This is a genomic window from Corynebacterium sp. HMSC072A04, from assembly GCF_001809235.1.
GTDB classification, from domain to species: Bacteria; Actinomycetota; Actinomycetes; order Mycobacteriales; family Mycobacteriaceae; genus Corynebacterium; species Corynebacterium hiratae.
Genome location: NZ_KV796779.1, coordinates 1 through 56545, shown reverse-complemented (window position 1 = coordinate 56545; position 56545 = coordinate 1). Strand labels below are relative to the sequence as shown.

Below are 56545 nucleotides of genomic sequence, written 5' to 3'. Positions count from 1 at the left end.
CGTTGATGGCGAGCGCGCCTTCCTGGTCACTACCCCCAAGCTGCCGTTCAAGCGCAACGGCTCGGGCGATGTCACGGCCTCGCTTTTCACCGGCCACTACGTGGAGACGCATGATGCGAAGGAAGCGCTCAAGCGCACCGCGTCTTCCGTCTTCGACTTGCTGCAGAACACCTACGAGGCGGATTCCCAGGAGCTGCTACTCATCGAGTCGCAGGATGCCTTCGCTCACCCGCAGCTGCAGTTCCAGGTCGAGGAGCTCTAGCTTTCACGCCTCTTTCGCTGCCCGCGCGCCTTTGCAGCCTTGGGCTCTGTCTGGTTTTCTTGGTCTCGCGCACCAGCCTGATCCTTGGTTTTGCTTGGTCTCGCGCGCCAGTCTGATCCTTAGCCCCGCAAAAGGCGTCCGGCAAATGGCATCCCGCAGAAGGCATCTGTCAGAAGGCGTTTTCACTCCTGAAAACGCCTTTTGCGGCGTCCAGATGGCGTTTTTCCTACCAAAGACGCCTTTCGGAAGATGCCGTTTGCAAGATGCCATGTGGCGCAAGCTTTTTCGCAGTCAACATGCGGCGGATAACCTCGCGCCACCAACCTTCACCCGCACCTCGTTGCTGCTTTCGCGGCCCACCTTCAACGATGTCGTTTCCAGCTATAAGGTTCTACTCAAACGGTTCGGGTCAGAAGGTTCTCTTGGGGGCAAACAAACCTTCTGGAGGCCGCTAGATGGTTCGTTTGGGGGCAAGGAAACCTTATGACTAGAACCGCCTGACTCGAACCATCTGCAGGGCGGATGACCCCCGGAGGAGCACAGAAGGTCCCTTTAGTCTGGTCCCTTCGCACACTAAAGGGACCATTTAGCACGCGAAAACCGGCACCAGATGGTCCCTTTGCACAGAGAAGGGACCAGAGTAGAAGGACCATCTGCCGGCGCATCGGCAGGAAGCTCTCGGGGCCGCACGTCGAGAGTCAGAGCAGGGCCATACAGGAAGAACGGGACTCGACAGCTCGTGCGTTATGATATGAGGCAATATGAGCACTGATTTCGATGCCGCCTTCGCCGACCTACCAGCCGAGGGCGAAGCCAACCCCGCCGACTATTCGCAGTACACCGACACGCCCGAGGGCTTCCACTCCGGCTTCGTGTCCTTCGTCGGCCGCCCCAATACCGGCAAGTCCACCCTGACCAACGCGCTGGTGGGGCAGAAGATCGCCATTACCGCTGACCAGCCTGAAACCACCCGCCACCCCATCCGCGGCTTGGTCCACCGCGAAGATGCACAGATTGTTCTCGTCGACACGCCCGGCCTGCACCGCCCGCGCACCTTGCTCGGTGAGCGGCTCAACGAGGTCGTCAAAGACACTTACGCCGACGTCGACGTCATCGGCCTGACCATCCCCGCCGACGAAAAGATTGGCCCCGGAGACCGGTGGATCCTGGAGAACGTCCGCAAGGTCGCACCGAAGACCCCCATCATCGGCATCGTCACCAAGCTGGATAAAGCGTCCAAGGACCAGGTTGGCGCCCAGCTGCTTGCCCTGCACGAGCTGCTCGCCGAAGAGAACCCCGATGCCGTGGTCATCCCGGTCTCCGCCACCGAGCGCGTGCAGCTGGATGAGCTGACCCAGGTCATCGTGGACCACCTCCCCGAAGGCCCCAAGTTTTACCCGGACGACCATGTCACCGACGAAGACCAGTCCAAGCGCATCGCCGAGCTGATCCGCGAGTCTGCGCTGTCCGGCCTGAAATACGAGCTGCCGCACTCCGTCGCCGTCGAAGTCGATGAGATTCTGCCCAGCCAGGAGCGCCCCGACGTCCTCAACGTCCACGCCATCCTCTACCTAGAGCGCCCCGGCCAGAAGCGCATCATTGAGGGCAAGGATGGCCGCCGCTTCCGCCGTATCGTGGGCACCGCCCGCAAGGAAATCATTCAGCTGCTCGGCCAGAACGTCTACCTTGACCTGCGTATTAAGGTGCTCAAGAATTGGCAGTCGGACCCGAAGGCGCTGGGCCGCCTGGGTTTCTAAATGCGCGAAAACTTCCGCGACCGCGCCCTCGTCATCCGCTCCTATGATTTCGGTGAGGCGGATCGCATCATCGTGCTCTTGACCCGTCACCACGGCCTCGTGCGCGGGGTGGCCAAGGGTGTGCGCCGCGCCAAGTCGCGCTTCGGCTCCCGCCTGCAGCTCTTCGTCAACCTCGACGTGCAGCTCTACCCCGGCCGCAACCTCTACACCATCACGCAGGCAGACACGGTGGACTATTTCGGAGCGCGCATCATCGAGGATTACGAGCGCTATACCGCCGCCTGCGCTGCCCTCGAATCCGCCGAGCGCCTCGCCGCCGCTGATGCCCCCGGCGATCCCTACCTTTACGAGGCCTGCGTCGATGTCCTCGACAAGCTTCAGCACGGCGATCCGCTCATGCTTCTCGATGCCTTCCTTCTCAAAGCCATGTCCCACGCCGGCTGGGCGCCCAGCCTTTTTGATTGCGCCCAGTGCCAAAGGCCGGGCCCCCACCACGCCTTCCACCCTGCTGTGGGTGGGGCCGCCTGCCACCAATGCCGCCCGCCAGGCGCCGCCGAGGTAGACCCGGAAACCCTGCACCACATGTGGCTTATCGCCCATGACCACCCCAGCCAACCGACGAACGCCCAAGCCCAAGAGGCCCATCGCCTCACCCGCGCGCACCTGCAATGGCATCTTGAGCGAAGCGTTGGCGCGCTGGGCATCATGGAACAGTAGACTGTAATCCGTGATTACGCCTGACCCGAACCGAGTCCTTCATCCGCCCGCTATCCCGCAGGAGTTCCTGCCGCGCCACATCGCGCTGGTCATGGACGGTAACGGCCGCTGGGCAGAGGAGCGCGGCATGAAGCGCACCGAAGGTCACCGCCGCGGGGAAGCAGTGCTTCTCGACGTCGTCGATGCCTGCCTCGCCCTCGGCGTTCCCTACCTTTCCGCTTATGCCTTCTCCACGGAAAACTGGCGCCGCAGCGCGGAGGAGGTCCGCTTCCTCATGGGCTTTAACCGCGACGTGCTGCGTCGCCAGCGCCATTGGCTCAACGAGAGGGGAGTGCGCGTGGTGTGGGCCGGCCGCCGCCCGCGCCTGTGGCGCTCCGTTATCAAGGAGCTCGAGGCAGCCGAGGAGCTCACCAAGGACAACACCAAGATGACCCTGGTGATGTGCGTGAATTACGGTGGGCGCGCCGAGCTTGTCGACGGCATCCGGGAACTCGCCGAGCAAGTCTCCCGCGGCGAGATTGACCCGCGCTCCATCAACGAGAAGACGGTGAGCTCGGTGATGTATGACCCCGATATGCCAGACGTGGATCTGTTCTTGCGCCCCTCCGGCGAAAAGCGCACCTCTAACTTCCTGCTCTGGCAGTCGGCTTATGCAGAGATGATTTACCAGGACAAGCTCTTCCCGGACTTCACGCCGGAAGACTTGTTTGCCGCGGTGGAGGAGTACGCGCGGCGTGACCGCCGCTTCGGCGGCGTCAAGTAGCGCCGTTGGGGAGCGAAGGAGCGCGCGGGGGTTTGCCGCGCGCTTTTAGTCATCTGGGATGAAAATGTCCTCGATGCGGCAGGAAAAGTGGCGCGCGATCTGAAAAGCGAGGGGAAGCGATGGATCGTAGCGCCCTTTTTCAATGCTGATGATGGTTTGGCGCGAGACTCCTAATTCGGTGGCAAGACCTTGCTGTGAGAGCCCGCGTTCTTCTCGTATTTCCTTGAGCCGATTATCCACGGCTTAACTCGCAGCCTTCTTGTGTGCGGCGTAGCTGATACCAAAGGTGCCAGTAACAAAAACGCCCAGGATGATAGTGAGCAGAGTGCCGGAAACGTGGAACTCCCAGAAGGAGGAGATGACGCCTAGTCCACCGATGGCAAAAAGCATGGCGTGCAGTGTGTTTTCGGAAGCCTGCGAATACCAGTGGGACTCGATGGAGTTCTCTGGGTCTGGCGTGGCCCCGTCGATAGTGGAGCGATCCACCATGAATGCCCAGCTAGCCACCGTGGTTACTGGGAGAAGGCACAAAGCGTAGACCGCAAAAGCGAGCCACGGCGCTTCTTGATGCACGAATGCAGCAATGGCAGCTCCGGCTGTCGTGGCGAGAGCTAGGCCCGCGGCTAGGGAAAGGACGATGAGTTTGGCTTGGGTGCCGCCAAATTTGGGGCGGCCAAAACGAGTGGTGCGCATGGTTCTCCTGTCAGCGATGTCTGTAAAGCGTGCTTTACTGACACTATATGTCAAGCGTCCTTTACTGTAAAGGGTGCTTTACCTGGCTTGCCTGACGGGAAAGGGGTTGTCGCTGGTAGTGGGCAAAAGAAAAATCCTCAGCCGCCGCTAGTTTAGGGCTGGCTGAGGGGACAGGTTTTCTGCGAAAGAAAGACTCCCTACACGGGAAAGGCTAGGCGCGGTAAAAAGCTTCTATGACGCAGCGGAGCAGTTGGCGCAGATGCCGAAGATTTCGGCATCGTGGCCGGTCAGCTCGAAGTCGTGCTTCTTGGCTACCGAGGAGGCCCACTCTTCAATAGGGCCGCCGTCGATTTCTTCGGTGCGGCCGCACTTGGTGCACACCAGGTGGTGGTGGTGCGCATCGCTTTCGCAGTGGCGGTAGAGGGTTTCACCGGAGGGCATGTGGAGCGCGTCGACAGCGTCGATCTCCGAGAGTGATTGGAGCGTGCGATAGACGGTGGTGAGGCCGACTTTTTGGTTACCGTCGATAAGCGCTTGGTGAATGTCCTTGGCAGAGACGAACTTGTCGAGACTACGCAGGACCTCAACGACGGCGGTGCGCTGGCGGGTATTGCGAGCACCGAGTTTGGGAATACTGTCGTGGATGGACATGGCCCCTAGTTTATCAACACACTTCCATTAAGCGGTGGCCAGTGAGGCGTCGCGAAGCAAGGGCAGCACCTTAGGCGCCACCAGAGAATAGCGAACCTCGCGGCCGGTGCGCTCACTGTCGACGATCTGCGCGCGCTTGAGAACCCGCAGGTGCTGGCTGATAAGCGGCTGCGATTTGCCGGTCGCGGACACCAGCTCGTGGACGTAGTGGTCGCGCTCGGAGAGGCGCTGAATGATATCGATGCGCAGTGGTGAATCCAAAGCGCTAATCACGGTGGCAGCCGCGGCACGATCGAAAGGGAGAGCTTCGCTCTGGGTGTTGGTCACGCCATTCACCTTCAGTCATATCTATTGATGGAGAGTTAAAAAGAGAGCTATCGGTACTATAGCCGAAGAATGCGGAAATGTGTATAAAATGCACCACACTTTTGGGGTGACGGCACGCGGCGGTGAGGGGCACGCTAGACTAGGCCGCACTGTATAAAGACTGTCCCCTACCAGAGGAGTCCCATTAGCTATGGCATCCGTCATTGATACCGTCGTCAGCCTGTGTAAGCGCCGCGGCTTGGTCTACCAGGCAGGTGAAATTTATGGCGGTTCCCGCTCTGCGTGGGACTACGGCCCGCTTGGCGTCGAGCTCAAGGAAAACATCAAGCGCCAGTGGTGGCGCCACATGGTGCAGTCCCGCGATGACGTCGTGGGTGTCGATACATCCGTGATCCAGCCGCGCCAGGTGTGGGTGTCCTCCGGCCACGTTGAGGTTTTCACCGACCCGCTGGTGGAGTCCAAGCACACCGGTAAGCGCTACCGCGCGGACCACCTGATCGAGGCCTACGAGGAAAAGCACGGCCACGAGCCGGCCAACGGCCTGGCTGACATCAACGATCCGGAGACTGGCCAGCCGGGTGACTGGACCGAGCCGAAGGCCTTCTCCGGTCTGCTCAAGACTTTCCTGGGTCCGGTCGACGATGAGCAGGGCCTGCACTACCTGCGCCCGGAGACCGCGCAGGGTATCTTCGTGAACTTCAAGAACGTGATGACCTCGGCGCGTATGAAGCCGCCGTTCGGTATCGCGAACATCGGTAAGTCCTTCCGCAATGAGATCACCCCGGGCAACTTCATCTTCCGCACCCGCGAGTTCGAGCAGATGGAGATGGAGTTCTTCGTCAAGCCGGGCGAGGATGAAGAGTGGCACCAGTACTGGATCGATGACCGCTTCAACTGGTACATCGACCTGGGGATTAAGGAAGAGAACCTGCGCCTCTATGAGCACCCGCAGGAGAAGCTGTCCCACTACTCCAAGCGCACCGTGGACGTGGAGTACGCCTACAACTTCAAGGGCTCCAAGTGGGGCGAGCTGGAAGGCGTGGCCAACCGTACGGACTACGACCTCTCCGTGCATGCGAAGGGCTCCGGCGAGGACCTGTCCTACTTTGACCAGGAAGCCGGCGAGCGCTGGACCCCGTACGTCATCGAGCCGGCAGCCGGCCTGGGCCGCGCCATGATGGCCTTCCTCATCGATGCTTACGACGAGGAAGAGGTGCCGAACGCCAAGGGCGGTACCGATAAGCGCGTCGTGCTGCGCCTGGACCGCCGTCTGGCTCCGGTCAAGGTGGCCGTGCTGCCGCTGTCCAAGAAGGAAGAGCTGTCCACCCCGGCCCGCGAGCTGGCCAACAAGCTGCGCGCCAACTGGAACGTGGAGTTCGATGTCTCTGGCGCCATCGGCCGCCGCTACCGCCGCCAGGACGAGATTGGTACGCCGTTCTGCGTGACCTATGACTTCGACACCCTCGAGGACAACGCGGTCACCGTGCGTGAGCGCGACTCGATGGAGCAGGAGCGCGTCAAGCTTGACGAGCTTGAGGCTTACCTGGCTGCCCGCCTGGCTGGCTGCTAATGCACTACACCAGCTGGGACCGCAGCGACCGCCAGAACCCGGTCCTCCTCGTGGGGGAGGGGCCGGAGTCGTTGGGCATGTTCCAGGAACGCTCGGCAGATGTGGAAGGCGAGCACTGGCGCTTGGGCCTCGATGACCTGGGCGCGTCGGTGACCCTGGAAGACGACCGCGTCTACCGCCTGGCGGGCAACCCCAAGCGCGATAAGCGTTTGGAGGCTTCCCTGGATGGGCGCACGTTTGCCTTCATCAACGAGGCCGGCGGCGACTGGATTGTTGAGGACCACGACGGGCTGAAAATCGCGCAGTTCTCCTCGAAGAACTCGGGTGTGCGTAAGGCCATCCTGGAGTTTGAGGGCGAGAAAAGCGATGATTCCGATGACCTCAATCATTCGGAAATTGCGGCGCTGAGCTGGTTTACGCGTGTGATTCTGGAGGCGCGGACGCAGAGCACCGCTATCCCGATCATCGCGACGTTGGTGCTGCTGACCATCGTCGCGGTCATTGTGGTGCTGCTCTGATGCAGCGCTGGGTGTGGCACGACGGGGCGTTGGCGGATGGCGCGGGTGAGGTCATCGCCCGCGTGACCCCGGCAGGCCTGCTGCTGCCCGGAACGGGCGCCACCATCGCCTTCGAGCACATCCCGGGCGCTCGCAGCTTTACTGTACGCGGGCCCGACTTTTCGGCGGAGCAGACCAGCTTCACGGTGAAAAAGCTGCGTGCGGTCTGTCAGGGCCGCGAGTACTTGCTCGAGCGCACGAACCCCTTCCGCCGCGAGCGCCGCATCCTCGCTTTGTCTGGCCCCGCCGCCGAGGTCGCGCGCACCACTCCGCGCGGCCGCGACCTCGAGGTTGCGGTGGGCGAGCTCCCCCTCGCAGACGCCGCCTTCACCAGCTACTGTTGCCTGCTTCTCGACGGCTCCACCCGCCCCCTGCGCACCTAAAACCCACCTTCCGCAGCGCCGCCCATGTGTGCACCGAACCCCTACTTCGCGCTGCTGCCCGCCTAAGCCCACTTCGCTTTCCTGCTGCCTGCCTGCTCGGCGCACGTCCCCTTCTTGCTTCCTGCCTGCTAGGCCGTGCTTTCCGCTCTCTCACAGATGGTCCTTCTGGTTTGGTCCCTCCACTCTGGTCCCTTATGAGTGCAAAGGGACCATGTGGCGCAGCTTTTCGCCTGATAGATGGTCCCTTTACTAGGCAAAGGGACCAGAATAAAGGCACCAAACTAAAGGGACCTTTCGCGATATAACCTGCACCGACATGCGAGTAGTGGAGTTTGTCTTCGAAGAGGAGCTCTCCGAGTGTGTTTGCTCGGCTTGGTATGCCGGTAGAGGGTTCGAGTCAGATGGTTGCAGTCATAAGGTTTGCTTGCCCCCAAACGAACCATCTAGCGCATTGCAGAAGGTTTACTTGCCCCCAGGTGAACCGTTTGACCAGAACCATCTGAGGTGAACCGTTTGACCAGAACCATCTGAGGCGAACCGTTTGACTAGAACCATGTGCATGACCGGTTGACCCAACCATGTACGTGCACCAATCCCGTATCCGTGGCTCTACTTGCCCGACAATCGAGTCGGTATCCAACCGCCCGATGCGTGCAAGGACATTCGGCAGAAGGCATCCCGCAAACGGCATCCGACAGTCCGGCAGAAGGCATCTGGCAGATGGCATCTGTCAAAAGGCGCCTTTGGGGCTGAAAACGCCATGTAGAGGGTGCAAAAGGCGTTTTTAGCTGTGAAAACGCCTTCTAGAAGATGCCTTTTGCCAGATGCCTTATGCAAGGCGCCTTGTGCGAGATGCCATGTGGGACCGCCCTGGTTATGAGATGCCGGGTGTGGGCCGCGGGTCTCGAGGGCTCGCGCGGGGAAGTGGGTGAAGCCGGCTGGGAGGAACTGGCGCGGGGAAGGGGAGAGGACGGGGAAGTGGGTGAAGACGGCTGGGAGGGGCTAGCGCGGGGAAGGGGGAGAGGACTGCTAGAAGGAGCCGCCGCGGAAGCCGCCTCCACCGCCGCCGCCCGAGAAACCGCCGCCACCAAAGCCGCCTCCTCCGGAGAAACCACCGCCGAAGCCGCCACTGTGGCCGCGGGAGCTGCCGCCACCGAGGATTTGGCCCAGCACCATGCCGGTGAGGATGTTGCCCGCGGCATCGGTGGCCTGGCGGCGCTGCTCTTGGCGGCGATAAGCCTCCAAGTCTTCCTTCGCGCGGTTGAGCGAGGTCTGCGCGGCAGACGCGGCATCGCGGGAGAAGTTGAGGGCCGCGCGCAAGTCCTTCGAGGCGGAGTTCTGGGCTTGGGCGAAGAGGCGGGTGGCATCGGCAAGAGCCACACGCGCATCGGGGCCTACCACGCGGCCACGCGAGGAGAGCAAGTCCTCAGCTGCCTGGATGGCGGATTCGGCCGCGGCAATCTGCTGGCGGTACAGCGCAATCTGGCGCTCGCGGGTGGCGTTGGTTTCGCGGACGGTGTCCAGCTGCTGGTCAAGCTCGCCATCGATAGCCGTCAGCGCCGTGTACTGACCTAGCGGATCGCCCTGACCGTGCTGGCGGGCCGCGCGCAGAGCCTCCCGGGCGCGGGCCATCAACTCCTCCAAGGCGACCCAATCTGCAGTCGAGCCCTGGGCCTTGCCGCGCTGCTCGAGGTGCTGCGCTTCGGCGATTTCCTCCTCGACCTCATCGATGAGCGCAGGCAGGTTATCGCGAGCCGCGGTGATTGAGTTCTCGGCATTCTCCACGCCATTCAGCAGCCGGTCGGAGACCTCCAGGGCGTGCTCGGCATCGCGGATATAGCCCACCAAAGGACCCTGCTGGCCAGCCGGCTGGGACTGCAGTGAACGGCCACGCTCCAGCAGCTTCTCTGCCTCATTGAGCGAGACCTCCGCCATCTCCGGGTTATCCGCAATGGAGGACAACACCTCCTCGGAATAGGAGCCGCTGAGAGTAGACAAGGTAGCGCGTGCCTGAGGCAGGCGCCCGCGCAGGTCAACCACCCGGCGAGTCAGCTCATCCAGCTTGGAGCTGGCGTTAATGAGCAAGTCACGCATCTTGGCAAAGTCCGCGGCCTGCTCATCCAAGGCATCGTCGGCCTGCCCACAAGAGGAGATGATCTCCACCAACATCTGGCGGCGCTCCGCCGTGGTTTCCGGCAGGTTGTCCTTAAGCTTCTGCTGGAGCTGGAAGGCCTTCTGCAGGGTCAGCGTGGAGTGGTTCATCGCGCGCGTGAACGGGCGGGTGCGCTCGGGGCCGAACTCGGCCACCGCAATATCGAGCTCCTCCTTGCCGCGGCGAATCGATTCATCGGTGGAGACCAGCTCCTCCTGGGCCAGCTTTTCCAAGGTCGCCATGTCCAGGCGGTCGAGCTGCGCGGTATTGCTCGGCTCAATCTGGCGCGCGGACTCCAGAGTGGCCGCCGAGTCCTTCTTGGTTTTGCGTCGGCTCGCCACCGCGATGCCACCGCCAGCCAAAGCTAGGGCGCCCGCGCCGCCAGCTAGCCACAAGCCACCAGAACCATCGGAATCAGCAGAGCTGGATGAACCAGCTGAGCCAGAAGAGGAAGAAGAACCGGAAGCGGCAGCGTCGACAAGCGCGAGTGCGGAAGCACCGAACTGGCGGCCGTCGGCAAGCTTGGCGTAGGCCGCCTCATACATCACATCCAGGCGCCCGCGCGGCCACTCATTACCCGTCTGTACGCCCACGGTGGAATCATCCACACCCACCACATAGGCCGCGGAATTCGGCCCCTTGGACTGCACAATCTCACCGGCATAAGCCTCCGCGCCCTCCGGTAGCGAGGAGGCAAAGACCACGAAAATCACCACGTGGTGCTCCTGCTGCAGCGCGGCAATCTTGTCCTCCAACTCGGCCTTCTCCGAGTCCGAGAGCACCCCCGCCTCATCCGTCACCTTATCCGTGAGCGAGGCCGCCTCCGGCGCGGCAACAACGAAGTCCGCAGCCTCGGCCGGGCTAGCAGTGGCCAACCCCAGCACGAGGGCGGCAAGGGCGGCGCGTCCAATACGAGCAGCAGTAGTCATGCGCACCACGATACCTGCCACCCAACGCTAAAGTGGACAGGCAGTGAAGTACGTTATTGTCCTGGGCGCTGCGCAGTACGACGGGCGCCCCTCCCGCATCCTTCGCGGCCGCGTGCGCTTCGCCGCCGAGTACGCCACCGCGCACGACCTGCCCATCATTACCGTGGGCGGGAACTTGCCCGGCGATAGGTTCACCGAGGCCGGCGTAGCCAAGCGCATGCTTGACGACGAACCCCTCACCATCACCGCCCTCGAAGAAGGCCTCGACACACGCAGCGAACTGGCCGCCGCGCGCGAAAAACTTGGTGTGAGCGAGGCCGTCATCGTCACCGACCCGCTGCACCGCCTGCGCACCTTCCTCATCGCCCGCCAAGAAGGAATCACCGCGACCGTTATGGGCACGCCCTACTATCCTTCCCGGCGTTTCTCCATCCCGTGGTGGCGTTACCTGGCCCACGAGACCGGCGGTTTGGCCTACCTGGGGCTGCGCACCCTGCTGGGGGAGAAGCGCACCGAAGGCGTGCGCGCGGCCTTCTACCGCGTCGAGCGCCTCATCCGTCCCAACCAAGCCCTGCGCCACCGCGTCATTGGCGCGAGGCAGACCCAGGATGGCCAGGACTCCGCCTAAGCTTAAAACCCGTGAGCTATTCCTACCGCGCAGAAGACGTCGCCCGCCTCGCCTCCGAGTCACCCAAAGGTTCGGCCCTGCTCAAATCCGAGGAGCACCGCGGCGCCTTCTCCCGGGACCGCGCCCGCGTCCTACATTCCGCGGCCCTGCGCCGCCTGGCGGACAAGACCCAGGTCGTCGGCCCGCGCGACGGCGATACCCCGCGCACGCGCCTCACGCACTCCCTGGAAGTCAGCCAGATTGCCCGCAGCATCGGCGCCGGGCTAGGCCTCGACCCGGACCTGTGCGACATGGCGGGGCTGACGCATGACATCGGCCACCCGCCCTACGGCCACAACGGCGAGAATGCCCTCAACGAGGTCGCCCTCGGCGGCTTCGAGGGCAACGCCCAGACCCTGCGCATCCTGACCAAGCTGGAGCCCAAGGTGGTTCTGGATACCCCGGCGGGCCCGCGCAGCTATGGCCTCAACCTCACCCGCGCCTCATTGGATGCGGCCTGCAAATACCCCTGGACCAAGACCAACCCGGATGGCACGACCAACCGCAAATACGGCGCCTACGACGAAGACGCCGACGTCCTGGAATGGCTCCGAAAGGGCCACTCCGACCAACGCAAGTCCATGGAGGCCCAGGTCATGGACTGGTCGGATGACATCGCCTACTCCGTCCATGACGTCGAAGACGGCATCATCTCCCGCCGCATCTCGCTCGGCGTGCTCTGGGACCTGGTGGAGCTGGCCAACCTCGCGGACAAGGGCGCCAAAGCCTTCGGCGGTACTGCCGACGAGCTCCTGGAAGCCGCCGACCGCCTGCGCCAGCTGGACGTCATCAATGCCATCGGTAACTTTGATTACTCCCTGCGCTCTTATGCCAATTTGAAGAAGATGACCTCCGAGCTCGTTGGCCGCTACGTCGGCGCCACCGTCTCCGCCACGCTGGCGGCCAACGACGGCCCGCTTGGCCGCATGTACGGCGACCTCGCCGTCCCACAGGGCGCGGTGGCGGAGGTGACCCTGCTCAAGACCATCGCCGTCCTCTACGTCATGGATGAGCCCGCCCACCTGGCTCGTCAGGACCGCCAGCGCGAGCGTATCTACCGCGTCTACGACTACCTGGTGGCCGGCGCGCCGGGCTCGCTGGACGCCACCTTCGCCCTGTGGTGGAACCTAGCCGACACCGATTTGGAGCGTGACCGCGCCATCATCGACCAGATCGCTTCCATGACCGAATCACGCCTGGAGCGCCTGGCGCAGCGCAGCGCCGATCTCTTCGGTTTCTTGAGCTAGCGCACGAGTGCTACACCCTGGTCCTTCAGCACCATGCTGATCGGGGCCAGGTCTTCTTCGACCATGTCGAAATCCGCAGCGATAATCGCCACGATGTGCTGCTCACGCAAGAAATCGGCCAAAGCATCGAGGTTGCGCGGCGCACCGGACTGGCAGCCGCGCAGGCGCCCAAGCGCGCCATAGAAGTCCTCGCGCGTGCGGATAGGTTCAGTAATCAGGATGCGCTGCATGTCTTAGTCCTCCGCGTCCGGGATGCTGCAGAAGCTGTCGTAGTGGTCATCGGTGTAGTACCAGACATCCGGGTCGGTCTCGCTCCCGCCACCGGTGACAATCCGCTTGGCCCCGCGGTGCCCAATCCCCGGCGTTTCCACCGTGTATTCGCGGTAGTAATTCCTGTCCTGCTGCGGCAGCACGCCCTCATAGTTGCCAAAGCGCACGTTGTCATTATCCGGGTAGTCATAGGGGCCGCCCGCCAGGATATCGCTGGCCGTGTCATGCGCCTCCTGGGGCAAGGAATCCATGGCACAAGTGGGCAGGTTGGAGCCGCCCTGCTTGGCGACGTCCCCCTCATCCCCACCAGACGCATCAGCGGCAGAGGATGCGCCCGATGCAGCGGACGCATCAGGCGTATCCGATGAGGACGCTGCCTTCTGGTCCGCGCCATCGCTGGAGTCACCGAGGTCGATGCCGAAGTAACCCGCGACGAGGACGAGAACTGCGCCACCGATGAGAGCCGGCAGCGACTTTTTGGAGGGGGAGGATTGGGCCATGGCCCCCATCATTGCAGGTGCGGGGGCCGAAAAAGAAATCAAGAACGCGCACTTTTCCGATTCCCACACATGGGTTCTTCCAGGATGTGGGACTCGCGGCTCTTGCCCACCCAGCCGTGGGTACCTGTACCTTGCGTGGGCGGGGTAGTCTGTACGCATGGCACGAGGCAGAATTCCGGACAGCGATATCCAAGCTATCCGTGAACGCGCGCCTATTGATGAGATCGTGGGCGAATACGTCCAGCTCAAGCCCGCTGGTTATGACTCTTTGAAGGGACTAAGCCCTTTCAAGGATGAGAAGACCCCGTCTTTCCACGTGCGCCCGCAGCGCGGCTACTATCACTGCTTCTCCACCGGCAAGGGCGGGGATGTTTTCAGCTTCCTCATGGAAATGGAGCAAGTCTCCTTCCCGGAGGCAGTCGAGGCCGTCGCGCAGAAGGTTGGCTACCACATCAACTACCAAGGCGGTTCCACCGGAGCGCGCGACGAGAAGCCTGGCACGCGCCGTCGGCTTATCGCCGCGAACAAGGCCGCGCATGAGTTCTACCGCCAGCAGCTGGAAACCCCGCAGGCTGCCGCTGCACGTGAGTTCCTCCTGGACCGCGGCTTCTCCAAGGAAATTATCTACGAGTTTGAATGCGGCTACGCCCCGGAGGGCTGGGATACCGCCACCAAGCACCTGTTGCGCATGGGCTTTTCCTTCGAGGAGCTCGAAGCCGCCGGCATTTCCAAGATGGGCAAGCGCGGTCCCATCGACCGCTTCCACCGCCGCCTGCTGTGGCCTATCAAGGACTTGTCCGGCAACGTCATCGGCTTCGGCGCACGCAAGCTTTTCGACGATGACAAGCTGGGCAAGTACATGAACACGCCCGAGACCATGCTCTATCACAAGTCCAAGGTGCTCTTCGGCCTGGATTTGGCCAAGCGCAACATCGCGGAGCAGCACCAGGCCGTGGTGGTGGAGGGCTATACGGATGTCATGGCCATGTACGCCGCGGGTGTGAAGACCGCCGTGGCCTCCTGTGGCACCGCCTTCGGCGCAGACCACCTGCAAGTGTTGCGCCGCCTCATGCTGGATGATTCCTACTTCCACGGCGAGCTCATCTACACCTTCGACGGTGACGAGGCCGGCCAGAAGGCCGCCATGCGCGCCTTCGAGGGCGAGCAGAAATTCACCGGCCAGTCCTTCGTTTCCGTGGCCCCCGACGGCATGGATCCCTGCGATCTGCGCCTTGCGCGCGGCGATGCCGCCGTGCGCGACTTGGTGGCGGACCGCATCCCCATGTTTGAGTTCGTCATCCGCTCCGTCATCTCGGAGTTCAGCATCGACTCTGCCGAAGGCCGCCTCCAGGCCCTGCGCCGCGCCGTGCCCGTCGTGGCCCAAATCCGGGATCAACCCCTGCAGCGCGAATACGCCCGCCGCTTGGCTGGCTGGGTGGGCTGGCCCGACCCGGAGGAAGTACTCCACCAAGTGCGCCAGGAAGCCCGCAGGCCGAAGAAGGAGCAGCGTCCGCGCTTTGCCTCCCTGGAGCAGACCTCCTCCGTTCCTGCGCAGTCCAATGCTCCCGTCATGCACATCCCCGGCCCCCGGGAGCCGCACCTGTGGCCGCAGCGCGAGGCCCTCAAGCTGGCACTGCAATACCCGCAGATCGCCGGCAGCTACTTCGACGGCATTACGGAGGATGCCTACTCCAACGAGGCCTACCGCACTATACGCCGCGCCATCTCCACCCTCGGTGGTGTCACCGCCGGTGCTGAACAACCTGGCGTGGAATGGCTAGCCGCCGTGGCCGGCGAGATGCCGGATCTCATGGCCCGCAACTTCGTTTCTGAGCTGGCCGTGGAACCCATCAAGCTGGGGGAGACCGGCAACCCCGATACCGACCTTGAGGCCTACGCCGATTCCGTGCTCTCCCGCCTCCAGGAAGCCCGCGTGGGCGACCAAGTAGCTCAACTCAAGGCCCAACTCGGCCGCATGCGCCCCTCCGACGACGAAGAGTCCTATAACTCACTCTTCGCCGACCTCGTGGCACTTGAGCAAGCCCGCCGCGAGCTCAACGACCGCGCCTTCCGCGGCGTGCGCTAATCAGCGCGTTAATCCTCGTCCGGCTCGTAGATCCGATCCGGCTGCACTCCATCCGCGGCGCCGCGCTTGCCGCGGCGCCCCTTGTTGTAGTCCTTGAGCTCGCGCATGCGTGGCTCCGGATCCAAGCGATTGGCCACGGCCTTGCGCGCTGAGCGCACCGCGGCCTTGGTGGCGGGGGAGGTCACCGCCTTTTCATAAGCGCCCTTAATTTGGTGGTAGCGCTTGCGCCCAGCCTTGGTTCCAAAGACATATCCGGCGGCAGCACCCACAACAAATTGGATCATTGGAAACTAGTCATCCCCTTACTTCAAGCCGGCGCACTGGCCAGCGTTTGCGTACAACGTACGGGCAACGTGCAATTCTTACGATCAGCCTACCTGCCCAAGCCCACCGGTGTGGGTGGCAGTGAGGCCGTAGGGCGAATAGATATGGTGCGAACTCTTCCCAAAGACCATTCGCTTCGGTTAACTTAAGTTCTGTGGAGAGTTCGAAGCGTACGCACGCGGTCTCGGCAGCCGTGGCGATGTCAGCGCTATTAACAGCCAGCGTGACGGCAGCTGAGCCGCGCGTGGCTGCTTTTGAAGAGCCACGGGAAGTCACCGTGAGCGAGGACTAGCGGAAACTAGCAGCGCGAAGCTATCTACTATCTCTCGGGGGTTCGAGATTACTACGTGCACAAAAGGGTGTCGGGCAAGATGATAATGTGCATGTAGTTTTGAACTAGGTCGTGGAAGAAAATTCCCCTTCCGTCCCTACGCCTCAGAGAATGGGATTCAGTCAGTTCCCTTCATGTGGAAGAATTGACGTGTCTTTACTTCTCTTATTCCAAGGAGAGCAATGCCCCTACCCAAAATCATGACTGTCTACGGAACCCGTCCGGAGGCAATCAAGGTTGCTCCCATCATCACAGCCTTGGAGAAGGACGAGCGCTTCGAATCCATTGCCGTTTCTACCGGCCAGCACCGCGAAATGCTGGAGCAGGTCAACACTATGTTTGGCATCAAACCGAAACTGGACCTGCACCTGATGAAGCCGGGGCAAGGCCTCAATGAGATTGTCTCCCGCGCGCTCATGGGGCTGGATGAGATTATCGACGCCGAACAGCCCGATGTCATTATTTCCCAGGGGGATACTTCAACGGCTATGGCCGCAGCACTGGCGGGGTTCCATCGTGGGGTGAAAATCGTCCACCTAGAAGCAGGCCTGCGCACCGGCGACATCCACTCGCCGTTCCCGGAAGAGGCCAACCGTAAGCTCATCGGCCAGGTCACGGAACTGCACCTAGCGCCGACGGCGGGCTCGATGGAGAACCTGCGCCGCGAGAACGTGCGCTCCAAAGACATCGCGGTCACCGGCAACACCGTCATCGACGCCTTGCTGGAGGCTGCAAGCTGGGATACCGAGTTCGAAGACCCCGCCGTCCAGGAAGCCGCGCAGTCAGCCAAACGCCTTGTTGTGGTCACCACCCACCGCCGCGAAAACCTTGAAGCCATGAAGGAAATCGGCGGAGCGGTGAAAGATTTGGCAGAGGCCTACCCAGACATCAACTTTGTTCTACCCCTGCACCTCAACCCGAAGGTTCGTGGCGCCGTGCTGCCGGAGGTTGAGTCCCTGCCTAACGTCATCATCACGGATCCGCTGCCTTATGACCAGTTCACCAAGCTTCTGGACTGCGCGACGATCATCCTCACCGACTCCGGTGGAGTTCAGGAAGAAGCCCCGGCTCTGGGCAAGCCGGTCTTGGTCATGCGCCAGAACACTGAACGCCCCGAAGCCGTTGTGGCCGGCACTGTGAAGCTTGTGGGCACCAACCGTAGCCTCATTGTGGCCGAAGCCAAGCTGCTTCTCGATGACGCCGCCGCCTACGAGGCAATGGCTAACGCCGTCAATCCCTATGGTGACGGCAAGGCCGCTGAGCGCGCTGTGGCAGCTATTGCTGAGCTCCTTGGAGTAGGGGAGCGCCTGCCCGATTTCGCGCCCGAGATCGAGTCCTAAAAACCCAGGAACCAACGAATAAGCGCGGCGAAGTGCTCAGCACTTTTCGCCGCGCTTAAATACGTGCTTCCACGTAAAATCAAGACATGGAATCACGAGACATCAAATGCACGAACTCTGAGCGCACCACCGCTTCACAGGTGTTGGCGGATGCGATGTCGGTAGGCCAGCTCAGCGTCACCGAATTCGAGGAGCGCTCCACTCGCTGCGCCGATGCTACGACACGCGGCGAGTTGGTTGACCTTGTCGCCGACCTTATCGAGGCCCCAGAACAAGTCCTGTTCGGCAGCCACCAGGTAGCGCGTCAACGGCCAAAAGATGTCAAGACCACCAACGGTGAAACATCAACCGCTGTTGACCGGGCCCTAGCCCAAATTGAACCCTCTGCACAGGGGGGCGCAGGGGCTTTCCCTTGGCATCTTTGGCGGCAGCACTGTGCGCGGCATTCCCATCGCCGCTCATCACACCACGATGGGAATCTTCGGCGGCACCGATGTAGATCTTCGCGGCGCCTCCCTCAAAGAACACGTCACGACAATCCAAGCGGTCGGGGTATTCGGCGGCGTCGATGTGTGGGTCCCAGAAGGATTCCGCGTTCGTGTCAACGGCGTCGGCCTCTTTGGCGGCCACGACATCAAGGTCGAAGGCGGCGCCATTGACCCCGCAGACCTGCCTGCCAGCGCCCCTGAGGTAGTCGTCAACTGCTTCAGCTTGTTTGGTGGTGTAGATGTGCACGTGGTGAAGCGGTAGGAATCAGCTAAATGCTGATTCCCATTTCTCTTAGAAAAGCAAGAAGGTCGATGCAGCGCACCCCAAAATGATCGGCCACATCAGGGATCTTGACGTGTTTCCGTGAATCAGGGGCTGCGCGCACCTCATTAGTCACAATCGTTGCGTCGTGCCTGAGAGCGGAAGCTATCAGCCACGAATCCGCTGCGTCCATGAACACGTTGACAGCTCTGTCCTTGTAGCGTGGTTGACGTTCGTCCGCGACCCAGCGGACCACATCCGTATATAGCGCAAGCTCATTGGCATCAGTGCTCACGATGTATTGCGGATCTATGTGTTTCAGATACCAACCGAGAGTTGGATCCTTCCACTCTTTCATTTCCTTATCGACGGTCTTGTGGAAATAGGAATCACCCCTGAAAATCGGTTCTTCAAGCTGAACCCACAAAGAGGGAAACACATCGCGTGGATAGACAGATGCCACTGTCCCGATAAAGTTCGTGTCGATTAAATACACGCTAACTGGCCCTCCATTCAGCAGAGGGGGAGTGCGCAATAAGTTTGCTTAGGCTGTCAGCAGTTGCAGCTCCAAGGAGTTGAGCAGCTTCTTTCTGCGGAATTTTCCCTGCAACAGCCGCGTAGGTTACGGCATCGAAGAATCGATTTCCCACGCGAGCTTTTACCACACGGTGCCGCGCCGGGCCGCCTTTATTTGACGAGGAATCCGTGGCTTGGACCGGTTGTGATGAAACGAGAGGAAGGAGTGTGGAAGCCTCACTCCTATCAATGACGTTGAGGTGCACCAGTCTCCACAGGGCGGCTTCTTGGCTCATCCCTGACTTGCGGGAAAGAGTTTTGACGCTTTCGAATGAGGAATCACTTGGCGAAACCGTGCTCAAGACGACCTGAGCTGGGGCAAGGAAACTTGCGGCAAAGCGATTACACCAACGCTCAATATCGCGGCTTTCCCCGTGATCTGAGATTCCCGGCTGGCCTAGAACCACGTGTCCTAGTTCGTGCGAAAGGCTGAAAAGCTGGGCGGTCTTACTGTCACGGGTGTTGATAAATATCAGAGCATAGGATGCTTGGATAAGCGTGAACCCACGAAACTCATCGATGCTCAGCGGACGGGTGGTGTTGCTTTCGGCAATTGAGTTGCGAGACACCAAAATACCTGAGTTCTCAAGAGTCGCACAGAGGGTTTTCACTTTGTCAGGGCCTTGCAAAAAAGTGTCTGCCGCAAGTCCTAGTACTTCTCTTGTTCGATCGGCTATAGCTTCTGGGTTTTTATTAGTATCAGCGCATCCGAGGAAAGAAGGGCCATCAACGCCCTCTTCCTCGGCAAAATCGGCGTACCAATCAAGGCGGGATTCCGAAGCAGCCAAGGTTTCCTCAAGGTTCGGGCTGAAAGTCTCAAGAGAGAGGTTTCGAACTGTCCGAAAATCCGGAACGGAAATTCTAGGCTCGCTCGGGGTTTGCAGGAGAAGACGGCCGAAAGGAATCTTAGCTTTCTTGGCGAGGTCCTGCGCCTGATTCAGGGTTGGCTGCGAAGTATTTTCAACCCATTCCCTGATCCGCGGAAAATCCTTCATCAGCTCGTCGAGACTCAGACCCGTCCGTTCAATTGCCCAATCGAGCACAGCCGGCTCAATGGTCACTCGTACTGTCGTCATTGTCCCTCTTAGGTTTCTGCTGCTTGAAAGCTTGTTACGTTGTGGATGGGGCACTTCGTTGTGATGGGTACAGCTTAGTGGAAGCTTGGAGGGCAAGCACGGGTTTGCGAGGCCGTTGGGGCCAACCGGGGGACATTTGAAAACGAGAGCACCCCCACCAGTTAGCATAAAAGCAGGTCAGTGGGGGTGATTTATGTGCTCCTCCAACTGGGCTCGAACCAGTGACCCTTCGATTAACAGTCGAATGCTCTGCCAACTGAGCTATGGAGGAATATGTGTGGGTTGCTTGAACAAAGGCTTGCTCGCTGCAACGAGATGTAACTATATAAGGTCTGCCGTGTTCAATACAAATCGCCAGCGCAACCCGCTTTTTTAAGCGGTCCAATGTGGCATCTTTCAAGTCTTCACCCAAGCAAAGCTAGACTGTCCGTCAGATATCACTCGCAGGGAAGAGGTAGAGGTTTCTTCATGTTCGTTGGACACACTCGCTTTAGTCTCTTCGTTCCCGATTCGGCGTCGTGGCGTGCGAGCAACGAGGAGTCCGGGTTCTCGGAAGACGAGTACCGCGATTACCTCTACGACGATGCACGCCTGTCGCTACGCACGGACATTTTTCTCAACCACACCGTGCCAACACTTGCGAAAGCCGCCGAAGGCTTCGATGTGAAGCACGTTGTCTCCTTCTCTGAGTCCTTACCGCAGAAATTCAAGGCGCAGCTGCAGCAGGCAGCGGACAGCTTCGACATAGTGCACCTCGATGAGCTTCCTGATGGTGATAGTGGATGGACGGCGGTGCGTCGCTACGTCCAGGAAATTGGGTTTAAGGGCACGTTCGGTCGCTACCGCCTAGACGATGATGATGTCTTGTCCGCTCATTATTTCCAGACCACCGCGCCCTATATCAAGCCGGAGTTTGAAGGCATGCTCGTCAGCATGCCGCTCGGCATTGAAGCGGTCTATGTAGATGGTCAGTTCTTCCACCTGCGTGAAGCCCACACACCTATGAACTCGATGGGTCTCATGTCCATCTGCGCTGTGAAGGAAGACGGCACCGTCGTGGAACCCCAAAGCGGGCCGCACGATAAATCAGACCGATATGCGCCAGTGATTTTGGACGCCTCCCAGGTAGGCTACTTGCGCGCGATCCACGCGGGCCAGGACAACGCTATGCGCCATGATCCGGGCGTGGTCATGGCGCGCCTCATGGAGAACATGGCTGCGTTCCCCCCATTTACAGATGTCGCTGCCCTTGAGGCGGGCTTTCCCACGGTGGCCAAGCAGATGCAGAGCACAAGCACACCGCTAAATATTGATGACACCGTTGGCAGCGGCCAGCACTACCTTCTTCAGCCCGCCAGCGGAGATGTCAGCTTTATCATCCATGGGGAGTCGAATGATGAGCTCGATAATGAGCTCCTTGTGAGCTTGTGGATTGAGGATTCCCGTGGGCGACGCGTCCCCTCTTACAAAACAGTCGAGGGCTTTGCTGCCTCCAATAACCCGAGTATCGGGCACTTCGCGTACGTTCCCACGGAGAGCGGAACTTTTCGGACCTTGGTGAGCCTTCATTTAGAGCACGGCTACGTCCTTCGTGGCTTCCGGATTCTGGCACAAAGCGAGCGAGCCGAGGGAGTTCGGGTCGCAAAAATAATCGTGCAACAGCAAGGCGGGAAGGCGCGCTTCGTCAGCCAGGAGAACTGGAATTCAGCGCGAAGCCAAGGCGTGCGTGGGCTAGTTGACCAAGCCATCGACAGCGTTTATCAGAACCGGACCAGCATCGTGGCGAACGTGCGCAGCGTTCTCGGGGAGGACCGTGCTAACAAAGTGATCGCGCGCTTGGACCAGCTAAATAAGAAGATGCGCAACTAGGGGCGGCCCTAGTCTGACCTGGCAAACATCTCGTCCTCGAAAAGCTGCTCCCAATCGCCAGCTAGTGATGCTGCGTAGCCGAGAATGCCAGTGAGAAGCATCTGTGGGGCGGGGGCGTGACCTTCGCCCCAATCCCCAAGAAGAAGCCTCCACTGCTGTGGACGCTCAGCCACTGCCTGGGACCACGGCAGATAATGCTCGGTGTAGTGCAGTTCGTCATCTTCGTTCTGAAGGTAAGCCACGTAGTTCTCGAAACCCTTACCGTATTCAGTAACTAGGTCGAAGGTCATGGTGGTCTCAGACAGCTTCCGGCTGCTCCAACACTTCTTGCGGTAGGCCTTTACCTGCGGCTCGAGGTAGCGTCCAATATGGGTCTGGGGGTTTGAGCCCACAGCCAATGAACCGGGAAAGCGGCGCGAGAAATACAGCGCGGCAAAGCCACCGGCTGATGCCCCAAAAAAGATAGCCTTCTTCCCTAGGGCTTCGATAGGAACATCAGGGTGAAAGCTAGCGAAGATATGAGTCAGGCAGGAAGTGAGGTCTTCCTGAAATGGGCGCGTCTCATCACCCGTGAACCACCCAATGCTTGCGCCTCGGTCGAGCGATGGATCGGAGATGTACACCACGTTCGCATCAACGCCTTCAACCATCTGCCTCCCAATGAAGACAGGGAGAGTGGTCTTAGTCGGGTCGATGGCCGCGTGAAACAACACGATCGTGGTATCGGCGCCGCGATCCTCAACGAGCACATCCATGAATGCAGCGCCGTATCGAATCGAAATGACCTCAGCTTCCTCGGAAGAGCTTTCGGGCACGGGTGAGCTGAGAAACTCCTCGACAGAGCCGAAAAAAGTCGTTGAAGCGCCGTAGCGCGCGTAGTTTCTCCTCAGTGCCATAGCCGCCTACTGTAGTCGCACACGCAGCACACCTGGGAAACGCTCACGCAGGGACGCAGGAATGAAATATGGGCTGAGACAAAACACCGACATCGGCCCATTCGACCGCAAGCCGGTAACCGTCACCGTGCTACCGTAATTGGCAGCGAATTAATAGAAAGGCGGACATGGTTCCGAACAAAACCGATTCCCGTGCCTTTGGCAAGGTCAGCGTCGTTGGTCTTGGCTACATCGGCCTTCCTACCGCGGCGTTCATAGCTTCCAAGGGAATCCCCGTAGTCGGCATCGATGTGAATCAGGATGCCGTGGACAGCATTAACGCCGGCACGGTGCCTTTCTTCGAACCAGGCTTCGGGGAGCTGCTTGCAAGAGTCGTCGAGGATGGAACGCTATCGGCCCAGACGGAACAGATCGATGCCGATGCCTACATTGTCTGCGTCCCCACTCCATTTCGTGAGGACCACAGCGTAGACATCAAGTACATTCGTGCGGCATCCGAAGCGCTTGCTCCTTACCTGAAACCCGGTGCACTTGTAGTGCTCGAGTCCACCTCACCTCCTGGAACCACGGAGGATATGGCTAAGCATCTCATTGAGTTGCGCCCTGACCTGTCCCTCAATGACGAGGATGAGAACGCCATCTTTGTCGCCCACTGCCCGGAGCGCGTTCTTCCCGGAAAGATCATGGAGGAGATGGAGAACAATGACCGCGTCATTGGCGGCCTGACCCCGAGGGGAGCCCAGCTTGCCCGAGACCTCTACGCCACCTTCTGCACCGCGGACCTTCTTCTCACGAATGCCACGACCGCTGAGATGGCGAAGCTCACGGAAAACTCCTTCCGCGATGTCAATATCGCCTTTGCTAACGAGCTTTCCCTCATCTGTGACCGTCTCGGAATCGATGTCTGGGAGCTTATCGAGCTGGCGAACCACCACCCCCGCGTCAACATCCTGCAGCCGGGGCCGGGCGTGGGCGGACACTGCATCGCCGTGGACCCGTGGTTCATCGTCTCCGCTGCACCCGAAGAAGCAAAGCTCATCCAAACGGCGCGCAACGTCAATGATGGCAAGCCGCAGTGGGTCATCGACCAGGTTCTCAAGGCCCTTGAAGGCAAGGATAATCCCGTTGTTGCGGCCCTCGGTATCGCCTTCAAGAACGATATCGATGACCTGCGTGAATCGCCGTCCCTCGAAATCGTCAAACGCCTCGGCGTTGATAACCCGCAGCTAGATATCCGCGTTGTCGAGCCCAACGTGGAGGCATTGCCATCGGTGCTGAGCAACCTTTCAAACCTTACAAAGCAGGACATGGAGGAAGCCATTGCAGCAGCCGACGTCGTCCTCCTTCTGGTCAACCACCGACAGTTCGTCGAGCTTGATCAATCTCTGCTCGGCGGCAAGACAATCATCGATACCAAGGGCATTTGGCGCTAAATTAAGCGGTTAGACTAGCCACTCACCATCATTTGAAAGCCAGGAGGCAGCACGAAGCGTGAGGATTCTCGTTCTCTCTCAATACTGGGCTCCCGAGAATGGAGTTCCGCAGCGCCGCTGGTCGTGGTTGGCTAAAATCCTTGTCCAGGCCGGGCATGAAGTCCTCGTCATCGCGCCACCACCGCATTATCAGCGCCGCCTCGGGCTTAAGCAGTGGTTCTCGCGGAAGAACATCCTCGGCGCGAACGATCTAGAAACCGGAAACTCCGGCGAGAAGATTCTGCGATCAGGTTTCTTTCCAGCTGGTCCCTCGTTGACGCACCGCATCCTCAACCAAGCCTCAGTTGCTGCCTCGATGTTGTTTATGCAAGTGACCAAGCGCAAGCAGCTCAAGAATTTCAATCCAGACCTGGTTATTGGCACCGTCCCGGCTCTTCCCACAGCTGTCGTTACCCAGTTCGTTGCCAAGATTCTGCACACGCCCTACATCATCGATCTCCGTGATGCGTGGCCGGAGCTGCTGAAAGAAAAAGGTGACTGGAATTCAGGGACGGGCAAACGCTCTATTCGTGAGATTATCCTGACCAAGGGGCCCTTCCAACTGCTCACGGCACTGACCGAGCGTGCCATGAACCACGCCCTTCACCACGCTGATGGCATCATGACGACCTCACAGGATCTCACCGAGCACATGGAACAAGACGATGCCAGTAGGGGAGCGGCGGGTGCTCGCCGCATCCGGACGGTGCGCAATGTATTTCCCCCCAAGACCGAATTCATCGCTAGTGACAAGTCGCAGCGTTCCTCTTCAGAGCTTAATGTCCTGTACGCCGGAACAGTGGGTCGCGCGCAGAAAATCGACAATGCGGTGAAGGCCGTGAAGATCGCGCAAGACCGCGGTTACGCTATCAATCTGCGCATCGTCGGCGACGGCGCCACGTGGCATGCGACAAAAGCGACGATGGAAGCTCTCGGCATTAACGGGACTATCGAGCATCGAGTGCCCGCTGACGAGCTGCAGGCTATTTACGAATGGGCGGATACCGCTCTAATCCACCTGACAGATTGGGAGCCACTCAACCGCACTGTGCCGTCAAAAACCTATGAGTTGATGTCTTTAGGTGTCCACACCACTGCAGTGGTGCAGGGGGAAGCGGCCCGAATCGTTGAGGATCTCGGTGCAGGAATCGTGGTGCCACCAGAGAATCCCGAGGCGCTTGCGGAGGCATGGACAACGCTTATCGACGACCGCTCGAAGCTCACCGTTTCCCCGTCCGGGCGCGAGTGGGTCGCCACCCAGCGTGATGAGGTTGTACCCGAATCCTTTCTAGGAATCGTTACCACCGTCACCAGACAACAAACCAAGGCATAGCGGGGAAGAAGGATCACCAGTGCGTATTTCCTCTCTTGAGAGTTTTCCTCCTGTGGATTCTGACTACGCCGTGTTGTTGGAGTCCTCTGAAATGCCCCACGTTTTGCCCCCGGCTGCAGGCTCGGTAACTTTCTGCTTCACTAGGGAGCAACTCGCAGATGTCGATCCTCTTCCAATAGCGCTGATAGACATTCAACCGGATGTAGCTATGGAAGTCCTTAGGAACTATGTGGATGCGGGACGCCACATCGAGTATTGGGCTCCACGAACGGATACGTCGAAACTTCGCCAGCTCGTCGCAGATCACACAGGCGAGCACATTGCCGTTACTGGGGTTAATCTCAGTGATGGCTGGATTCAAGTGCGTATAGACCAGGCGAGGAATGGGGACCGCTCTAGTGCAGATTGGCTCGAAGGGCTTAGCGTCGCAGAGACCCCCTCCATGGTTTCTCAAGAGCCGGTCGCCACTGCCGCAACCACGGTGACGCTGCGAAGCTTACTTATTTCGCGAGTCACGCCTCTGGCTAAGCCTTTCAAAAAGTACTTGCCGGGTTCAGTAGTAATCCTGATGTATAAGGTTCTGGAGAGAATTCGATGAGCTTCTATCTCCCTGGTATTTCAGTTGTCATCCCGTCCTTCGTCTCTGGTGCCGTGGGCACAGACGGAACGAATCTTGTAGAGATGAACCTCTATTCTGCTCTTGCTTCGCTTGCAAAGCAGAGCATTAGGAAAGACCTCGTCGAAGTCCTCGTTGTGCTCAATGGCAACGGAGCTTCTTCAACACAAGCAAACACTTCTCGCGAATTTGACCAAGCGCTCACTAGCCAGTTTCCCGAGTTGAACATACGAATACTGCGCAGTCTTACCCCGGGGGCCGGTCGTGCACGTAACCTCGGCATAGCATCCGCACGCCGCCGCTTCATCACGTTCCTCGATGACGATGACGTTCTTCAACCACGCTACCTCGAATCTGGCCTCAAAGAGGCCGATGACGGGGTGGTCACTCTCTTGCCCATCGTTGACACCATTGACGGTCACTCTCTCCGGGATAATTCGCTCAACGCCCGAATTACGACATTGCGTGGTACTACTGCTCCGATAGCTTCCGCGCCGTGGGTTATGGGCTTCAATGCCAGCAAAATCATCCCTACGGAGATAGCTCAGAAGTACCGTTACGACGAGTTGCTTCGTTCAGGCGAGGATGTGGCGTATTTTGCGCACTTACTTGAGATCCCAGGACTGCTCTTACGCACACCGAAGGTAGGGGAGAGCTCTGCCTATGTGCGCACACTTCGTTCTGATTCGGTGTCGCGCCAGCGCGAAAGCTTCGACTTTAACGTCACCCAGCGTCTTGAATGCATTGCGCAGCTCCGCACAATCAATGAAGCTGACCCGAAGCACCGTGCTCTCCACAAGCTCGAAGAAGCACAGTTTGGATTCGTCAAAAGCTACCTCAAAGCGCATCCTGACGATACCCAACGCGCTATCGATACCGCAGTGGCTGTCGGCGTTCCCGGCCTGGACTGGGAAGGCCTACGCCGGGAAAAGGCGAAGCGGCTGGTTTTCTCCTATTGCTTTCCGCCGTACGCGGATACCTCAGCCAATGTGACGGCGAAAGTCATCAGAAATGACGCAGAGCTGGTGGACGTTTACTACGCCGATATGGAGCGCGTCCGGGGACGTGACGAGTCGACGCGGCTAATTGTTGATCCGTTCCTTGTCCATGCCGAAGAAATCGATGTTGTGCCGTCTTTCGCGCATTGGGGCGCAATCTGCTCCTACGCGCGCCAAGCCGCACGAAAGGCCGCTAAACGGGCAAAGAGCCAAGATGGTTATGACTCAATGTACTCGCGCGCCCTCTGGTCCGGTTCCCACGTTGCTGCCGCTCTTTTCAAAGGCAAACATCCTGGAACGCGGTGGGAAGCAGAATTCTCAGATCCATTGAGTGTTGGCGTCGACGGTACGCCCCGCTCAGGTGTGCTCACGCGGGGAGCGACCACCTACCAGATGAAGAAAATGGTTGAGCGTTCCGATTGGCGCGAAATATCGTATTCAACACACTTCGAGCTCACTGAGCTTGTCACACTGCTGTACGCCGATGAGGTCATTTTCACCAACGAGAATCAGCAGCGGGTGATGTTAGAGCGTTATCCAAAGGACCTACAGAGCTTTGTCCGCTCTAAATCGACAATTCGCCATCACGCGGTGCCCACGGAAGAGATGTACCAACTCGTGGAAGCGGACTACGAGCTTGACTCAAAACGCATCAATATCGGCTACTTCGGAAACTTCTACGCGAACCGAGGAATCGGCGATGTCCTTACCGCACTCGAACATCATCCTCATGCTGATGAGTTTCTTCTTCACATCTTTACCTCAAAGCCTGAGCAACTTACCCGCGAATTATGGAACCATCCAGCGTTCAGCCGGCTCCTCATCAACGGGTACATGCCGTACCTTACGTTTCTCAACGTAGCCACTCACTTCGATGCACTGGTAGTGAATGATACTGATACGAGTAGCTCGACCTTCACGGTTAATCCCTTTTTGCCTTCAAAATACGCTGACTACGTCGGTAGCGGTGTAGCAGTGTGGGGTGTCACGGTGGACGAATCGCCACTCTCGAAGCTTCCGCTTACATTCTCATCGGCGGCAGGTGACATAGAACAAGCTCGCAGTGTTCTCGACGAACTTTTCAGGCAGGCTAGGTACAATGCCCGTTAGCAATTCTCGGCCTACACATTGCAGACCGCGAGTATTGATGCTGATTCTTCAACAACTGATCTGGAAGGGCTGATGCATTTGGCACGGCATACATGGCGAGGCTCCAAGACTTCGCAGAGAGGAGTCGAAGAGCTCAACGTCCAAGTTGCGAAACACCAAGGCCGAGTGCAGATTGTTAACCCGGAAGGTCTGCATCCACTTGCTACGCGACCGACTCTGCGTGCTTATATTTCGCAGCTGTGGGCACGCCGCTTCTTCATCGTTGCAGATGCGAGGGCAAAGGCACTCCGCACGACGCGTGATTACCGCCTTTGGCAATTGTGGCTTGTCTTGAATCCCCTTTTTGATGTGGCGTTGTATGGATTCCTTTTCGGCATGCTTTTGAAGACTTCACGGGGTATCGAGAACTTCATTGGCTTCCTGTTTATCGGCATCATTTTCATGTCGATGATGACGGGGCTCATGAATTCCGGTATTAGCCTCATGCAGTCCTCTCGATCGATGATCCGAGCGTTTCAGTTTCCTAGGGCTTCGATTCCGTTCTCGACCACATTGCGCTCGTTGATCGATAACGTGTTGCCCGCCATTGTGGCGCTGATAGCGGCGTTTCTTTTTCAGTGGGGAACGGGCCCCTCGTGGACCCTGATCTTCGTCATTCCGTTGTTCCTTTTAATCCACGTTTTTGGATGCGGGCTAATGATGATCACCGCGCGCCTCACCGCCCAGGTCCCGGAAGCGAAGACAATACTGGGCCTTTTGACCCGCGGATTGTTCTTCTTATCTGGCGTTATGTATTCTATCGACAGATTTGCCGAGCATTCAGCCGTTCACCAAATAATGACTGCCAACCCCTGCTATATTTTCCTCACCGCAGTCCGCGATTCCTCGATTTATCGCACCGCTCCAAGCCTTTCGACTTGGGGAGAACTTCTGGCATGGAGTTTAGGTGCATTTGCGCTTGGCTTCATTTTCTTCTGGAGAGCGGAGGATAAATATGTTCGACTCGTCTAAGCTTCCTCCCGCGCCAGGCGAATACTTCGAAGCCAAAAAGGACCTTGAGGATCAGTCTGTCGACCAAGACGTTCAGGAAACTCCTGAATACTCGAGCGAGGTGTCTGAGAATACGGCTCGGATGCAATCCGTTCCAGACATTAATTATGTGGAGCGAGCCAACGTCGTCGTCGACAACGTGTCCAAACGATATGTAATTAGCCAGGGGCGCTCCTCAGACGCCAGTATGACTCGTGTCAGCCGTGGAAAAACAGTAGTCGATGCCATTGTCGATGCTTCACTCATTGCGTTACCCGGCGAATCAATTGGCATCATTGGCCTTAACGGTTCGGGAAAATCGACTCTTCTCAGCATGATTGCTGGCGGCTTGGCGCCGACCTCAGGCCGCATTCTAACTCGCTCTCAACCCACACTTATGGGCGTCTCACCTGCATTGCAGCCTGATCTTTCCGGTGAACACAACATCTACTTGGGATGTTTAGCATTGGGGATGAGCCCTTCAGGAGCGAAGGCACAAATAGGTGAGATTGCGGAATGGACCGAACTCGGAGATGCGATTAAACGCCCGATGAAGACTTATTCGTCCGGAATGTCCGCGCGGTTGTCCTTCGCAATCTCGACAGCGGTGCGGCCTGACATCCTCATGATTGATGAGGCACTTTCAACTGGTGATGCGGCATTTGGAGCCAAAGCTCGTGCTCGCATGCACGAGCTCCTAGAGCGAGCCGGTAACCTCTTCTTAGTCTCACATGCCATCAAGGAAATCGAGAACAACTGCAACCGAACGATCTGGATCTCAAAGGGGCATATTATTGCTGATGGTCAAACAGATGTAGTTGCGGCACAGTATCACGAATGGGCAAAACTCATGGGTAGGGAAGATAAGCAGCCTGCGCACGATTATCTCAAGGAAGTCACGGCTGTGTACGAACCACCCATGGTGCTTCTTGAAAAACCTGTCCAAAACTAAGCCACTGCTTATGGTGCGGATCCTCTGAAATCCGTCCCCGCTGTAAGCAGGAAATCATTTGAAGGAATGACTCCCATGAGCCTTGACTATTTTCGCCGTGGACGGGGACTGATTATCCTCGCAGGGTTGGCGACTGTACTTCTTATTGGCGCTATTGTTGTGGCGAGCAGTGCTATCGGTAAGGTGCTTCTGGTTTGCGCAGTTGTCGTTGGGTTTGTGTTTGTCGTGATGTCACTATCCGCACGCAAGAAGTCAGAAGGGCTGATCAAAGAAGCCTTACGCCGCAATTTGCGTGTGGAAAAACAGCTCCAGGAAATTTATAAGGCTATTCAAGAGCAGGACCGGCGTGCTGCGCGGGAACCCATGTCATTGCTTGCAGCGGACCTGTCTGAAAAGCCTGATGAGGAGAGGCACACTAAACAAGGCATATTTTCGCCATCAACTATTCCGGCGTCGCACATCCTCGGACGCCCTGACGCACATACAGCTGGACGCATGGCTGCTGAACAGACTATGGACAGTGATAGTTCTGAAGTTCTACACGCATTGATGAGCGCGCGTTCCGAAATGTGGACGCGACGTATTGAGCTCATTGGCTCACACGATTCTGCGGAATCCTTGCAAAACTTGGCGAGTGTTGAGCGCATCGCCTCGCCTCACCTCTTAGGGAAACCGTTGAGAGATGCTAGCTATCTCGTAATTGAAGAAAGCCAGTTCGAGCGTGGTTTGTGGTCGGGCCTTTTGTCGACGCAGAAGACGAGTAGTTTTTTCCGACTGCTGGACCACATGACAAAAGCAAAGAAAAACGGAACTGTCGTTATCGTCTGCCCCAGCGAAACCTCGAATCATTTCAGCGAAGAGCTTCGTCAACGTGCGACAGTGGTGATTTCGAAGAACTCCACTACGTGGAGTTGGGAGGATGATATTTACGCACCGGTCTTTAGAGCATTGCTACACGGCGAAACAGAACGCAATAGTACGGAAGAGGGGAAAGATTAATGAGCTCAGTTGTGGTCTACGGCGATGTAAGTCCGAACGTTATCGATGGCTCTTCGATCTGGCTGATGTCAATTTCTGAAGTGCTTTCTGGCGTTTTCGATGAGGTCCATATCCAGCTAAAAAACCATCCTCAAAACCGTACTTTGCTGAGCGCAATCGATGGGATTGCAAACATCCACATCCATGCCCCCGAAGGTATCGCAGAAGACGCGGCCCTTAGTACGACGGCTGCGGCTGAGTTGGTGGAAAGGCTCGTTAAGGAGAATCGTGCTACCGCTATCGTAGTGAGAGGCTTCCAAGCAGTCTATGATTTCAGCTTGAACGAGAAAATTTCTCCGATGCTGTGGTCCTATGTTACTGACCTGCCCTTTCCCCCGAAAAAGCTATCAGGAACCAATGTACAGCGGCTAAAACACATTGCAGAGTGTTCGCGTCGGATTTTCGCGCAAACCGAGGCTGCGCGCTCGTATTGGGAAGCCTTGGTTCCGCAGGCGGCCGGAAAAGTTCTGCTCATCCCTCCAATGATTCCGGACTTCGCGTTCAATACTGCGAGAAACCCGCAGAACGCAATGCACCGTACACTCAAAATCGTGTACGCAGGAAAGCTTGCTCGTGAGTGGCGGACCCTTGAAATGCTGGAGCTTCCGCGGAAACTAAAGGAACTCGGTATTGCCGCTCAGCTCGATGTGGTGGGGGCGAAGTTTAACAGGGCCAAAGATGACCCCCAATGGGTTGGAAAAATGCGAGAGGCACTGGAGAAGGCACATGCCAACGCTGATAGCGGGGTGACGTGGCTGGGAGCGCTTCCCCGTACAGAGTCCATCGAGCGGATCATGGCAGCTGACCTCGGTTTTGGATGGCGAACGGCGGAATTAGATTCGAGCCTTGAGGTCTCAACGAAGGCGCTAGAGTATGGTGCGGCCGGCGCTGCACCAATCGTCAACGAAACAGAGGATCATCGACAGCTCTGGGGCGAAAATTACCCGTTCTTTGTTCGCGCCGATGACACAGTCGAGGAAGTTGCTAGTAGAGTCGCAGCGGGCCTTCCACTGATATCCGAAGCACGCCAGAAGGCAGCAGAAGCTAGCGAGTATTTCTCGATGAGCAAAGCCCGTGAAAGGTTTATGTCATACTTCGAACGCGCTGGTGCCTTATCGACATTGTTAGAACCCGAAGAAACTCGGCAACAACGGATAGTTGTAGCGTCCCATGACCTCAAATTCATGGGCGAGCTGATGGAGTTCCTTACCCGAAGTCCATCATTCGAAGTGCTCCAGGACAAGTGGACTACGCTCCATACACATGACGAGGAGGCTAGCCGAGAACTCGCAGAATGGGCCGATACGGTATTTTGTGAATGGGCGGGCCCCTCGCTGGCTTGGTATTCGAATAACCTTCCCGATGAGACGAGATTGGTCGCCAGGCTGCACCGCTTTGAACTTGACGGTCCATGGATGGAAGGCGTCGCCTGGGACAAGGTTGACAAAATGATATTTGTCTCGGATTGGGTGCGTAAACAGGCGATTGCGCGATTCGGACTTGCCGAACCTAAGACCATGGTTGTGCCTAATACCGTCGATCTACTTGACTTTGATCGCCCGAAGACTAGTGACGCGCAGTTTGCACTGGGGCTCGTCGGCATGGTTCCGTTTCTCAAGCGTCCGGATCGTGCGCTCGACTTAATTGAGCAACTTGCGAAGATCGACGAACGTTATATCTTGCGTATCAAGGGACGAATGCCGTGGGAGTATCCACATGTATGGAGTGACCCCGTTCAAAAGCAACTCTACCTAGACTTCTTTGAGCGTATTACCCGAAGCGAGTTGCTTACTGAGCACGTCGTATTTGATCCTTTTAGTGCCGATATCGCTTCCTGGCATCGTGGCGTTGGATATATTTTGTCTCCAAGCGAGTTGGAGAGCTTCCACCTAGCCCCAGCTGAGGGAATGGCTGCTCGGACGATTCCAGTATTCTGGCAGCGCGAAGGCGTCAAGGAAGTATTCGGTGACTATGCCCAAGACTGCAGTCCAGAGGCTCACATTAAGGTCATTCTGAAAGGCCGGGAAAACGCATCCTTTAAAGAGATGGGATCAGCAGCGAGAGAATATTCTCGCAGTTGGGATGTGACTACTGTAATGCCGCAATGGGAGCAGATACTCGCGAACTGATATTAGATGCAGCGACGAGCGACAGTGTTATCATCACACCTATGCATTGTCTCGTGACCGGCGGCGCCGGGTTTATTGGTTCCCATCTCGTCGATCTACTCGTTGAAGAAGGCCATACGGTCACAGTTTTAGACAACTTGTCCTCCGGCCGTCTGGTCAACCTTGAATCTGCTCGACAGAACGGTGATGTCAACGTAATTGAAGGCGACATCCGTACCATTGACTATGATGAGCTGTTTACGCAGCACCCTACGGAGGTTGTCTACCACCTGGCAGCGCAGATTGATGTGCGTAAGTCTGTCGAGGATCCCGTAAACGACTGTGAGACGAACGTTCTGGCTACGGTGAAGCTTGCTGACGCGGCAAGGCGCCATGGCGTTCGTAAAATTGTCCATACCTCCTCTGGCGGGTCTATCTACGGACAACCCGAATCGTTCCCCGTTGACGAGCAAACTTCTGTGGCTCCGGAATCACCGTATGCCGCTGGAAAAGCTGCCGGTGAACTCTATTTGGAAATGTTTAGCCGTCTCTACGGCATTGGTTGTAGCTTTGTAGCCCCTGCAAATGTGTACGGACCGCGCCAGAATCCCCACGGTGAAGCGGGCGTCGTGGCAATTTTCAGCCAGCGTCTTCTCAACGGTGAACCAACTAAAGTGTTTGGCTCAGGCTCAAATACCCGTGATTACGTCTATGTCAAGGACGTTGCACGAGCCTTCTATCTTTCATCGAAGAATGAAGCAAACGGTGAGCGGTTTAATATTGGCACCGGAATTGAAACTAGTGACCGCGAACTCCACACACTGGTAGCGAAGGCTGCGGGAGCACCGGACGAACCTCTCTTTGCTCCCGCGAGATTAGGTGATGTCCCTCGTTCATCACTTGATTCCTCAAAAGCAACGCAGATGATTGCGTGGAGTCCGCAGACATCGTTAAGGGATGGAATTAGCGCTACTGTCGAGTTTTTCCGCAGCGCTGAGTAATAGAGCCGCTCCCCTCTGAGCTTTGCACAAGAGGGGAGCGAGTCGGGTTTATTGTTCGACTTCGAATCCCAAGCGAACGCTAGAGAGCAACGATGCTATTTCGCGCTCTCGGTCAGCTCCGATGTCTCCATGTACCCGAATCGTGTCAGCGTTCAGATTATCTGCGAACAGCACCGCAATTCCGATAAGCGGGGCGATATCTTGATCATCTTGTTGGAACACGAATGCGTTTGAGGAGACTGCGACTGAGTTATACCCGCGTACGGCACCTGACCACGAATGCGCAGGAAGGACCGCAATCGTGTCCTCCTTTAAACCGCTCATCGAGTCATGGCATTCAACTTTTCGAGTCCCAATAGGTAGACCTTTAGGATAAAACTCGAACGGAGCTGGACTCAGTCTCACGGGGCTCGCATCGGCGGCGATGACCTCACCCGTGTGAGGAGACATCCACCGTGGGACAGTGAACTCGCCGCCACACCAATTCCGAAAGACCAGGTAGAGTGCTACCGCTTCACGGTTGGGGTCGATGCCTTCGGGAAGTTCATCAACCAACAACTTTAGGCTAGGAGGAACCGAGTCATACTCGGAGAGCTCAGCCTCGTAGCCGGTACGATTTCCGGGTTCGCGGATGCGTTTAAATTTCATGATCTACCTCAAAAAAGTCGTCGCCCACAACGAAGGATCCTGCAGGACTATCTAGAGATGACATTTTTTCCGCAACTTGCTCCTTGGTACCAGCGAACGAGTCGTAGTGGCCCTCGGAATTGGGAACGAACAAGACGTAATCGATTTGAGTTGGTTGGTCTTGCAGAGCAGTAAGGATGCAACCAATCAAAGCCTCAAAAGTTGCGCCAGTAGCGGTGGAGCTGGTTTCGCTTACCTCGAAATCGATACCTGCCTGGCGCAACGACGCCATGTCGCTGTAACTAGCATCATTTATGAGGGATACAGCGAGTTCGCTTCCCTCGTTAGAGGACAGGGAATCATCAAGAACTGTGATGGTGGACGAGGCTGCTTGGCCGTCCCAGACTAAGCTAGGCAAAGTGGAGCTCGTGACCACCGTTCGCGTTGTCAGATGGTCCGGAAGATAGGGGCGGGCCTGATCCATCATGAGCTGTTTATCATCGATCTTCGGCCATTCCGGTGTTTTCTTGGAGAGCTCTTCAGCCTTCTTTCGCTCTGTACCGTCGTACTTCCAGCGTAGGAAATTCAGAGTTTCAGATGCTGCCCGAGTCTGATTGCCGGTGTCAGTATTCGTCACTTGGCCAGGGTGCATGCGGCGCAGAGTAACGGGCTTTCCCGTGTGCGTGATTTTATAGCCGGACCTCAGCATCCGGAGAAAAATGTTGTTATCGACGCCGCTTGAAAGCGTAGTATCGTATTTCACTTTCCTCAGGACATCAGTCTGTACCATCCACGTGCCATGGCCAGGCGCAGCTCCCTTAGGGATAGCCCGTTCGGCGGTAGGGTTCTTGCCTACAAATAGCTGCATGCTTCCGTCGGAATCTTCAAAATTAATAAAGCAACCGACATTACCAACTGAGCCAGCTTCAACACCCTCCAGCTGCCACTCTAGTCTCCTAGGATGCATTAGGTCATCGTCATCGATAACCGCTGTATAAAAGCCTCGACTTACTTGCGCTGCGTGATTTCGGGCAGCTGAGATGCCCTGGTTCTCTTGCCAGAAGTAACGAATCCGAGGGTCGTTGAAAGACTCAACGACTTGTCGGGTGTCGTCCGTGCCACCGTCATCGACAATGACTATTTCGAAGTCTTGGACGGTTTGGTTCAAAACAGAGAGAATCGTCTCACGGAGGAACTGGCTTCGGTTAAATGTGGAGATAGCCACCGTCACGATGGGCTTTTTATCGCCATTCCGGTATTTCCAGTGGCGAGTGTTTCGGATAAAGGTCTTATCGTTGTAAACGACGTTCCGATTGAATTGGACTGCTGCTTGGCCCAGTTCGGTTTGTGAGACGGTGTTGATGGTCGGCGGATGCCACATGTGATACATCCGAACGTCCGCATCATCGATCCAGAAAGTTCGATATCCGGCGCGGCGAGCTCGCTGGGCAAAATCGAGATCTTCTCCACCATAGGTGTGAAGACGTTCATCGAATCCTCGAATCAGATCAAAGCCTTCTCGGCGGATCGCCATCATGCCGCCCATACCCCAGCGTGGCCGTAAGCGGGATGCTCTTTCCATGGCGGACCAAGCTTGCGGGTTTTCGGATACCCACAAGTCATCCATACCTTCAGGTAGATCCCGGCATTGGAGGAAGAATGCCGCCTTTGGTTCTTGGTTAGCAATCTCGACGATTCGCTCGAAGGAGGTCGGGGTAAAGACCATGTCAGCGTCGGTTGAAACAAGAATGTCGCCTTGGGCGATGGAGAAACCCGCATTGAGTGCGCGGGATCTCGACCAATTCTCTTCGCCTTCCGAATATACGTATTTAGCGCCAACTCGTTCGGCGAGCCTTTCATTTTCAGTCCGATTAAGAGAACCGAAGTCTGAAAGAATTACCTCTCCATCGTATCGGCCAAATGACTCCTTGACCGACGTTAGAGCGAGCTCAAGCCTTCTCAGGCCCCAGTCTCGGAAACCGATGACAACAGATACATCAGTCATGAATTTCCTCCCCGAAAACGGTAACTACATTTGCACTTGACCACTGCCCGTAGGCAATGAGATTGAAATCGAATGAGGGGGCGGGAGAACTGGACTTTTTCCATTTAACGGGCTCGATGACCACTTCTCGGCACCCATCTGGCAATTCGAAAAAAGCTTGCGAGGAATGTTTGTGTGCCTCTACGGGTTCTGAGTATCGGTACAGAGAACCCAACCCTGAACTCCACGTCAACCTACTTTCGAGAGCGAAGTTCTCGGGGTCTGGTAGAGACGGAAACTGAACCTTATATGCGAAAAATCCGTGTTCGAGCGATTCATCGCTGTAGGCCAAAAGGGAACAAGCTCTAGCCTCGAAGGGTAATTTAAAACTTTTCTTCAACGATATTTCCTTACTTAACTGCCTAGGCCACTCCTTATTGTAGCGGGACGTGAATGGGTAGAGCAGTATGTCCTGATTTCTTGGACTAAAGGGAAGTACGTAGCTAAAGGGCTACATGAGAAAAACTGAGGTCGCCTAGGTTGGTAGGGTAATCCTCACTACGCGCAGAGGCGTGCAGGAGGTCGTTACCGGGTCTCCTGCCGGTGCGAAAGGAATTGTTATGTCTCTTTACTCTGGCCCGGACCGCGGACGCCCCATCGTCATTTCTGGTGGTTTAGGTCGCCTGAACACAATCTCCCGTGTTCTGGGAGGTGGGATCCGCATTCATAGTTATCCCGAGGTCCGCTTCAACTTGGACGATCCGTTTTGGCCTCAAATCGAGGAACTGAAACTGCACCCGACTGTGCGGTTCTACTTGCACTCGCTGAATTGGATCGACTTCATTGTGGATCGGGCAGCGGAAAGACCAGCGGCTGAATGGTCAGACGAGATCGAGTTAGGTGCAGAGTTTGCTTGGACAGTGGCGTCAAACTGGTGGGAGATGAACCACGCCACTCCCGAATGGAAGGATGATGAGCATGTGTGGGGAGGACACGCGGTCGCGATTAGAGCGGCATCTCTGAGCGCCCTCAGTGAAGTCTTCCCTGAAGACGAATGGCTGTACGAAGCTATTGCTTATCACGGGCAGTGGCTCATGGAGCATTTCGACGGCTACTGGAATCATGGGCTCTCTCAGGCTCTTGCGCTGCTCGTGGTGGGAGATAGGCTGGGCGATGAGTCGATGCTTTCTACCGGTTCTGAGCGCGCTGTAGCGTGCCTTGAGGTCATGATTGATGGTGAAGGTGCTGTCAACGAACAAGCACCGGAGTACTCGAACTACATTGAACGTTTACGTAAGACAGCTGTTGACGCTTTAGAAATGCTTGGGGCACCGGGTGCGGAGACGTTGCGTGCGAAGCAAAAGCCTCTGGAGGAATTTATTGCCCATTCCCTTACCCCGGCCGGAACATTTGTGGAAGTCGGTGATTCTATGCCTCGCCGTCCAGAGTTTGTTCGTGGAGGGGCACTGGAATTCGCGCTATCGAATGGTGCTGCTGGGGCTGAGATACCGCGAGTCAAGGTATATGAGGCGGGTTACATTTTTGGACGTTCGGGGTTTGGTCAGCGTAGGCCTAAGGAATTGGAGAGCTATTACACCCTGCGCTTCGGGCCGCCGCGGCAAATTCATGGGCATTTTGACCACCTGTCACTGACTTACTGGGATCGCGGAAGGAACATTATTGTTGATGCTGGCCACCCCGGTTATGTGAGGGGCCCATTCCGTTCCTATGCCCAGAGCCGTCTAGCTCATAATGTGCTTACTGTTCGTGGAAAGGAACACGACGCTGGAGCAGAGTCACGACTGGTGGATTACCAGATCGAGGAAACGTGGTCGGCGTTCGATCTTGAGGACACCGCTTGGGGAGGCCTTCACTGGAATCGCAGTGCGTGCTTCGTAGACTGTGGGCCCTTGGTGGTCTCAGACAGCCTTGAACCGACGCGCACTGTGGAGTACGCGGAGCAACGTTGGAATGTGGCCCCAGAGTTCGAATACGCGCGCTCGCAGTACGAGACAGTTCGTTTTCGCTCTGTTGTCGATGGAACCCAATTGGTGTTCATCCGCTACGGTATCGACGGCTCGCGCTACTTCGAGCCTACGGATACGAACCTCGCCCGAGGCGACCGTGAGGGACAGCGTGGACTTGTCTTCCGTAACGAGCAACCCACGGACACGTGGACTGTGGGTTTTGGACGTGCGAGCCGAGACTTTGGGTTGCTCACCGCGGTAGTGGTCGCCAAGCCGGAAGACAAGGTGGAGTACACCTTCAAAGAGAACGGGCCCGGCAAACGCGTACTGCGCATCGTTCGTGGGAGCCAGACCTTCCTCTTTGATTACGACGTCAAGTCCAAACGGGTTCGGGCTTTGTCCGCGCCCGTTGAACGAGGGTACGCGGACGGTGGGCTTACTCCGCGCTGATGCGCTCCGCCACCGTGCGGTTGATGCGCCAGTCAGCGCGGCCTTCGCTAAAGCCGGAGTAGTACAGCTCGAAGGAGAGGTCGTCCCCGCTACCGTGGGGGACTAGGGCGGATTTATAGAGGTTGGGGTAGCCGGACTCCTCGTGGGAGATGATCGGGGTGTCCGAGCGCTTCCAAGTGACACCGTCCTGAGAACGCAGAAGGTAGAGGTTACCTTGCTTGACCGTGCCCGGGATGATGTGGACGAGGCCGATGTATTCACCGTCGTACAGTTGGACGTCGATGTGCCACAGGCGCTGGCCTGACGTGAGGCCAGGGTCAAATGACACGGTGGTTGGTTCAGACCAGGTTTTGAGATCCGGGCTTTCGTAAAAGACCACGCGGTTAGGCACACCACCGCCGTTGGCTACACCGTAGAGGCGCCACTTTTCTCCCGTCCAGATGAGGGCTTGGGACATGAACTGAGGCTCACCGGTCCAGATCTCTTCTTTCTCAGACCAGTGCACACCATCTCTGGATTTCACTAGGTAGATTCGGTTGGTCTTTCCGTTCGGGCGATCGACCATGCGCCAGGTCATGTACATTTCGCCGCTGGGAGCTATGACGAGTTGGGTGTCGGAATTGTGCGGGTTAGGCTTGCCCAGCTGGTCATCGATGGGGTTAGTTAGCCCCTCGGGAACCTGCCAGGTCCAGCCGTCATTGGAGACGAGCACATTGGGATCCTCATCGCCTTCATCGCTGGCCGGGTACGGGGTCATTGCCATCCAGTACTTCCAACCGTTCCAACCATTCTCAAAGTAGAGGACTGAAGGGTGGGTGGCTTGACCGCTGCCTTCGTGCGTAGGCAAGGTGAGCTGCGGGCCGCGCGGAGCGGTCCACGCCCACAGTGGGTCTTGATCTTCGTTGGTGGTAAGTCGTTCCTTGATGCCGGCTACGTGCTGAGCAAAACCGGGGGAGGGCTCCACGGAGGTGACTGGGGCAGGAGCTGTGCTCGTGGTCGGTTCTGGCGAGGAGCTGGGTTCCTCCGTAGGTACCGGAGAGGTTGAAGGTTGGGAGGATTTAGGCGTGGAAGTAGGAGTGCTTGGAGTTGCCGCAGGAGTGGTGCTCGGTGCTGTGGGCGACGAGGAGCCGTTGGAAGAACCGACTCCGGGTAGTATGCCGGCGATGAGTGCCAAACCGCCAACGCCTGCTGCAAGCGCTACGAGTGCGGTAACGGCCTGCCGAACCTGTTCCTCATTGAACTGGGGAAAGGATGGTACCTGGAAGACCGGAAATTGCTGTGCCTGAGCAGGCGCTGGGGCAGAGACATGGCCGGTGACTAGTGAGGCGGTGAGAGCTAGGGCAACGAGTGCTTTACCGGTCCGCGGCGGGCGACGCATGAGAGACTCCTTTGAGCATGAGGACGAGATAAATCGAAGTTTAGTTTGTGGTGACGTGTGGGGCAGAAGAACCTGTGGACATCGACGAGTGCGTGCGCCGCTACATCCATTCCTTAGTAGGCTGAGGCCCTCTGCGGGGCTCCCGGTGCTTTAAGATTGGCCTATGGCTCATTCTACTTCCGTCCGCACCGTCGTTGTCCCAGCCGCTGGTATGGGTACTCGTTTCTTGCCCGCTACGAAGACTGTCCCTAAGGAATTGCTCCCAGTTGTGGATACTCCAGGCATTGAAATGATCGCGGAGGAAGCCGCGGCGGCGGGGGCATCGAGGCTGGCCATTGTGACGTCGCCAAGCAAGGACGAAGTCCTGCGCCACTTTGATGAGTTCCCGGACCTTGTGGAGATTCTGCGTGCGCGGGGCAAGGATGAGCAGGCGGCGAAGGTTGAGCGTGCCGCGGAGATCATTCACCCAGTTGCCGTAACCCAGGAAAAACCACTCGGATTGGGGCACGCAGTGGGATTGGCTGAATCTGTATTAGATGACGATGAAGACTACTTTGCTGTCATGCTTCCCGATGATGTCATTGAGCCGACTGTAGCCATGAGTGAAATGATTCAGGTGCGCCAGGAGCAGGGCGGTTCGGTGTTATTGGCGGTCGAAGTCGACCCCGTCCATGTCTCCAGTTACGGTGTGTTTGATATTGAGGATACTGGTGATGCCCGTGTGAAGAAGGTCGTGGGCATGGTGGAAAAGCCTGCGGTCGAGGATGCACCGTCGAACCTAGTGGCTACGGGCCGCTACCTGTTAGACCGCGCGATTTTCGACGCCCTCCGTCGCATCAAACCAGGCAAAGGCGGCGAGCTGCAGCTTACCGACGCCCTCGATCTGCTCATCTCCGAAGGCCATCCCGTCCACGTCGTTGTCCACGACGGCATTCGCCACGACCTTGGCAACCCGGCAGGATTCATTCCGGCCAGCGTGGAGTTTGGATTGCGCCACCCGAAATATGGTCCGAAATTGCTTGAGGACCTAGAAGCGCTTCTTGAGAAGTACCGGACGGAAAAGCGTTAAATTCTTAAACGACGAGGAACCGCAAAAATTCTACTCGACGTTTGACTGTTTCCTGCGTGGACTAGTACCGTTTCGACGTAGTTGGTAGGTGTTTTCCGGATAGGTGGAAGGGCTGCCTGTTTTTCGGTCATTGAAGTGCCCCGAGTTATAGAAGTTTCTTATGCTGTATTCTTTTCGCCTGGTGTCAGACGAATTAAAAAATTGGCACACAGTTCGACTTAATGACGGTCGCCGCATCTATGAGTTAATTGCCCGACCGGGCCAAAGCGAGCATGTTTACATGAACTTGCCTGTCTCAAGGCGACCCAAAATTGAGGTGCCGTTTCCGTGCACTGTCGAAGAATTAAGCTTCGGTGAAAGCGACTACATGAGCCCGGAGCAGACGCATTTGAACACCGCCCTCGATTCTGAGACCGGTATCCCATTTCGACGAGGAGCTCGGGGAGACCCCCGCCATCTAGTGGTAACCTTCCCGCATTTTAAAGGACAAGGTGGATGGCCAGCTCCGTACACCGTCCTCAATGCGGAATCCGTTGGCATCAATGATTGTGCTTTCCTCTCATTTCAGGATCCGCACTTCCATCTCGGGTCCTACCTGCTCTCTGACAATCATGGGCACGATCCAAAACCAAGTGTCGAGAGAACAATTCGTAACGAGCTCGAGAGATTTTCGCTCGACGATTCCTCCCTAACCATTCTTGGGGCAAGTAAAGGAGCTGCAACGGCAGTGATGATGAGCGAGTATTTCACCGCCAACCAGCTCATTGTCTGCTCGCTATCTACTAATCTTGATATCCCCATCAGAAAAAGCCGCTATTCCCACATTGGGGTCGCCCTCGATTATTACGGTGTGTCCTACCCGGACATGATGGAGTGTCTGCTCGCGGAGGCAGCGAAAAAGGAGACCCATTGGTTTTATGCGGTGGGAGACCACGCGTCCAACCAGGGAAACGAAAGTGCAACCGCCGATAGGCTCACGTCGTACCCGGTGGAGTCGGGGCATTCCCAAGTTTTGAGAGAAAGTATGACGACGATTAACCGAATTATTGGTGAAAGAATGGCCTAGTCGTACTGGAGAAACCACTCAGCATTCTCCCACGGGGAGAGCAGGTGACGGTGCCACATCGAGGCGATCATATCCTTCTGGCCATCAGTCAGCTGTGGTAGACGCTTTCGATGCAGGCCAAAGATCGGCACATTCCGATCACTGACTTCTTCTATGTATCTCTTGACTACCTCTGGATCTTGCGGCCATTTAGTAAACAAAGTCCGTACCGGCTGAGGCGCGTCGGTGTAGAGATCGTTGAAGCGATTCTGGATGAATGCGTAATAGAGAATGAACTCCGTCCCACCAGTTTTTCGCAAGGATTGGGGGAGAGCCGCGTCATATTTGGTTGTGAGAAAATCCCTCAACCCCCGCACTTCTCTGGTGTGCATGATGAACGGGGTGATCGACGGCATCATTACTTCCGGGTCTGCCGTGATGTTCCCTACCGCCGCCAGTGAATTTTTCACATATCCACGCCAAGTGTCGTTCGCTCGGACAATAGGCATGGCAGGCTTCCCGTCAGCCATGAAGTCTTCCGGCTTGGTAGGACGGGTGAAATGATTCTTGGCATCCAGCATCAGATACATGTCACTGTCGTAGTACCCGCCGAGCGCCAGCTTCAGCGCCTGCTGGTCGTAGTACCCGTCGCGCTCCGCGTCTCCAAGCAGATCTTTCCATCGAAGAAACTTAATCTTCTCCCGCAGATTGTCACTAAGCTTTGGAAAGACATCAGCCCGGAAGCAACTCTCTAGCTTGTCATCGTCCTGGCCGTTCAAAATGATGGTATATTCCGTGACCGAGCGTTGATCGTAGAGCCGGTCAAGCGAAAGAGCTTGAAGGGCCCCAAGGCGGTAGTCTCCCTCGAATACGATGCTGGCGATAGGAAAATTCTTAATGTCCACCATCAAACCGTATCATCCTCCTTGGCCTCACGGTTCCGTAGTAAGCGGTGTCTGCGAGTGTTCGCGCGTCCTTTTTGAATTGGTGTAATTATACGGCAATCACCTTGCCCCACCGGACCATCGTCACAGGTGCGCCCACCGCTATATCGCCCGGCAGTGGCCTACTTAATGCCAACTCCCCAGATGCGGAGGATGTGATCTCAGACCAATGTGTCAACCCATCCGATAACCTGATCCCTGAAACGTCGCCCTTGGCGATGCCTGTAGCAGATTGAATAGGAACGCTCGTAGCGCTGAGCGAAGCGGAGGTTTTGACCGTAGTGGATCGCCGATCGGTCACCACCCACGCCCCACCCGAGGCCATTACTCACACACCCAGACGCGCCAGCCCAGCCAGGGGGTTAGTATCTTGGGTCGGAACGCGGGACAGCCTACGTCTTATCAGATTTTGCAAGTGATCAGATAAGGGAGCGAGGGCGTACGCCAATACGTTGATGTAGGAAGAGGGAACACGAGCACTACCGGAGCGGAGAACGATGCGAATATATCCGAAATTTTCCAATGAAGTGGATGTTCGCTACGGCAACATTGGCGCGGTAAGTCAGCGCACCCATAGTCTCGTCCCAACCACCTCCCGTCGCGGTGTATTCAAACCCTGTAGGGCTGGTTACCTGGTTTCTATCTTTGTCGTAGAGGTAGAAGCGCCTAACCCCCGACGTGTCCACTTTCCGGGGTCAGGCGCAGCCCACCGACACGCCCTCGGGGGAGGTCCGCTCGACCACGGAGTTCCCCGGAGCGTGAGCGCCGCCGCGCATGTGCAGACGCTTAGCGACGACTACTTCGCGTCCCGCAACAAGTACTTCCTCCTGCTCACGGCATTTACCGTGGTGGTGGCGATCGTGCCCACGCTGACGATCTACGCGGCGATGTCCGTGATCACGGGCTCGCGGGTGCGGGAGACGAAGCTGGTGAGGGCGATTGGTGGGGCGTCGATAGGCATTCTGGCGGCGGCGGTTGTCGAGGCGAACGTGCTCGGCCCCCTCGGCGTCGCCCTTGGACTGCCCCCGGGGTCGCGGTGGCCGGCTCCGCGCCCGCGGTGACCGAGAAAATGAGGATCCGCTTCCCCCTCGACAACGCCGGGCTTCCCGCCACGTGGCTCGCCGCCATCGGGGCCGGCGCGCTTGCCGTCGAAAACGCGGAGGCCTCGGGACGCCGGGCGCTGCAGGGCTGGGTTCGTGGCGGCGGCGATCGTGTTCGCCGGCGCCGCGTTCGCGCTGCGCGGCGGGGGGAGTGATCCGGGCGGTCGCCTCGGCGGGCCTGGCGACGCTCACCGCCGGCGCCGCGCTCTCCGTCATCATCCCGCTGCTGCTCCGGGTACGCGTGCCCCTGCCGAGGCTGGGCCTGGCGCTGAGTTACGCGTCGCGGCAGTGGAACAGGTCGGCGTCGGTGATCGGGATCGTGACGGTCGCCGTTGCCCTCGTCGCCGCAGTACTCACGAGTTTTGAGCAGCTGCGCTCCCACTTCATCGGCCCAGCCAGCAAGCAGGGGCTTGTCGACGCCACCGTGACCTCCCTCACCGGCGACATCGACCCCGCCCTCGCTGACGTCCTGGTCGCGTCCCCGGGGCGTCGCGACTAGCCTGGTGCCACTGCGCGTGCCGGAGAGCTTCGCTGTTGACCCCGGCTCGCCGGTGCTGCGGCGGGGCGTTCAGTCGGGTTTCGGCAGCCTGGCGGAGGGCTCCACGTTGGACACTGAGCTACCCACGGTGAAAACCTCGAACTTGTTCACCGTTCTCGGCCCCGCCCTCGTCGCCGACGCCGTCGACGCGGCGCCGCGTCCCTCCGTCATGCTGCGGATGGAGGGCGCACCGGTGCAGGACCCGGCCGTGCTCGACGGGGGCGCCGCAGCCGCTGGAGCCGACGTGCCGGTGACGACGACCGAGTCATTCAGCCGCCGCGCCGTCACCGGCGCCATGGTCGAGCGCCTGCTCTCGATCACCCGGGTGATGAGCCTCATCGCCCTCGTCATCGCGCTGGTGGGCATTTCCAACACCGTCTTCCTCTTCTGGCGAAGGCGTCGCCGGGACCGCGCGCTGCTGAACACGCTCGGGCTGACGCCCCTGGGGAGCGCGGGCGTGATGGCGGTTGAGCTGCTGTTGTTCGCACGTCCGGCGGCGGGGACCGGGTGGCTTGTGAGGGAGTGTGCCGGCGGGTTTATTGCCGGGGTTGCCGTGGAGTAAGGGGTTGGGGAAATCGCACGCCATGAAAAATCCCCAGCATTCCTCAACGCTACCTCTCGACCGCTTCGGGCCGTACAGATCTACTCATCATCATCTTGTAGTGTTCTTGATGCCCCGTCTTTTCGAATATTGCTTTAAAGGCGTCGAGCCAAACTTTGCAGGATTCGGAAGCGATGTTGAAGTCATCGGACATAATGACGTCATGCGAGCCACTATGCGACCACGCTGTCAAAGAATGATGGACTATCTTTTCGTCGTGCGTCCAGCCATTAGCTAGATCATACAAGTTATCCTCACCGCCGAGCGTCGTGAAATAACTCTCAAGAATTCGACGAAGTATGTTGGGGAGCCACCCGGGGGTAGTTTGTTCCTTGCCCTCTAGATTTGCAACTTCCGCCCACAATTCTTGGTACGAGGTGCGGACTGGATTCGTATCGGCAAAATATTCGATCTGGTTTGGCTGTGGTGCCAGCTTCTTAATCTTATGGTGGCTGACGGCTTGGGGGCCACAGCGGTCGAGACGATAAGCGACTTCGTTATGGAAGCGCGGATTGTGAGTTAACACTATCGCTTGATCCAATCGGGGATGAGTCCCTGATCGAATCTTCCCAAGCAGGGACCGGATTAGGCTTGAAACCACGAACATAATCGAATAATCCAAACTGGAGATTGGATCGTCGATAACGGCCACCAGTCTTTCTGTTTGATCGTCGGTCGCGACAGCGGAAAGGGACTGATAGAAGTATAAGAAGGTAATAAAAGTGCGCTCTCCTTCGCTGAGAGTTAGTGGATCCGCTCTGGATCCATCGACACGTACGACGGTATAGCCATCTTGTTTCGAATCCGATCTATCGAGCCGAAAGCTGTGAAATTGGCAGCGCTCGAGCATGCTGTTGATTTTGGCGATAGTTGATTCGCTCGAAACTGTTCGTGCTTCCAGCTTGCGCAACTCCGTTGCCCGTGTCCCAACCGTAGCTTTGTCCTGTCGGATGCTTTCGGTGAGTTTGCCAATTGCCTTTTCGAGCGGTGCCGATTTTGTGTGAAAGGCCTTCAGCGTCTCGAACGCAGTTCCGTTCGCGAAGCCGGCCCATACTTCGTCGAGCCAAGTATCTTGTTCCGTTCTGCGCCTCGAGAGGAGAGTGTTCTGTCGTTCCATTTGATCGATACGTTTTTCGACGGATTCCAGGAATAAAGTAATGACCGGGCGGGGGTCGACTGCCTCTAAAGGACGGCTGGGTTCGAGAATTTTCTGGTCAACGAGCGAGATTAGGTCAGCTAGCGCACCGGTCAAGGAAGCACATCGGGATTGGTATTCGCTACTTTCTCCCACGGAAGCGAAAGAGGCACTGTGCGTATCGATATATTCCGAAATGCTCTGTGAGAGTGCAGTGATTTCTCGTTGGAGGTCTGTGAGTTTCCGTTTACTAGTGGTGTAGTGGGTGTCGAAAACCTGATCGAGGATCAGTTCGAAACCTTCCGGAAGTGCTTGCTGACAGAAAGGACACCGATCCTCTCCCGATAGATGCATTTGATTCACGTAGTTCGACCCTGTTGCCACCCAGTCTGATAGATCGAAATCCTTAATTATCTGCATAAACGGGACTTCTTTAGCTGGTATGAGAGGTTTCCGAAGTAGATCTAGGAGTTCGGTGAACATCTCGAGGTTGCTTGCGTCATCCGACCATGGCCCAGGCCTCGGAGGAATCGTGAAGGGTAAAGCGTTGGAATCGAACAGCAATTCCGCCTTTTCAGCCAAATCTGTCCATGACGGTTCGGTCTGTTCCGCGGTGTACGCGTCTAGTGAATTTGCCCAGAGGCGGTCTACCCGTTTACTTCCTCTCCAATTGTCACGGATCGATTTTGGCAGAGTATTTCGTAAATCTTTAAGTGATGCTTGAGTTGCCGCTTTGAGATCCTTGAGCTCCTTTTCTTTTGTGGCTAGGGTATTTGTGTGTTGGGTTTTGCGATCTTCGGCCTTTCTTAGGTCGCTACGGGCCTGGCTGATCTGCTGGTCCAATTCAATGCTGTTGCGTCCAAGTAGGAACACCCCGTTGAGCTCAGAAGTCGCAAATGTCTCCCTTTGGTAATCGGAATTAAAGATTCGAAGAGTCTTTGGTTCGCCGCTCCAGTGGGCCGAATCGGGAGAGCTGGAGAGGTTTGCTAAGAACCGGGTAATAGACGTTTTTCCGGATCCGTTTGGAGCAAAGATGAAGCTGTTCGGCCTGAGGTGATTAAGCGTCGCATCCGGAGCGAAGCAGTGAATTTTCCCTACATCTAAAGCGTTCAGCATGTCGCCTAATCCTTGGTTGGCGTGGGTGGACAATTTGTTAAAATTAGTTTAGCGATTCAATACAGCGAAAGGGTGGTGTTTTGACTGCGCTTCATTTCGGAATGCGACAATCGCTGTATCTCTAGCGAGATACGTGGCTCGATATCTCTCCTTTTGCCAGTCTGATCGGAGGTCGAACGTGGCGCCCTTGGGCCATTGACAAGCTACTGAAGTGTCCTGGGTTTAGTTCCTACCTCAGGTAAGGATGGATGAGGCGCTATGCCCAGAAAGTATTCCGTCGAGTTCAAGGAGAAGGCGGTCCATCAGATCATCGAAATGGTCCGCCTGGAGTCTTGCTCACTGCAACGCGCCTACACGCAGGTCGGTGAGCTGCGTGGAGTATCTCACCACACGTTGCGGGCGTGGTACCGCGACAGCGCCTCCACACGAGACAGCCGCGAAGCGCCGGATCACGAAACAATGGAAAAAGAGCTCAAGCGTTTGCGCCGAGAGAACCGGGAGCTGAAACGAGCAAACGGGATTCTCAAGACTGCTTCCGCTTTTTTCGCAGCGGAACTCGACCGACCCACGACCAAATGATCTCCTACATCGACGCATATAAAGATCAGTTTGGGGCCCGGGGCCATCTGCCGAGTCCTAAAACAAGCAGATCGTGGATTCATCACCTCACGCGGCTACCGTAAAGCCACCACACGTGCTCCCAGCGCAAGAGCCTTAAGCGATAGCCTGCTCATCCCAGAGATACAGCGTGTGCACGCGGAGAATTTCTCGGTCTACGGCATCCGCAAAATGTGGCACGCGATGAACCGTGAAAGCCTTCATATCGGCCGCGACAAGACTGCACGACTAATGAAACTCGCAGGCGTTTCCGGCCGCAGACGTGGGCGAACCCCCGTGACAACGATTAGCCCGAAGACGCCGGATCATCGCCCAGACCTTGTACAGCGAGACTTTCGTGCACAAGCGCCAGGCAGGCTTTGGGTTGCCGACATTACTCACGTTCGCACCCTGTCAGGATTCGCCTATACCGCGTTTGTCGTGGATGTCTTCAGCCGAAAAATTGTTGGTGTTGCTACACGCTCGACGATGCGCACCGACGCGCTGCCGATGGAGGCTTTGGAGCATGCGTTAACGACTGCAGGGCGAATCCATGGAAACCAGCTGATTCAGCATAGCGATCGGGGCAGCCAGTATGTGTCACTGAAATATTCCACCGCACTAGCGGAATCCGGAATACGGCCGAGTGTCGGAACGGTCAAAGATTCTTATGACAACGCTCTCGCCGAAACAGTCAACGAACTCTACAAAGCTGAACTCATTCACGCCCAGGGCCCGTGGACGTCAGTCGGAGAAGTCGAATTGGCCACCTTGCGGTGGGTGCATTGGTGGAACACCAATCGGCTTCATGAAGCTTTGGACTACGCCACCCCACAGGAAGTAGAAACCGAGCACTATCTCACCGAGCCCATCAACACGGGGCCGTAAAAGAAGCGGAACTAAACCCAGGACGCTTCAATTCGGCTTAAACAATGCCTTAAGACGGGGGATTCAATTCTGGGATTTTATAACGGGCAGGCAGTTTAAGGGTCGCTTGGGGGTGTCTTAAACCGTGCATGTATTCGAAAAGCGCACCGTCTAGTGTAAATAGAGGCTATAGCTCAGTCGGTTTGGGCCGCGGACTTTTAATCCGCTGGTCCCGGGTTTGAGCCCCGGTGGCCCCCTCTTTGGGGAATCTCATCACAAAGTGCCAGCACACAGGGTGAACCTTTGTAATATGAAGCAGTCTTAATTCTTCTCTTTCGGAGGTTCTCCCGATGTCTCGCTCTCTTGGTTTGATGGTAACTACTCTGGGCGCTGCCGCACTACTTGTAGGCTGCGGCGGAGCCGACTCAGATTTTCAGCCTACGTCGGAGCCAACAACAACGGCGACGACATCGCAAACCACCACTTCCTCCTCTAGCTCGGCTACTTCCTCGACTTCTTCTGTCCAGCCTTCTGAAGAAATCCCATTGCCGACGGAACCGGAAGTAAGTCCGGCTCAGGTAACGGAAGAAACCGCCCACCAGCAAGCAGGATTCATGGCGCCGCCAGCAGACGTCGATGCCGATGTAGACCCTGATGTAGATGCCTACGTTGAACAGCCGGCACCGGAAGTGCCAGTTGTTGAGGAACAGCAGGCTCCGGCGCCGGCGCCAGCTGCTGCGTACTATGCAAATTGCGCTGCAGTACGTGCTGCTGGTGCAGCCCCGATCTATGCGGGAGACCCTGGCTACAGCTCCGATCTCGATCGTGATGGTGACGGCGTAGCTTGTGAAAACTAGCTAATCAGTAACTGTTAAGGAGAGGACATTTGCGCGGCGTCGCCAAGCATGTGCCCTTTCTTGTCGCGCCTGCCTAGTCGATAAACAGTGGCAGCGGGTACGCCATGCCTATGCTCCAGACAAGGTGGAGGAGATGAGGTTGCCGGCGCGGCGGGCTTCGAGTGCGGCGATGCCGCCGATGAGTACGGATGCCACGAGCAGTAGGGGGAATGCCCATGGTGGCGGTCACGGCGATGTAGAGGCCTACCGAACCAGCCGGCGCCTGGGAGGAAAAGAACAGTCCGATGGCACCCAAGATTGCAGGTAGAACTACCCGCCAGAGAATCGGCAGGCGTGGGCGGTGGCATCGACGTGCGGCATGAAGGCCTTTCACAGTGGGGAAATCAAAGAGAGGCTCGACGCGGGAGGTCATAATTTAGTGTAATCGCGTACTGTCGAAAGTATTGACAACATCGCACTCGCCGACGCGTGCCGGGGTCAGGAGAAAACATGAATAACGATACCGCTGTGCAGGCACGGCTGGAGCTTGTCACGGCGGAAGGTGAGATTTGAAGGGCATATCTGCGTAGGGGAGTTCGGGAGGAACTAGTGGATGATTTCGAGTTTCCGGAGATGCCTCACGTGTATCTGCCGGCAGTCAATGCGGACGAGGGGCTGACGCGTTGGGAGTTTCTGCCGGGGGCGTTGGATGAGTTCCAGAATCTTGAGGGTATCGATGAAGATGCTTTTCTCGAGATGCAACAACTTTTGCTGCGTTGGGGCGAACGTGGTGCCCGAGAGGATGACGTTGCATTGGTGGAGCCATCGGGCAGGAGGGTTCTCAATGAAATTCTGAACCCGCCATGGTTAGGCGAGTTGAAAGGGTGGGGAACTGGTGGAAATGGCGAGGACCGTCATTTTCGACTGTACTTCCTCGATATTTCTTCGAGGCCGGGTGAACCGGCCCACCAGATGCTTGTGAGCTTGTGTAAAGAAAAGCGGATCTTTGATAACACGCGTCAGGGGGTTCGTAAGACTAACGAGGCGCAGGATCGAGACATTTTGCTGGCTATGCGTCTAGGTAAGCAATGGTGTCAGAAAAATCGGGTCACTTTTCGGCCATGGCCGCCGAAATAGGGATGTGCATTAAAATGCACATAGCTTATGATGGGATGGAACATAGGAAAGCAGGGGTGAATTGATAATGGCGAAGTTAACGATCAAGCCGAAGGATGCGTTGCCCGGGGACCTCATCGGGTCGCAAATGGACCTCATTGAGCAACTCGTGGAGTTTCGAAAGCTGCGAGGCATGACGCAAAGCGAGGTGGCATCGCGCATGGGTGTCGACCGCTCTGTTGTCACCAAGTTTGAATCATTGGTGGGACTTGGGAAGAAGAACCACACAATGAAGATGATTCGAGCGTACGCAAACGCCGTTGAAGCGTATGTGGCGCACGTTGTAGTAGATGGTCGTATCCAGCACGGAAGTGCTCCCTATGCCGAGCTTAAAGAAGAAATTGCTCGGCGGATTACCGCTTTGGCAAACGCGAATGAGGCTCACGAACAATTCCCAGAGGCTGGCCGTGGTCAGCTGGGAACGGACTTTGTATTCGCTGCCCCGGTAGAGTCCGCTGAAACAGGAGTACTGCAGCAGATGGACTACACAATGGAGGGGACTCTTGTCTAAAGAACAACGGGCTGGCTATGCGACGTGGCAGTTGCTTCGTGCTGAGGGGCAGCGCATCGGGGAACAACAGTCGAAGGATGTAGTGCAAACGAAAGGCCAAGTATCTTTCCAGGTTTCGCAAGGTCAGACTCGTGAGACTCTGGTGCTTGAAGTTCGCATTGATGTTGACGTGCCGGAGCGCGCGAAGTTGGCGCTGGCCCTGCGTGGTAACTGGCCAAAGCCGGAACATAAAGAGTTAACGCCGGAAGAATTGGCTCAGCTTCTCTTGGGCTACAAGCTTGATGAGCTCGTTGCTGTGGTCAATTACGAATTGCAAAACCTAGCGCCTAAGTTTGGCGTGTCAGCACCCTCGATTCCGCAAGAGCAATTGGAAGCCCTACGCCAAGACGCTGCGGACAAGGAAACGGAGTAGTCCGTGCCGTTCCTTGGGATAAGGCGGATGGCCTTTCCAAGCGCGCAAGCATGCCGCGGCTCTCGGTGCGAACCTCGCATTGAACGCCGGCTGGAGCGGCCTCTTCTTCCGCTCGAAGCATAAGAGACTGGCCACCGCTTGGGCCGGAGCCCTAGGCGCAAGCTCCGCGGACCTCGTGCGCCGCGCCTGGAAGTCTGACCGGACCTGACCCCCTGGTGGTGGACACGCTGAAACCAGCATCTCGCTGGGGAAGTGAGGTACCTTTCCACCATGCCACGCAAGACCTACACCGAGCAGTTCAAGCGCGACGCAGTCTCGTTGTACGAGTCGACCCCCGGAGCAACGCTCAACGCGATCGCCTCCGATCTCGGGGTCAACCGCAACTCCCTGCGCACCTGGCTCGACGCCTTCGGCACCGGCACCAAAACCAACGCCAACGGTGAAAAAGTCGCCAGCCCCATTGCCGCAGCCAACAGCGCACGCACGCCTGCTGAAGGACTCTCCGACGCCGAACGCATCCGCGTGCTGGAACGCGAAAACGCCAAGCTCCGGGAGGAGCGAGAGATCCTCCGCAAGGCGGCCAAATATTTTGCGGAAGAGACGAACTGATAAACCGCTTCCGGTTCGTTGATGACAACCGAGGCCTCTACGAGGTCAAGCGGTTATGTGAGGTTTTTAAAGATCAACCGGTCCTCGTATTACAAATGGAAATCTGCTGCTCCTGCCCGCCGGCGACGCGCCCTTGACGACGCGGTGCTGGGAGCGAGGATCAAGGCCGTGTTCACGGCCGAGAACGGCTGTTACGGGGCGAAACGCGTGACGGCGGCCATTAACTCCGATCCAGCCAACGACGACCTTTTCAATCACAAGCGCATTGCCAGGTTGATGCGCCAGATGGGCCTGTTCGGCTACACCAAAAACGCCGGGTGATAACCACCGTGTCTGCGAAACGGGCTCCGAAGTTGCCCGACCTGCTGAAACGCCGGTTCACCGCGGAGAAGCCGAACACCATCTACGTCGGCGATATCACGTACCTGCCGATCGCGGACGGGTCGAATATGTACCTGGCAACCGTCATCGACTGCTATTGGCGGCAGTTGACCGGTTTCGCGGTCGCTGACCACATGCGCACGGAGTTGGTCGAAGAAGCCCTCACGATGGCGGGCCTGAACCCCGGAAAGTAGACATGTCGGCGGCTAGCTATGTTTTGGGATAGCGTAGCTAATGTGAGTGCTTCGAAGTCATCCGGGGAGGCTAGAAGATTGCAGTAGGAGTGTCGTCTGCGCGAGTTGTAGCGCAAGCACTTTCGGGAGAATTCTTGGCGGCAGGTGATGGGGATTCTCAAAGACTTTCCGGTTACGCAGGAATTTACGCTTTAAGGCGACATCAAATGATCTTACCAGGGCTTTATCGGCACTCGTTCCCACCGCGCCCAGGGACTGGCGTGCACCAAGTACGGCGCATTGGTCTTAACCCTGGACAGGATCAACGACTGGAATCAGACACACTTTTGTTACTTAGCCCTGACCTGCAAAGGGTGAAAGGATTCTTTGCGTGCGGTAGCGTTCGTTTGGGAACACTCGTGACCTTCATCTATCCCTCATCCGGCCTACTTGTACGTAGTTTATCCCTCTAAAGGCTCCGATCAGCACGGCGAGATTGACCTCTTATGGCGCCATGCTCTCCACTACAGGCTGCGGCGTCACCATTCTCGGCACCACCTATCGTTCATTTCTCAACACTAATGCCTTATGGCTCGAGCGAGGTCAGGCTTGGTCAGGATTGACTTGTGATGTGATGTCAGCTTCGAGCCAGGTCGATCGATAAGTTACGAGCACGCCGGTCTTCTCGATGCGCTGAAGTCTGGCTGTTTTACCGTCCATTAATGGAGCAGTTATATCCCCCGGAATTTTAATATGGACTGACCGTTCTCGCTCCCCGACAGCCTCGCTCCCATGTCGTAGAGCATTCTTTGAGCATCTCGTCGAACCACAGGACGGAACGAATATTGACTTTGACGAGGGAACCTGTGATATTATCGACTTACTGGGCCTAGCCGTTGACCCTCCACCGATAAGGAGAGCGCCGATGACTGGGCCCCAACTAGTTCTTCAGAAGGTTAAAATGGGAAAGCACTCTTCAGGGAAATCGGCTAATGATTTCCCTCGGCGACCAATTGTCACGGCCATATTGGTAGACGGAGGGTTTTACAGACACCGTGCGCGAGTTCTCTTCGGCGAGAAAAATCCGCGAGATCGAGCAAACGAACTTTTAGGGTATTGCCATAGGCACATACGGGAGTCCGGAAGCAGTCTCTATAGAATCTTCTACTACGACTGCAAGCCTTCATCGAAGGTGCTGTTTCATCCGCTAACGCAGACACAGAAGAACCTCGGAAAAACTGAGGAATACCGCTGGATGATAGACTTTCTAGAAGAAATCGTAAAGAAGCGAAAAGTCGCTTTACGCCGAGGCGAAGAACTTGAAACCCAAAATGGGTACACCCTTAAATCTAGGCCGCTAAAGAGGCTCTGTCGCGGGGAAATTGAAGTTTCAGATCTGACTGAGCGAGACTTCTCACTGGATATCACTCAGAAGGGAGTAGATATGCGGATAGGCTTGGATATAGCTTCCCTGGCAGAACGCGGACTTGTGAATCAAATCATCATGATTTCAGGTGATAGCGATTTCGTCCCCGCAGCTAAGCATGCGCGTAGGTCAGGAATCGATTTCATATTAGACCCGCTCTGGGCCTCAGTCTCTGAGAGCTTAAATGAACATGTTGATGGTGTCCGTGAGTGCGTTCTCAAACCACCCAAGAATCAAGACGATCCTTTATATGGAACTACTCCGGAACAAACCGCTGAGGTTGACGAAGAACTATAGCTCAATAGCCTCGATTCACCACTGGGTCTAGTTCTTCGCGTCTTGCGCAGCGCGGCAGCAGTCATACTCGAACGTCGGCCCACCGCGCCGTTAAGATGTATCTGGAAGTTCTGCTTCTCGCAAGATGGCCCCACCGGAGTCCATGTCAAAAAGCGTATGAACCCCCTCGTTCTAACCTGCCCGCCGCAGTTGTAGACCGGACCTTAACGGCGATCTTTTCCGCGAACTCCCAAATCGCGCCTCGAATAAGAGGAGCGCAAACATCAAAATCGACTGCTGTCGGGAACTGACCCCCGGGGGAAGCTCGCGCAGTGGGTCTGGAGGCGTTAGACGCCCGCCGTATCGCGAGTCCGGTCGCGGTAATACTTGAGGTATACGGTTTAGGGGTCAAATCACACGAAGCGGGAGCCCATGACGTCGATGGCGATGAGCTCGCCGTCCTTGGTGAACACCGGTCCGCTGGAGTCGCCGTGGTTGGAGCTGCCCGTGATGCCGTGCATGGTGGTGACCTCGCCGGCATTGATGTTGTCGCGCTGGGCGATGACCTTCATACGTGCCATTTGTAGCCAGTCCACGTCTTCGTCCTTGAAGCCCTTGCCGAAGCCGTAGAAGTCGGCTTCCTCACCGTCGTGGTACTGATGGCCGTCCGCGACCTTGGCGTACTTGTCGAGCTCCTTCGGTATTTCGAGGTGCAGCAAGGCGAGATCGGACTTGGGGCCCTTCTCAAAACGGTCGACGTCGATGGACGGTTTGAAGTGCCCCGAGTTTTGTTCTTAGGCATTTGCCTTGATTTCTATTATTTCCGGTGGCGGGATCAGCTTCCAAAAGGTCAAGTCTGCGTCCGTGGTTCGGGTGGTTGCCCGCATCCATGTGTCGTTTTCATCCTAAGCCTCATCTCAGCAGACGCTGGTAGCGTTTCGCACATACTGAGGTTACCCTCGTTTAGTGGACACCCT

General features: G+C 57.2%; 53 protein-coding genes, 2 tRNA genes and 4 pseudogenes (1 of these 59 cut by a window edge). 40 read left to right on the top strand and 19 right to left on the bottom strand.

Translation table 11 applies throughout. The features are described from left to right. From pdxY to HMPREF2565_RS05385, 5 genes are all read left to right on the top strand, one after another. Nucleotides 1–262, top strand: the 3' portion of a protein-coding gene (gene pdxY, locus HMPREF2565_RS05400; RefSeq protein WP_070545433.1) for a pyridoxal kinase PdxY. 587 nt of this gene lie to the left of the window's left edge; the window shows 262 of its 849 coding nt (coding positions 588–849); its start codon lies off the left edge, out of view; it ends in the stop codon at nt 260–262. Nucleotides 263–407: 145 nt separating this feature from the next. Next, a complete protein-coding gene (locus HMPREF2565_RS13690) occupies nt 408–749 on the top strand; it encodes a hypothetical protein (RefSeq protein WP_128081866.1) in 342 nt (113 codons plus the stop codon). A gap of 274 nt (nt 750–1023) precedes the next feature. Then, on the top strand, nt 1024–2019 hold the full coding sequence (era, locus tag HMPREF2565_RS05395; RefSeq protein ID WP_070513581.1) for a GTPase Era: 996 nt from the start codon (nt 1024–1026) through the stop codon (nt 2017–2019). Further along, complete coding sequence (gene recO / locus HMPREF2565_RS05390; protein ID WP_071406985.1) at nt 2020–2736, top strand: DNA repair protein RecO; 717 nt, start codon at nt 2020–2022, stop codon at nt 2734–2736. Between the two features lie 10 nt (nt 2737–2746). Further along, nucleotides 2747–3499, top strand: a complete 753-nt coding sequence (locus HMPREF2565_RS05385) for an isoprenyl transferase (protein ID WP_071406984.1) — start codon at nt 2747–2749, stop codon at nt 3497–3499. Between the two features lie 45 nt (nt 3500–3544). Here the strand turns inward: HMPREF2565_RS05385 and HMPREF2565_RS05380 are convergent, their stop codons facing one another. The 4 genes from HMPREF2565_RS05380 to HMPREF2565_RS05365 form a co-directional block, all read right to left on the bottom strand. Further along, complete coding sequence (locus HMPREF2565_RS05380) at nt 3545–3739, bottom strand: helix-turn-helix transcriptional regulator (RefSeq protein ID WP_071406983.1); 195 nt, start codon at nt 3737–3739, stop codon at nt 3545–3547. A 3-nt stretch (nt 3740–3742) separates the two neighbouring features. Beyond that, nucleotides 3743–4192 (bottom strand): hypothetical protein, encoded by a 450-nt coding sequence (locus tag HMPREF2565_RS05375; protein WP_071406982.1) that lies wholly within the window; start codon nt 4190–4192, stop codon nt 3743–3745. Between the two features lie 231 nt (nt 4193–4423). Beyond that, complete coding sequence (locus tag HMPREF2565_RS05370; RefSeq protein WP_071406981.1) at nt 4424–4843, bottom strand: Fur family transcriptional regulator; 420 nt, start codon at nt 4841–4843, stop codon at nt 4424–4426. Nucleotides 4844–4870: 27 nt separating this feature from the next. Beyond that, nucleotides 4871–5170, bottom strand: coding sequence for an ArsR/SmtB family transcription factor (locus HMPREF2565_RS05365; RefSeq protein ID WP_070517872.1), 300 nt, complete (start codon nt 5168–5170; stop codon nt 4871–4873). Nucleotides 5171–5360: 190 nt separating this feature from the next. On the opposite strand from HMPREF2565_RS05365, the gene HMPREF2565_RS05360 reads away from it, so the two are divergent. From HMPREF2565_RS05360 to HMPREF2565_RS05350, 3 genes are read left to right on the top strand one after another with little or no spacing between them, the layout of a single operon-like run. After that, on the top strand, nt 5361–6740 hold the full coding sequence (locus HMPREF2565_RS05360; RefSeq protein ID WP_071406980.1) for a glycine--tRNA ligase: 1380 nt from the start codon (nt 5361–5363) through the stop codon (nt 6738–6740). After that, the gene (locus HMPREF2565_RS05355) at nt 6740–7258 is read left to right on the top strand and encodes a hypothetical protein (RefSeq protein WP_071406979.1); all 519 of its coding nucleotides are present in this window, start codon (nt 6740–6742) and stop codon (nt 7256–7258) included. Before HMPREF2565_RS05360 ends, HMPREF2565_RS05355 begins: the two co-directional genes overlap by 1 nt. Continuing rightward, on the top strand, nt 7258–7680 hold the full coding sequence (locus HMPREF2565_RS05350; RefSeq protein WP_071406978.1) for a hypothetical protein: 423 nt from the start codon (nt 7258–7260) through the stop codon (nt 7678–7680). The genes HMPREF2565_RS05355 and HMPREF2565_RS05350 overlap by 1 nt, the downstream gene beginning before the upstream one ends. Before the next feature lie 1029 nt (nt 7681–8709). On the opposite strand, the gene HMPREF2565_RS05345 is transcribed toward HMPREF2565_RS05350, so the two are convergent. After that, nucleotides 8710–10761 (bottom strand): TPM domain-containing protein, encoded by a 2052-nt coding sequence (locus tag HMPREF2565_RS05345; RefSeq protein WP_071406977.1) that lies wholly within the window; start codon nt 10759–10761, stop codon nt 8710–8712. Nucleotides 10762–10804: 43 nt separating this feature from the next. On the opposite strand from HMPREF2565_RS05345, the gene HMPREF2565_RS05340 reads away from it, so the two are divergent. Further along, a complete protein-coding gene (locus HMPREF2565_RS05340) occupies nt 10805–11389 on the top strand; it encodes a YdcF family protein (protein ID WP_071406976.1) in 585 nt (194 codons plus the stop codon). Nucleotides 11390–11400: 11 nt separating this feature from the next. Further along, the gene (locus tag HMPREF2565_RS05335; protein WP_071406975.1) at nt 11401–12675 is read left to right on the top strand and encodes a deoxyguanosinetriphosphate triphosphohydrolase; all 1275 of its coding nucleotides are present in this window, start codon (nt 11401–11403) and stop codon (nt 12673–12675) included. Here HMPREF2565_RS05335 and HMPREF2565_RS05330 read toward each other — a convergent pair. Next, the gene (locus HMPREF2565_RS05330) at nt 12672–12905 is read right to left on the bottom strand and encodes a barstar family protein (protein WP_046649054.1); all 234 of its coding nucleotides are present in this window, start codon (nt 12903–12905) and stop codon (nt 12672–12674) included. The two genes, HMPREF2565_RS05335 and HMPREF2565_RS05330, sit on opposite strands and share 4 nt — an antisense overlap. Nucleotides 12906–12908: 3 nt before the next feature. Further along, nucleotides 12909–13445 (bottom strand): guanyl-specific ribonuclease, encoded by a 537-nt coding sequence (locus tag HMPREF2565_RS05325; protein WP_071407006.1) that lies wholly within the window; start codon nt 13443–13445, stop codon nt 12909–12911. Nucleotides 13446–13602: 157 nt separating this feature from the next. Here HMPREF2565_RS05325 and dnaG point away from each other — a divergent pair, with 157 nt between their 5' ends. Further along, the gene (gene dnaG, locus HMPREF2565_RS05320; RefSeq protein ID WP_071406974.1) at nt 13603–15531 is read left to right on the top strand and encodes a DNA primase; all 1929 of its coding nucleotides are present in this window, start codon (nt 13603–13605) and stop codon (nt 15529–15531) included. 8 nt (nt 15532–15539) lie between these two features. Here dnaG and HMPREF2565_RS05315 read toward each other — a convergent pair whose 3' ends face one another. Next, nucleotides 15540–15815, bottom strand: coding sequence for a hypothetical protein (locus tag HMPREF2565_RS05315; protein ID WP_071406973.1), 276 nt, complete (start codon nt 15813–15815; stop codon nt 15540–15542). Between the two features lie 194 nt (nt 15816–16009). Between HMPREF2565_RS05315 and HMPREF2565_RS13915 the strand changes: the two genes are divergently transcribed. The 4 genes and pseudogenes from HMPREF2565_RS13915 (at nt 16010) to HMPREF2565_RS14195 (ending at nt 18276) form a co-directional block, all read left to right on the top strand. After that, nucleotides 16010–16147, top strand: a complete 138-nt coding sequence (locus tag HMPREF2565_RS13915) for a hypothetical protein (RefSeq protein WP_168162656.1) — start codon at nt 16010–16012, stop codon at nt 16145–16147. A 221-nt stretch (nt 16148–16368) separates the two neighbouring features. Beyond that, nucleotides 16369–17526: a non-hydrolyzing UDP-N-acetylglucosamine 2-epimerase gene (gene wecB / locus HMPREF2565_RS05310; RefSeq protein WP_071406972.1), complete on the top strand. Its 1158-nt coding sequence runs from the start codon at nt 16369–16371 to the stop codon at nt 17524–17526. Between the two features lie 86 nt (nt 17527–17612). Further along, nucleotides 17613–17723: pseudogene (locus tag HMPREF2565_RS14395) on the top strand (DUF1707 domain-containing protein); the annotation flags it as partial. Nucleotides 17724–17961: 238 nt separating this feature from the next. Further along, nucleotides 17962–18276, top strand: coding sequence for a LiaF domain-containing protein (locus tag HMPREF2565_RS14195; protein WP_246819118.1), 315 nt, complete (start codon nt 17962–17964; stop codon nt 18274–18276). Nucleotides 18277–18283: 7 nt separating this feature from the next. Here HMPREF2565_RS14195 and HMPREF2565_RS05300 read toward each other — a convergent pair whose 3' ends face one another. The 3 genes from HMPREF2565_RS05300 to HMPREF2565_RS05290 all read right to left on the bottom strand — a co-directional run bounded on the left by HMPREF2565_RS05300 (nt 18284) and on the right by HMPREF2565_RS05290 (nt 20199). Continuing rightward, complete coding sequence (locus HMPREF2565_RS05300; protein WP_071406971.1) at nt 18284–18772, bottom strand: DUF4411 family protein; 489 nt, start codon at nt 18770–18772, stop codon at nt 18284–18286. Between the two features lies 1 nt (nt 18773). Then, on the bottom strand, nt 18774–19913 hold the full coding sequence (locus HMPREF2565_RS05295; RefSeq protein ID WP_246819117.1) for an ImmA/IrrE family metallo-endopeptidase: 1140 nt from the start codon (nt 19911–19913) through the stop codon (nt 18774–18776). A 213-nt stretch (nt 19914–20126) separates the two neighbouring features. After that, nucleotides 20127–20199, bottom strand: a tRNA-Asn gene (locus tag HMPREF2565_RS05290). A gap of 197 nt (nt 20200–20396) precedes the next feature. Here HMPREF2565_RS05290 and HMPREF2565_RS05285 point away from each other — a divergent pair. Further along, on the top strand, nt 20397–21797 hold the full coding sequence (locus HMPREF2565_RS05285; protein ID WP_071406969.1) for a glycosyltransferase: 1401 nt from the start codon (nt 20397–20399) through the stop codon (nt 21795–21797). An 8-nt stretch (nt 21798–21805) separates the two neighbouring features. Here HMPREF2565_RS05285 and HMPREF2565_RS05280 read toward each other — a convergent pair whose 3' ends face one another. After that, complete coding sequence (locus HMPREF2565_RS05280; protein ID WP_071406968.1) at nt 21806–22693, bottom strand: hypothetical protein; 888 nt, start codon at nt 22691–22693, stop codon at nt 21806–21808. Nucleotides 22694–22860: 167 nt separating this feature from the next. Here HMPREF2565_RS05280 and wecC point away from each other — a divergent pair, with 167 nt between their 5' ends. The 9 genes from wecC (at nt 22861) to HMPREF2565_RS13370 (ending at nt 34350) form a co-directional block, all read left to right on the top strand. Beyond that, entirely contained in the window at nt 22861–24126 is a 1266-nt protein-coding gene (gene wecC, locus HMPREF2565_RS05275) for a UDP-N-acetyl-D-mannosamine dehydrogenase (protein ID WP_071406967.1), read from the top strand. Between the two features lie 58 nt (nt 24127–24184). After that, nucleotides 24185–25498: a glycosyltransferase family 4 protein gene (locus HMPREF2565_RS05270; RefSeq protein ID WP_071406966.1), complete on the top strand. Its 1314-nt coding sequence runs from the start codon at nt 24185–24187 to the stop codon at nt 25496–25498. Between the two features lie 19 nt (nt 25499–25517). After that, complete coding sequence (locus HMPREF2565_RS05265; protein ID WP_071406965.1) at nt 25518–26096, top strand: hypothetical protein; 579 nt, start codon at nt 25518–25520, stop codon at nt 26094–26096. Beyond that, nucleotides 26093–28222: a glycosyltransferase gene (locus tag HMPREF2565_RS05260; protein WP_071406964.1), complete on the top strand. Its 2130-nt coding sequence runs from the start codon at nt 26093–26095 to the stop codon at nt 28220–28222. The genes HMPREF2565_RS05265 and HMPREF2565_RS05260 overlap by 4 nt, the downstream gene beginning before the upstream one ends. A 165-nt stretch (nt 28223–28387) precedes the next feature. Then, the gene (locus HMPREF2565_RS05255; protein WP_071407005.1) at nt 28388–29233 is read left to right on the top strand and encodes an ABC transporter permease; all 846 of its coding nucleotides are present in this window, start codon (nt 28388–28390) and stop codon (nt 29231–29233) included. Beyond that, complete coding sequence (locus tag HMPREF2565_RS05250) at nt 29217–30203, top strand: ABC transporter ATP-binding protein (protein WP_141745886.1); 987 nt, start codon at nt 29217–29219, stop codon at nt 30201–30203. Before HMPREF2565_RS05255 ends, HMPREF2565_RS05250 begins: the two co-directional genes overlap by 17 nt. A 75-nt stretch (nt 30204–30278) precedes the next feature. Beyond that, entirely contained in the window at nt 30279–31202 is a 924-nt protein-coding gene (locus tag HMPREF2565_RS05245; RefSeq protein ID WP_070537898.1) for a hypothetical protein, read from the top strand. Continuing rightward, on the top strand, nt 31202–33370 hold the full coding sequence (locus HMPREF2565_RS05240; RefSeq protein ID WP_070537899.1) for a glycosyltransferase: 2169 nt from the start codon (nt 31202–31204) through the stop codon (nt 33368–33370). The genes HMPREF2565_RS05245 and HMPREF2565_RS05240 overlap by 1 nt, the downstream gene beginning before the upstream one ends. 41 nt (nt 33371–33411) lie before the next feature. Further along, nucleotides 33412–34350: an NAD-dependent epimerase/dehydratase family protein gene (locus tag HMPREF2565_RS13370; RefSeq protein WP_084738716.1), complete on the top strand. Its 939-nt coding sequence runs from the start codon at nt 33412–33414 to the stop codon at nt 34348–34350. A gap of 48 nt (nt 34351–34398) precedes the next feature. On the opposite strand, the gene HMPREF2565_RS05230 is transcribed toward HMPREF2565_RS13370, so the two are convergent. Continuing rightward, the gene (locus HMPREF2565_RS05230) at nt 34399–34998 is read right to left on the bottom strand and encodes a hypothetical protein (protein WP_070537901.1); all 600 of its coding nucleotides are present in this window, start codon (nt 34996–34998) and stop codon (nt 34399–34401) included. Beyond that, nucleotides 34988–36982 (bottom strand): glycosyltransferase family 2 protein, encoded by a 1995-nt coding sequence (locus HMPREF2565_RS05225; protein ID WP_071406962.1) that lies wholly within the window; start codon nt 36980–36982, stop codon nt 34988–34990. The genes HMPREF2565_RS05230 and HMPREF2565_RS05225 overlap by 11 nt, the downstream gene beginning before the upstream one ends. Before the next feature lie 599 nt (nt 36983–37581). Between HMPREF2565_RS05225 and HMPREF2565_RS05220 the strand changes: the two genes are divergently transcribed. After that, on the top strand, nt 37582–39378 hold the full coding sequence (locus HMPREF2565_RS05220) for a heparinase II/III domain-containing protein (RefSeq protein ID WP_070537903.1): 1797 nt from the start codon (nt 37582–37584) through the stop codon (nt 39376–39378). On the opposite strand, the gene HMPREF2565_RS05215 is transcribed toward HMPREF2565_RS05220, so the two are convergent. Further along, nucleotides 39365–40756: a sialidase family protein gene (locus tag HMPREF2565_RS05215; RefSeq protein WP_141745885.1), complete on the bottom strand. Its 1392-nt coding sequence runs from the start codon at nt 40754–40756 to the stop codon at nt 39365–39367. The two genes, HMPREF2565_RS05220 and HMPREF2565_RS05215, sit on opposite strands and share 14 nt — an antisense overlap. 163 nt (nt 40757–40919) lie before the next feature. Here HMPREF2565_RS05215 and HMPREF2565_RS05210 point away from each other — a divergent pair, with 163 nt between their 5' ends. After that, entirely contained in the window at nt 40920–41825 is a 906-nt protein-coding gene (locus HMPREF2565_RS05210; RefSeq protein WP_070537905.1) for a UTP--glucose-1-phosphate uridylyltransferase, read from the top strand. 160 nt (nt 41826–41985) lie between these two features. Beyond that, nucleotides 41986–42891: a hypothetical protein gene (locus tag HMPREF2565_RS13685; RefSeq protein WP_141741505.1), complete on the top strand. Its 906-nt coding sequence runs from the start codon at nt 41986–41988 to the stop codon at nt 42889–42891. Here HMPREF2565_RS13685 and HMPREF2565_RS05200 read toward each other — a convergent pair. After that, entirely contained in the window at nt 42888–43778 is an 891-nt protein-coding gene (locus HMPREF2565_RS05200; RefSeq protein WP_070537909.1) for a DUF6492 family protein, read from the bottom strand. The genes HMPREF2565_RS13685 and HMPREF2565_RS05200 overlap by 4 nt on opposite strands. Before the next feature lie 794 nt (nt 43779–44572). Here HMPREF2565_RS05200 and HMPREF2565_RS05195 point away from each other — a divergent pair. The 3 genes from HMPREF2565_RS05195 to HMPREF2565_RS05180 all read left to right on the top strand — a co-directional run bounded on the left by HMPREF2565_RS05195 (nt 44573) and on the right by HMPREF2565_RS05180 (nt 46014). Then, nucleotides 44573–44875 carry an ABC transporter permease family protein gene (locus tag HMPREF2565_RS05195; protein WP_070537911.1) on the top strand — a complete coding sequence of 101 codons (303 nt, stop codon included), beginning with the start codon at nt 44573–44575 and terminating at the stop codon, nt 44873–44875. 358 nt (nt 44876–45233) lie between these two features. After that, nucleotides 45234–45413 (top strand): hypothetical protein, encoded by a 180-nt coding sequence (locus tag HMPREF2565_RS13680; protein ID WP_141741506.1) that lies wholly within the window; start codon nt 45234–45236, stop codon nt 45411–45413. A 16-nt stretch (nt 45414–45429) separates the two neighbouring features. Further along, on the top strand, nt 45430–46014 hold the full coding sequence (locus HMPREF2565_RS05180; protein ID WP_070537917.1) for a hypothetical protein: 585 nt from the start codon (nt 45430–45432) through the stop codon (nt 46012–46014). A gap of 49 nt (nt 46015–46063) precedes the next feature. On the opposite strand, the gene HMPREF2565_RS05175 is transcribed toward HMPREF2565_RS05180, so the two are convergent. Beyond that, complete coding sequence (locus tag HMPREF2565_RS05175) at nt 46064–48304, bottom strand: AAA family ATPase (protein ID WP_071406960.1); 2241 nt, start codon at nt 48302–48304, stop codon at nt 46064–46066. Nucleotides 48305–48562: 258 nt separating this feature from the next. Here HMPREF2565_RS05175 and HMPREF2565_RS05165 point away from each other — a divergent pair. The 3 genes and pseudogenes from HMPREF2565_RS05165 (at nt 48563) to HMPREF2565_RS13675 (ending at nt 50625) form a co-directional block, all read left to right on the top strand. Then, nucleotides 48563–49789, top strand: a pseudogene (locus tag HMPREF2565_RS05165) (IS3 family transposase). Between the two features lie 162 nt (nt 49790–49951). Further along, nucleotides 49952–50025 (top strand) — tRNA-Lys (locus tag HMPREF2565_RS05160). A gap of 114 nt (nt 50026–50139) precedes the next feature. Continuing rightward, nucleotides 50140–50625, top strand: a complete 486-nt coding sequence (locus HMPREF2565_RS13675; protein WP_246819116.1) for an excalibur calcium-binding domain-containing protein — start codon at nt 50140–50142, stop codon at nt 50623–50625. 73 nt (nt 50626–50698) lie between these two features. Here HMPREF2565_RS13675 and HMPREF2565_RS13670 read toward each other — a convergent pair whose 3' ends face one another. Further along, nucleotides 50699–51037, bottom strand: coding sequence for a hypothetical protein (locus HMPREF2565_RS13670; protein ID WP_141741509.1), 339 nt, complete (start codon nt 51035–51037; stop codon nt 50699–50701). 176 nt (nt 51038–51213) lie between these two features. On the opposite strand from HMPREF2565_RS13670, the gene HMPREF2565_RS05150 reads away from it, so the two are divergent. The 6 genes and pseudogenes from HMPREF2565_RS05150 to HMPREF2565_RS05125 all read left to right on the top strand — a co-directional run bounded on the left by HMPREF2565_RS05150 (nt 51214) and on the right by HMPREF2565_RS05125 (nt 55589). After that, on the top strand, nt 51214–51741 hold the full coding sequence (locus HMPREF2565_RS05150; RefSeq protein WP_070537923.1) for a hypothetical protein: 528 nt from the start codon (nt 51214–51216) through the stop codon (nt 51739–51741). A 67-nt stretch (nt 51742–51808) separates the two neighbouring features. Then, nucleotides 51809–52291, top strand: a complete 483-nt coding sequence (locus tag HMPREF2565_RS05145) for a helix-turn-helix domain-containing protein (RefSeq protein WP_070537925.1) — start codon at nt 51809–51811, stop codon at nt 52289–52291. Beyond that, on the top strand, nt 52284–52703 hold the full coding sequence (locus tag HMPREF2565_RS05140; RefSeq protein ID WP_070754675.1) for a hypothetical protein: 420 nt from the start codon (nt 52284–52286) through the stop codon (nt 52701–52703). Before HMPREF2565_RS05145 ends, HMPREF2565_RS05140 begins: the two co-directional genes overlap by 8 nt. Before the next feature lie 58 nt (nt 52704–52761). Then, a pseudogene (locus HMPREF2565_RS13365) lies at nt 52762–52911 on the top strand (tryptophan-rich sensory protein); the annotation flags it as partial. 62 nt (nt 52912–52973) lie between these two features. After that, nucleotides 52974–53866, top strand: a pseudogene (locus tag HMPREF2565_RS14190) (IS3 family transposase); the annotation flags it as partial. A gap of 961 nt (nt 53867–54827) precedes the next feature. Continuing rightward, the gene (locus HMPREF2565_RS05125) at nt 54828–55589 is read left to right on the top strand and encodes an NYN domain-containing protein (RefSeq protein WP_070670319.1); all 762 of its coding nucleotides are present in this window, start codon (nt 54828–54830) and stop codon (nt 55587–55589) included. Between the two features lie 392 nt (nt 55590–55981). Here the strand turns inward: HMPREF2565_RS05125 and HMPREF2565_RS05120 are convergent, their stop codons facing one another. Further along, complete coding sequence (locus HMPREF2565_RS05120) at nt 55982–56332, bottom strand: trypsin-like serine protease (RefSeq protein ID WP_083280872.1); 351 nt, start codon at nt 56330–56332, stop codon at nt 55982–55984. Nucleotides 56333–56545 lie beyond the last annotated feature (213 nt).

What these genes read in the sequence shown, in the direction of transcription:
- HMPREF2565_RS05245 (WP_070537898.1), top strand. Translation starts at nt 30,279, where the DNA reads ATGAGCCTTGACTATTTTCGCCGTGGACGGGGACTGATTATCCTCGCA.
- HMPREF2565_RS05280 (WP_071406968.1), bottom strand. Translation starts at nt 22,693, where the DNA reads ATGGCACTGAGGAGAAACTACGCGCGCTACGGCGCTTCAACGACTTTT.
- HMPREF2565_RS13670 (WP_141741509.1), bottom strand. Translation starts at nt 51,037, where the DNA reads ATGACCTCCCGCGTCGAGCCTCTCTTTGATTTCCCCACTGTGAAAGGC.
- recO (WP_071406985.1), top strand. Translation starts at nt 2,020, where the DNA reads ATGCGCGAAAACTTCCGCGACCGCGCCCTCGTCATCCGCTCCTATGAT.
- HMPREF2565_RS13685 (WP_141741505.1), top strand. Translation starts at nt 41,986, where the DNA reads ATGCTGTATTCTTTTCGCCTGGTGTCAGACGAATTAAAAAATTGGCAC.
- HMPREF2565_RS13690 (WP_128081866.1), top strand. Translation starts at nt 408, where the DNA reads ATGGCATCCCGCAGAAGGCATCTGTCAGAAGGCGTTTTCACTCCTGAA.
- HMPREF2565_RS05125 (WP_070670319.1), top strand. Translation starts at nt 54,828, where the DNA reads ATGGGAAAGCACTCTTCAGGGAAATCGGCTAATGATTTCCCTCGGCGA.
- HMPREF2565_RS05225 (WP_071406962.1), bottom strand. Translation starts at nt 36,982, where the DNA reads ATGACTGATGTATCTGTTGTCATCGGTTTCCGAGACTGGGGCCTGAGA.
- wecC (WP_071406967.1), top strand. Translation starts at nt 22,861, where the DNA reads ATGGTTCCGAACAAAACCGATTCCCGTGCCTTTGGCAAGGTCAGCGTC.
- wecB (WP_071406972.1), top strand. Translation starts at nt 16,369, where the DNA reads ATGCCCCTACCCAAAATCATGACTGTCTACGGAACCCGTCCGGAGGCA.
- HMPREF2565_RS13675 (WP_246819116.1), top strand. Translation starts at nt 50,140, where the DNA reads ATGGTAACTACTCTGGGCGCTGCCGCACTACTTGTAGGCTGCGGCGGA.
- HMPREF2565_RS05260 (WP_071406964.1), top strand. Translation starts at nt 26,093, where the DNA reads ATGAGCTTCTATCTCCCTGGTATTTCAGTTGTCATCCCGTCCTTCGTC.
- HMPREF2565_RS05330 (WP_046649054.1), bottom strand. Translation starts at nt 12,905, where the DNA reads ATGCAGCGCATCCTGATTACTGAACCTATCCGCACGCGCGAGGACTTC.
- HMPREF2565_RS05325 (WP_071407006.1), bottom strand. Translation starts at nt 13,445, where the DNA reads ATGGCCCAATCCTCCCCCTCCAAAAAGTCGCTGCCGGCTCTCATCGGT.
- HMPREF2565_RS05285 (WP_071406969.1), top strand. Translation starts at nt 20,397, where the DNA reads ATGTTCGTTGGACACACTCGCTTTAGTCTCTTCGTTCCCGATTCGGCG.
- HMPREF2565_RS05175 (WP_071406960.1), bottom strand. Translation starts at nt 48,304, where the DNA reads ATGCTGAACGCTTTAGATGTAGGGAAAATTCACTGCTTCGCTCCGGAT.
- HMPREF2565_RS05220 (WP_070537903.1), top strand. Translation starts at nt 37,582, where the DNA reads ATGTCTCTTTACTCTGGCCCGGACCGCGGACGCCCCATCGTCATTTCT.
- HMPREF2565_RS05355 (WP_071406979.1), top strand. Translation starts at nt 6,740, where the DNA reads ATGCACTACACCAGCTGGGACCGCAGCGACCGCCAGAACCCGGTCCTC.
- HMPREF2565_RS05370 (WP_071406981.1), bottom strand. Translation starts at nt 4,843, where the DNA reads ATGTCCATCCACGACAGTATTCCCAAACTCGGTGCTCGCAATACCCGC.
- HMPREF2565_RS05145 (WP_070537925.1), top strand. Translation starts at nt 51,809, where the DNA reads ATGGCGAAGTTAACGATCAAGCCGAAGGATGCGTTGCCCGGGGACCTC.
- HMPREF2565_RS05240 (WP_070537899.1), top strand. Translation starts at nt 31,202, where the DNA reads ATGAGCTCAGTTGTGGTCTACGGCGATGTAAGTCCGAACGTTATCGAT.
- HMPREF2565_RS05200 (WP_070537909.1), bottom strand. Translation starts at nt 43,778, where the DNA reads ATGGTGGACATTAAGAATTTTCCTATCGCCAGCATCGTATTCGAGGGA.
- HMPREF2565_RS05215 (WP_141745885.1), bottom strand. Translation starts at nt 40,756, where the DNA reads ATGCGTCGCCCGCCGCGGACCGGTAAAGCACTCGTTGCCCTAGCTCTC.
- HMPREF2565_RS05360 (WP_071406980.1), top strand. Translation starts at nt 5,361, where the DNA reads ATGGCATCCGTCATTGATACCGTCGTCAGCCTGTGTAAGCGCCGCGGC.
- HMPREF2565_RS13370 (WP_084738716.1), top strand. Translation starts at nt 33,412, where the DNA reads ATGCATTGTCTCGTGACCGGCGGCGCCGGGTTTATTGGTTCCCATCTC.
- dnaG (WP_071406974.1), top strand. Translation starts at nt 13,603, where the DNA reads ATGGCACGAGGCAGAATTCCGGACAGCGATATCCAAGCTATCCGTGAA.
- HMPREF2565_RS05210 (WP_070537905.1), top strand. Translation starts at nt 40,920, where the DNA reads ATGGCTCATTCTACTTCCGTCCGCACCGTCGTTGTCCCAGCCGCTGGT.
- era (WP_070513581.1), top strand. Translation starts at nt 1,024, where the DNA reads ATGAGCACTGATTTCGATGCCGCCTTCGCCGACCTACCAGCCGAGGGC.
- HMPREF2565_RS05230 (WP_070537901.1), bottom strand. Translation starts at nt 34,998, where the DNA reads ATGAAATTTAAACGCATCCGCGAACCCGGAAATCGTACCGGCTACGAG.
- HMPREF2565_RS05375 (WP_071406982.1), bottom strand. Translation starts at nt 4,192, where the DNA reads ATGCGCACCACTCGTTTTGGCCGCCCCAAATTTGGCGGCACCCAAGCC.
- HMPREF2565_RS05250 (WP_141745886.1), top strand. Translation starts at nt 29,217, where the DNA reads ATGTTCGACTCGTCTAAGCTTCCTCCCGCGCCAGGCGAATACTTCGAA.
- HMPREF2565_RS05315 (WP_071406973.1), bottom strand. Translation starts at nt 15,815, where the DNA reads ATGATCCAATTTGTTGTGGGTGCTGCCGCCGGATATGTCTTTGGAACC.
- HMPREF2565_RS05345 (WP_071406977.1), bottom strand. Translation starts at nt 10,761, where the DNA reads ATGACTACTGCTGCTCGTATTGGACGCGCCGCCCTTGCCGCCCTCGTG.
- HMPREF2565_RS05350 (WP_071406978.1), top strand. Translation starts at nt 7,258, where the DNA reads ATGCAGCGCTGGGTGTGGCACGACGGGGCGTTGGCGGATGGCGCGGGT.